Here is a 56810-nt window from a genome sequence, read left to right as displayed (position 1 = left end):
TATGAAGTGATTCACCGTGCCCGGTCAAGAAATCGAGAAATGCGGAAACCGGCACCGGCCGAATGCTCGACATTTACCTTTCGGTGCGTAACTCACTTTGAGGTAAGCCCGTGCCGGGCGAAGGCGGCCTCGATGTCGGCGTGCTCGATCGCCGGGCCGGGCAGGGCGGTGGGGCCCTCGGCGGCCAGCGCGTTCAGGAACAGGGCGAGCTGGCGCCGGGCCGCGAGCGGCCAGTCCGGGCCGTGCGCCAGGGGCTGCGTGAGCAGCGAGGTGAAGACGATCACGTCGGTGGCGTTCGCCGCCCCCCGGACGCTGCCGTCGGACCGGCCGCGCGCCAGGAAGGCGTCCAGGTGCCGGTAGATCGTCCGGCGCGCGTTCACCGCCTCGTCGGTCACCAGCGGCGGCGCGCCGTGCAGCGGCAGGACCAGCTGGTCGGCCATCGCCAGGCAGCGGGTCAGGTACTCGCCGATCGCCTCGCGGCCGGAGCGCGGCCGGGCGGCGATCTCCTCCAGGACGCCGACCAGCAGGTCGTAGGCGCGGTGCTCCAGGGCCTGCATGAGCGCGTCCCGGTCGGCGTACTTGCGGTAGAAGGTGGCGATGCCGACGCCCGCCTCCTCGGCGATGGTCCGCAGTGGGACGTGGCGTCCCTCGCGGAGCATCACGGTGACCGCCGCGGCCAGCAGCCGCTCCCGGTTGGCCTCGGCGTCCCATCGGGGACGGCGGCGGCGCCCGCCGCCCGCTGCCGGTTCGCGCGGCACGGGTCCTCCCTCACGGCGAAGTTCTCCGCAAACGATATCCGGGACCCGGGAATGAAGTGCGCGGCCGGCCATGTTATCCGGAGCAAATAGTCCGGATAACTGGAGCGGTACCGACCGCCAGGAAAGGGGCCATCGCCATGGCACTCTCCCTCTTCACCCCCGCCGACTCGGCGATCCTGCTCATCGACCATCAGGAAGGCGTGCTGAGCTGGGTGGGCTCTAGCGACCTGAAGGAGGTCAAGGCCAACGCGTTCGCGCTGGCCAAGGCCGCCAAGGCGCTCGACGTTCCGCTGGTGCTGACCACCTCGATGGAGGACCACGCGCAGGGGCCGCTGCTTCCAGAGTTCGCCGAGATCGCGCCCGAGGAGTACGCCGGGCGCGTCCGCCGCTCGGGCGTCGTGAACGCCATGGACGACCCGGCGTTCGCCGCCGCCGTACAGGCCACCGGCCGCCGCAACCTGATCATCGCCGGGGTGACCAACGACGTCTGCACCGTCTACCCCACGCTGACCGCGCTCGACTCCGGCTACCGGGTGCAGGTCGTGGCCGACGCCGGAGGTTCGATGACCAAGGCCGCCGACGACATCGCGCTGCGCCGCATGGAACGGGCCGGCGCGGGCATCGCCTCCACCAACATGATCCTGACCGAACTGGCGGGCACCTGGACCTCACCCGCCGGCCAGGCGCTCATCCCCATCGTCGGAGCCCTCATCCCCGCCTGACGGCCCGCACCTTCCCGATTGGAGGACAGGACACCATGAGCATTCCCTACCTGGCCCAGCCCGAGCGGCAGCAGAGGCTCGAATGGCTGGAAGGCGGCGTCTTCTCGGTCCTGCTGGACGCGGCCGCGACCGACGGGCAACTGACCGTCGGCCGCTTCGACGTCCCCAAGGACGAGGCTCCGCCGTTCCACATGCACACCCGGGAGGACGAGGTCTTCCTGCTGATCAAGGGGACCGCCCTGCTCTGGGTCGGCGACGAGGAGATGGAGCTGTCCGAGGGCGGCATCGTCTACCTGCCCAGGAACATCCCGCACGGCTACCGCGTCACCTCCGACCGGGCCGACCTGCTGATGATCGCCACCCCGGGCGGCATCGAGGGCATGTTCCGGCAGGCCGGGCGGGACCTCTCCACGCCCAGGCCGGACGGGTTCGAGATCTCCAAGGAGGCGCTGGCCGCCGCCGCCGACGCGTACGGCCAGATCGTCGTCGGCCCGCCCCGCTGACGGTCCCGGCCAGGCCGTCGTCCCGCCGGCCCCCGGGTCGGCGGGTCGCCACGGCCCCTTTCGACTAGCGGGCGCGGTCCGCCCAGTGCTTGCCGCTCGCCGCGATCCCCTCCAGTACGTGCAGGGTGTGGTGGACCCCGGCCGCGTCGAGAGTGGCCTCCGCGACCGTGCCGGGGGCCTCGCCCTGCTGAAGCTCCTCCACGGCCAGGCCGTCCGCGGGGATGGTGATCCGCTGCCCGTTGCACAGCGACAGCTCGAAGGTCCACGGGTGGCTCGCCGTCTGGCGGACGTGCACCACCGCGATCGACTCGAACCGGTAGTTGTCCCGCTGCTCTCCGGAGAACTCGCCGACCTCGAAGTCCAGCTCGGTGGTGACCTGGCGGACCCCGTCCCTGGTGAGGAGGAACAGCATGATCTCGTAGTCGCGGTAGCGCCAGGGGCCGCCACGCACCCGGGCGCGCGCGGACGAGGGGGCCGGGGTGTCGATGAAGCCGTAGGCGATGATCTCGCTCATGGCCAGCTTGTAGTGCCGCAGCGCATTGTTGAGCAGGATCTTCCGGTCGCAGTCGAGCCACGCGGCCAGCTCGGGGTCCTGGGGCTTGTCCGCCAGCCTCTGCCGCCACCGCTGGAATGCGGCGTGGCTCGCGTCCAGCGCCCGTCGGCTCTCCCGCCGCTCGTACGCGTGCCGCCGGTACTCCACCGCGATGTCCAGCCCGTCGCGCGCGGTGAACATGCCGGCCAACGCGGTGATGAGCAGCATCGTGCTGGTGTCCGCGACCGGGTCGGTCAGTGTGATGACGGTCCCGAGCGTGAGGAGGGCCACCGGCCCCAGCATCGCCAGGGGCGACGGCGCGGGCGGCTGCGACGGGCGGTTCCGCCATCGTTTGCACACCTCCGAGGTTCGGTGCCGGATCAGCCAGTTGATCCTGCCGACGCCGACCCTGCTCTCCCGGTACGTCTGCACGATCTCGTCACGGATCTTCTGCCGCACCCCCGCGGTCATCTCCATCCAGACTCCGCGCTCCATGCCGGGTGGCATGTACTTCGCGAAGTAGTGCAGGAACCGCTGATCGACCTTGCGGGCGAAACCGTCGGGCGGCGCCCGCCGGGGGGCGGGCCGCGCCGGGTCGCGCAGCGCCGCCCGCAGCCGCCGGGCCAGGACCTCCCGCAGGGTGAGGTAGCACCCGGCGAGGGTCACCAGGTAGCCGAGGAAGCCGAGCAGCGTCCCGGCCGTCAGCAGCAGGTAGCCCAGCGAGACGGCCGGCAGGCCGGTGACCGCTGCCAGGGCCGTCACCCGCGCGAGCACGACGCCGGGGATGCGGGGCGGCGGCGGCTTGTACTCCCGGGGCGCCAGAGGCTCCGGCTCGAAGAACTTCCAGCACCGGCCGGACCGGTCGCGGGCCCGCCACTCACGCCTGGCGCGGGCCAGCCCGCGATGCCACATCTGGTCGTGCAGCGGGCCTTCCAGGAACGTGCCAAGATGCCGCACGATCAGTGCCCTCTGGGTCTCGCCCAGCTCGTCCAGCTCCTTGAACACCGACCGCAGGTCGGCCCCGGGATCTTCCGCGCAGTCCAGCAGCCTGCGGACGGTCAGCACGCCGTCCGTCCAGGCGCCGCCGCCGATCCGGCGCAGCCCGCCGGGCTCGGCGCGCAGCGAGGCGGCCTCCTCGTCCGAGAGCTCGTGCCGCGTCCGGCCGCTGACCAGGGCGAGCAGCCAGTGGAACCAGACCTCGTCGGTGCGGTGCCCGGCCGCGAACGCCGCGTAGATCAGCTCCCTGGCGTGTTTGGCCATGCCGCCCTCCAGGAACCGCAGGCCGGTGCGGAACTTCTCCTCGGGCGCGGCGTCCGGCGACACCGTGTAGTTGTGGACGTCGCCGTGGACCACCCCCGCCTGCACCCCGACGCGGGCCGAGCCGTCCGCGCTGTTCGTCGTGCCGCGCTCCGGCCCCGTCGTGTGCGCGGTCATGACGGCGGTCCCTGGGCGAGCGTGATGGCCGCCGCGAGCGCCGTGGCCAGGCTGGAGACGTCGCCGATGAGCCCCCGGACCTTCCGCAGCGCCACCGTCACCGTGCTCGGCCGGGCCCCGCCGCGCAGCGCCTCGTCTGCCACGGTCAGCTCGCTCTCCACGGCGTCGTAGGTCACCTGGTCCACCTGGCCCTCGGCCAGCGCGCGGCGGAGCCGGGCGCGCAGCGCGTCGAGCGCCTGGGGCAGGTCGGCCGGCGGGGGCGGCTCGGAGGTGATCCGGATGCCGCCGTGTACGACGCCCGCCTGCACGCCCACCTGGGCGTTGCCCATCGCGATGTTCTCGGTCGTCCCGCGCATCTCCGGAATCCTCGGGGTCGGGGTCGGGGAGGGCAGGGTGCCTGCCGCGTGCTCGGCGGCCAGTTCCCCGGCGAGGGCGGCGGCGAAGGCCGCCGCGTTGACCACCGCGCGGCCCTGCCACTGCGCGCGGTCGCTCTCCTCCTTGCTGCCGTCGGCACGGTCGCTGATCCCGCGTACGACGACCACTGGCAGCGATCCGTTCAGGTGCGCGGCCTGGGCGATTCCCGCGCCCTCCATCTCGATCGCCCGCGCGTCGTTGTAGTTGTCCCTGATCCAGCGGGCGTACGCGGAGTCCGCGGAGTTGAGCACCACCTCGCCGGCGGCGATCGGCCCGAAGTGGATCTCCGGCTCCGGGGTGTACTCCGGCAGGTACCTGACCCACGAGTGGGTCCGGGCGATGTGCCGGGCGATCTGCTCGGCGGCGTGCGAGGTCTCCCACACCCGGGGACGGCTCTTGAAGCCGTCGTCCTCGCTGGTCCCGCCGTGGAAGGCGTAGATGTGGGTGGCGACCACCACGTCGCCGAGCGCGATGTGGGACTGCAGCGCGCCCGCCACCCCCACGAACAGCAGCGCGGCCGGGGCGAACTCGTGGATGGCGCGCTCGGCCAGCACCGCGGCGGACTGGTTGCCCTTGCCGACGTGGCCCAGGGCCACCTCGCACCCCGCGTCGGCCAGCCGGCCGACCTCGAAGCGGGTGCCCTGCGGGTGCCGGTGTACGCGCGGGCCGGACATCCGGCTGCGTACCGCCTGGTATTCGAGATCCAGTGCGGTGAGGATCACGGTCGGCGACGGGCTCATGGGCCTTCTCCGGTTAAGGCCGCCGACATGACGGGGCGGACCATCGGCGGGTAGAGGATCTTGTGCGGACCGGCCCGGAACAGCCGGGCCGGCCGGCCGGTGGCGGCCTTTCGCTCGGTGCCCGCCGGGATGATGAAACCGTCGGTCTTCTGCACCTTGCGGTAGAAATTACGGGGATCGAGCTGGATTCCCCACACTGCTTCGTACACCTCCTGCAACTCGGTGATCGTGAAGGTGGGCCCGCAGAACGCCGTGGCGAGCGCGGAGTATTCGATCTTGGCGCGGGCCCGTTCGACGCCGTCGGCGGCGATCCGCCGGTGGTCGAACGCGAGCCGTACGTCCCCCGCGAGCACGCCGTCCACGGGCTGCCACCGGGCGGCGGCGGCGTCGGTGCCCGCGGTCGGCTCCGGCAGCCGGGGCGCGATGGCCAGGAAGGCCACCGACACCACGCGGCCCCGCGGATCGCGGCCCGGAGTCCCGTACACCCGGAACTCCTCCAGGTGGACGTTCTCGATGTCGAGGTCGGTCTCCTCGGCCAGTTCCCGGCGGGCGGCGGCCGGGATCTCCTCCTCGGGGTGCCGCAGGAACCCGCCGGGCAGCGCCAGGGCGCCCCGGTACGGCTCGACGCCCCGCTCGACCAGCAGGATGTGCAGCCGCGACCGCCGCAACGTCAAGATCACCAGGTCGACGGCGAGCATGACGTACGGCGTTTTCCAGGGTTCGTCTTCCATGACGTCAGACTAGCTTCTTGTCATACTGACAGAAACTAGCCACAGGGGAATATCTGGAATGCCAACCGAGAATGTGCGGAGTCCCGCGAAAGTGCCGTCCCCTGGTGTATAAGCCGCCGGACCGAAAACGTCCGGACTTGTCCTAGCCTGCGAGTATGAAGATTCTCAGCCTGAACGTCGGGCGCGCGAAACCCGTCCCCTACACCGATGCCCCCTCCGGCGCGACCGGGATCGACAAGCGCCCGGTGGAAGGCCCGGTACGGGTGGCCGCGCCCGGCGCGCAGGGGAGCGGCGTGGCAGGCGACGACGTGTGCGACAGCCGCGTCCACGGCGGCGACGACCGGGCGGTCTACGCCTTCGCCCGCGAGGACCTGGACGGCTGGGAGAACGAGCTGGGCCGCCCCCTGCCGAACGGGACGTTCGGCGAGAATCTCACCACCATCGGCATCGATCTGAGAGAGGCCCTGGTCGGCGAGCGCTGGCGGGTCGGGCCCGAGGTGGTGCTGGAGGTGACCGGCGGGCGCATTCCCTGCCGGACCTTCGGCGGCTGGCTCGCCGAGAAGGGCTGGGTGCGGCGGTTCACCCAGAGCGGTTCGCCGGGCGTCATGCTGCGGGTGATCGAGCCGGGCGAGCTGCGCACCGGTGACGCGATCGAGGTGATCCACCGCCCGGAGCACGATGTCACGGTCGCCAGGCTGTTCCGCGCCGTGACGACCGAACGCGCGGAGTCGCCCAAGATGCTGGTCGCCGCGCCCTGGATGGAACGCGAGCAACTGTCCTACGTGCGCAACCACATCGCCAAGTACCACGACGGCCCCTGACCCCGCGCGAAGGGCGGGGCCGGGCCGCCGCTGGGCGGGTCAGGCCCCGTCGGCGCGCACCCACTCGGTGTCGGAGGTGACCTCGGCCAGCCGGTCGGGCAGCGGCGACACCCCGAGCCCCGGCTCCCGCGGCACGGCCAGCCTGCCCTCACGCAGCACGAACGGCTCGGTGATGTCGGCCGCGTAGTAGCGGCGGGAGGCGGAGGTGTCGCCGGGCAGGGTGAACCCCGGCAGCGCGGCCAGCGCCACGTTGGCGGCCCGGCCGAGGCCCGTCTCCAGCATGCCGCCGCACCACACGGCGATCCCGTTGGCCTGGCACAGGTCGTGGATGCGGCGGGCCTCCAGGTATCCGCCGACCCGGCCCGGCTTGATGTTGACGATCGAGCACGCGCCGATGGCCAGGGCCAGCGCCGCGTCCTCGGCCGACTTGATCGACTCGTCCAGGCAGATGGGTGTGCGCACCTGCTTGGCCAGCGCGGCGTGCTGGTACAGGTCGCCCGCGGCGAGCGGCTGCTCGATCAGTTCCAGGTCGAATTCGTCCAGCCGGGCCAGCGTCCGCGCGTCGGTGAGGGCGTAGGCGGCGTTGGCGTCCACCTGGAGCGGTACGTCGTCGCCGAACCGCTCCCTGACCGCGCGCACCGGGGCGATGTCCCAGCCGGGCTGGATCTTCAGCTTGATCCGGAGGTAGCCCTCCTCCAGGTACCCGGCGACCGCGTCGAGGAGTTCGCCGATGGAGTTCATGATGCCGACCGAGACCCCGCACCTGACCTCGTCGCGGACCGCCCCGAGGTAGCGGCCGAAGGACACCCCGGCCGCGCGCAGCTCGGCGTCGAGCACCGCCATCTCCAGGGCGGCCTTGGCCATCGGGTGGCCCTTGAACTTCGCCAGCGTGGGCGCGACCCGGTTGGCGTCCAGGTCGGGACGGGCGGTCAGCGCCGGGATGAGGAAGCGGCGCATCACCTCGGCCGCGCCGTCGGTGTACTCCTCGGAGTACAGCGGGCTCTCCATGGTGACGCACTCGCCCCAGCCCTCGGCCTCGGGGGTGACCACGCGGACCAGCAGGATGTCGCGGTGCAGCTCTTCCTTGAACGACGTGCGGAACGGGGCGACCAGCGGCATCTGCACGCGCCGCAGCTCAACTCCGGTGATCTTCACGATGCCTCCAGGTCGATGACATAGCAGTTGGCGGAACTGAATCCGGTGACCGCGGCGCCCGCCCCGAGCAGGCCGCCGAGGACTTCGCGCAGCGCGGACCGCCAGGCGGCGGCGCTCGCCCGGTCGGTGTGCCGCATCCGCTCGATGTCGGCGGGCACCTCGGCGAGCACGACGGACCCTCCGGACCGGGTGGCCGCCGGGTCGTGCAGCGGCAGCCCGTCCGGGCCGACGCTCAGTATTCTCGGCGCGTCCACCACCGGCGCGGGCACGCGTACGCCGGACGCGGCCGTCACGGCCCGCTCGGAGTCCAGCCGCCACTCGACCAGCACCCGGTCGGTGGGCGTGCCGCCGTTGACGGCGTCCTCCATCGGGCCGTAGAAGTCGGTGAAGTACGCGGTCGGCAGCGCGCCCAGCTTGGTGATGTTGAAGTGCGCGTTGCGCCGGATGAGCGGGTCGTAGGTCCAGGTCACCCGGTTGATGCCGCGGGCCAGCGCCCAGGCCCGCTGGTGCAGCTTGAGCGTGTAGCCGATGCTCCTGGCCTGGGCCGAGGCCGCGACCCCGGCCATGTGCGAGTGCAGTACCTGCCCGGCGGGCTCGGCGTACACGCCGACGCACGCGCCGACCATCTCCTCGCCGTCGAACGCGCCGGTCACGTAGTTGCCGGTGTGGCACAGCGCCCGCAGCAGGCTCGTGATCATCGGCGGCTCGCCGCCGGGCTCGGCCCGCCAGATGGTCCCGAACAGGGCGCACAGCCGCTGCAGGTCGGCGGTCTCGCGCAGCTCGGCGACACGGACCCCGCTACGGCCCGCCGCCGCGCGCGCCGCTTCGGCCGCCGCGCCGGCCACGTCGGACAAGGGCGCCGATAAACGTGTCATGGAACTCATCGTGCTGGTCTCCCGCCGTCCTCACCTGGTCCGGCCGACACAAAACCGGGGGCCGATTTCGTCGTGCCGGACGTTCCGCCGCGAAGTTCGTGAAGCAGCTCGGAGAGCAGCGCGACCAGCAGGGCGGTACGGCCCGGCAGCTCGGCCACCACCACGTGCTCGTCATCGGCGTGCGCGCCGCCGCCGACCGCGCCGAGCCCGTCGAGCGTCGGCGTCCCGGCCGCGGCCGTCCGGTTGCCGTCCGAGCCGCCGCCGACGGCGACGCCGCGCAGCTCGATGCCCTGATCGGCGGCGACCCGCCGGGCCAGGTCGAACAGCCCGGCCGACGCCGCGCGCTCCAGCGGCGGGATGCTCACGCCGGTCGAGGCGCGCAGCGACGCCCCCGGCGTGTCCGGGCGCAGCCCGGCCAGGGCGGTCTCCACCCGGAGCTGTTCGGCCACGGTCGCGGCCCGTACGTCGATCTCGACGCGGGCCAGCGCGGGCACGGTGTTGCCCGCGCTGCCCGCCGACATCATGGTGGGGGTGACGGTGGTGCCCGCCCCCGGATCAGCCAGCGCCGCGATGACCCGCACCTGGTGGGCGGCCTCGACCAGGGCGTTGATCCCGCGCTCCGGCTCGAGCCCGGCGTGCGCCGCCCGCCCGTGCACCTCGACCGTGTGCCGGGAGACGCCCTTGCGGGCGATCTTCAGCGCGCCGCCGTCCGCGCCCGGCTCCAGCACCAGGGCCGCGGTACGGCCGAGCGCGCTCTCCTCGACCAAAGCCCCGGACGTCGGCGAGCCGATCTCCTCGTCCGCGTTGACCAGCACGGTGATCCCGGCCCGGTCCGGCAGCGCGGCGAGCGCGTGGAAGATCATGACCAGCCCGGCCTTCATGTCGAAGCAGCCCGGCCCGCGTACCACGCCTCCGGTCACCGACCAGGGGATGCGGTCCAGGGTGCCGATCGGCCACACCGTGTCGTAGTGGCCGAGCAGCAGCACCCGGGCGGGGGCGTCGCCGAAGTCCCAGCGCAGGTGGGTACGGCCGCCGACGGTGATCCGCTCGGGCGGTACGCCGAGCAGCCGGGTGCCGACCTCGGCCGTGACCTCCGCGCCCGTGGCCAGCGCGGCCAGGTCGGCCGAGGGGGTCTCGCAGGTCACCAGGGTTTCCAGGTCGGCCAGCATCGCGGGCAGCGCCGCGGTGAAATCCATCATTCGTCCCTCACGCGTCCTCATCCAAGCACCCGGCGCAACAGCGCGAGGACGTTGCCGCCGAGCACCTTGGCGGTGTCGTCCCCGGTGAAGCCCCGGCGCAGCAGCGCCTCGGTGACCAGCGGGAGTCCTTCCGGGCCTTCCAGGCCGGGCACGCAGGCATGGATGTCGAGTCCTGCCACCTCCATGCCATCGCACCACGGCGGGGTCAGGTCGGCCTCCACCTCCTTGAGGAAGTCGGGGCCCAGGCCGACGTGGTCGATCCCGGCCACGCCCGCGATGTGCTCGATGTGATCGACGATCTTGTCCACTGTGTGCTCGGTCTCGTGCAGGAACGAGGCGAAGAAGTTGACGCACACCACGCCGCCGGTCGCGGCGATGCCGCGCAGCTGCGCGTCGGTCAGGTTGCGGTGGTGGTCGCGCAGCGCCCTGGCGCTGGAGTGGGTGGCGATCACCGGGCCCTGGGCGAGTTCCAGTACGTGCTCGACGCCGCCCGCCCCGAGGTGCGACACGTCGAGCAGCATGCCGAGCCGGTGCATCTCCGCGACGGCCGCCACGCCCGCGGCGGTGAGCCGCCCGCCCGTCGCGTCCTCGCCGCTGCCGTCGGCGAACGCGGTGCGTCCCATGTGCGTGAGGGACGCGACGCGTACGCCGAGCCGGTACAGGGTGGCGAACAGCTCGACGTCCGAGCCGATGCCGATACAGCTCTCCAGGGCCAGCACCAGCGCGATGCGCCCGCCGCCGAGCGCGGCGTCGATCTCGGCCGCGTCCCGGCACAGCGCGACGGCGTCGGCGTTGCCCTCCGCGAGCCGGTGCGCCGCCTCGATCATCCGCAGGGTCCGCTTCAGTGCCCCGTCCGTCTCATGATCCCAGCCGGAGAACACCGGGAGCACCTGCACGTTCACGCCGCCCGTGCGAAGCTGCGGCAGCCAGCGGGCGCGGAAGTAGTCCGCCCACTCGGCGGGCGGCCGGACGGTCACGGCCATCAGCAGGTCGTTGTGCGTGTCGGCGACCACGGCTTCGCGGTGGAGGCGGGACGCGTCGGTGGGCATCAGGGGACTCCGATCGTGCGCGCGGGGGCGGGTGAGAGCACTGCCGACCCTAGGCAGTGCGGGCGGGGGTGGCTTCGTCGGATCCGACGAAGAATCCTTGCCCGGTTTCGTCGCCGAGGAGGTGGCGGGGGTACGTGGTACAGCAGGCTGTACCCGATTTCGGGTGGTTGGCGGGTTTTTGCGAGCGACGCGAAATTCCTAGCGTTGCTGACATGACAGATCCCTATCGCATCGACCACTCGCCCTCCCACCGGCCGCCACCGGAATCGCCCAGGCCGGGCTCCTCCAAGGCGACGCTGCTCTGGGTCCTGCTCGCCATCAGCGTCGCGGGCAACGCGCTGGCCAACATCGCCGCGGGCGGCGCGGTGACGCCGCTCGGGCTCGCCGCGGGGGTCGTCGGCCTCGGCGCGATCGCCGGCCTGATCACACACTACGTGCGAGGGCGCCGGTCATGACCGCCGTCGTCACCCTGCACGAGGTCACCAAGCGCTACGGCGACGTCGTCGCGCTGGACGAGGTGTCGCTGATGTTCCCGCGCGGCAGGTTCGTGGCGGTCATGGGCCCGTCCGGGTCGGGCAAGAGCACGCTGCTGCACTGCGCCGCCGCGCTCGACCCGCCCACGTCGGGCGTGGTCCTGATCGGTGACGTGGACGTCAGCCGGATGTCCGAGACCAGGCGTACCGAGCTGCGCAGGAAGCACATCGGCTTCGTCTTCCAGTCCTACAACCTGCTGCCCACGATCTCCATCCAGGACAACATCACCCTGCCGCTGCGCCTAGCGGGCCTGCGCCCCGACGCCGGCTGGCTCGCCGAACTGGTGGACCGGGTCGGCCTGCGCGAGCGGCTGCACCACCGCCCCGGCGAACTCTCCGGCGGGCAGCAGCAGCGGGCGGCGATCGTCCGCGCGCTGGCCGCCCGCCCCGACGTGGTGTTCGCCGACGAGCCCACCGGCGCGCTCGACCTGCGCAGCGCCGCCCAGGTGCTCACCCTGCTGCGCGAACTGGTGGACGACCTCGGCCAGACCGTCGTCATGGTCACGCACGACCCCAACTCCGCCGCCCGCGCCCACGACACGCTCGTGATGGCCGACGGCAAGGTGGTCGACGTACTCAACGCGCCAGCCCCCGAAGACCTCGCCGTACGGCTGACCCGGCTCGGCAGGGAGCCGGTGTCATGATCAAGTTGTCGCTGGCCATGGCCAGGATCGGCGGCCTCGTCGTGGTCTTCGTGGCCGTGCTCGGCGGCGTGGCCCTGGTGACCGGGGCCGGAGTGATCATGGACTCGGGGTTCCGGTCCCAGCCCGCCGTACGGCTGGCCGGGGCCGACGTGGTGATCTCCGCCCCGCAGTCCATCAAACGCAACGAGGACCTGCCCGTCGCCCTACCCGAACGGGCCACCGTGCCCGCCACCCTCACCCACCGGATCGCCACCACCCCTGGCGTCGCCACCGCCACCCCCGACCTCTCCTTCCCCGCCGCCAAGTTCCCCCCCACCACACCCGACAGCAACTCCGCGCCCGCGACCGCTTCTGATCCGGCGACGGCGGGGCATGGGTGGGCGTCGGTCGCGCTCAGTGGGCGGGTGATCGAGGGGCGGGCGCCGCGCGGGGCCGATGAGGTCGCGGTGCGCGAGGGCACGATCGGCCAGACCGTGCGGCTGGTCGCGGGCGGCGTGCCCGGCACGTACCGGGTGACCGCCCTGGTGGACGCCCCCGGCATCTACTTCTCCGACGCCACCGCCGCCGCGCTCGCGGGCCGGACGACCGGCCCCCGCGCGGGCACCGTCGATCTCGTCGCCGTCCGGGCGGACCCCGGCGTGGGCCCCGGCGAACTGGCCGCGCGGATCAAGGACCGGATCGGCGCGAAGTACCAGGTCGCGACCGGCCGCGACCGCGCCGACGCCGAGTCCCCGGGCGCGGCGGCCGGACGTACCCTGCTGCTGCTTCTGCCCAGTTCGATCGGCGGCATCAGCCTGCTGATCGTCGGCTTCGTGGTCGGCGGCGGCATGTCCCTGTCGATCAACCGGCAGCGCCGCGACCTGGCCCTGCTGCGCGCCGCCGGGGCGACCCCGCGCCAGGTCCGCCGGGTGGTGGGCCTCCAGGGCACGATCGCCGCCGGACTCGCCCTGCTCCCGGGCGCGGCGCTCGGCTACTACCTGGCCGCCCGCTTCGGCGACCTGCTGGTCATGATCGGGGCGCTGCGCGCCGACCAACCGCTGGTCTACGGGCCGCTCCCGGCCCTCGGCGCGGCGCTGCTGCTGTACGGCGTCGTACGAGTCGCCTCCTGGGCCGCCGCGCTGCGGATCTCCCAGATGCCGGTGGTGTCCGGCATCGCCGGCCTCCGGCCGCCCTCCCCGGCCCGTACGAAGGCCGGACTGCTGCTCATCGTGGGCTCGCTGGTGCTGTCGGCCGCGCCGCTGCTGGTCCGGACCGAGGTCGCCGCGGTCGGTCCCTCGCTGGCCGCCATCCTGGCGGTGATCGGCCTGGCCCTGGCCGGACCCCGGCTGGTCCAGCGGGCGGCCGGGGCCGTCGCCGCCTCGCCGCTGGTGTCCCGGCTGCGCGGCCCGGCCTGGCTCGCGGTGCACAACTCGCACGGCAACGCCCTGCGCACGGCGGGCGCGGTCGCCGCCCTCGGCATGGTCGTCACCCTCGGCCTGAGCGTGGTGTTCACGCAGACCACGCTGGACCGGGCCCGGTCCGACGAGACCGCCCAGGCGATGTCCGGCCTGGTCACCATCACCGCCCCAGGGCTCGGCGGCATCCCGCGCGACCTGCTCGCCGACGTACGCACGCGCACCCGCGCGGCCGGGATGACGATGACCACGGTGGTCACCGAGCCCTTGCAGATGGGGGACGACCCGATGCTGATGGCCCGGCCCGTGATGGCCCTCGGCCCGGACGCCGACGGCCTGGTGGACCTCGGCCTGGCGGCCGGTCGGCTGCGCGACCTGCGCGGTCCCGCCGTCGCGCTGGACGAGCGGGTGGGCCGCGTGGGAGACCGCCTGGACCTCATGATGGGCGACGGCGCTCGGGTCGAGGCCCGCGTGGTGGCCACCTACCGGCGTTCGCTCGGCTTCGGCCCGATCGTGGTCTCCCGGGACCTCGCCCGCGCCCACACCACGTCCGGCCTGGACTCGGCGATCCTCGCCCGCCACGCCGACCTCGGCCCGCTGCTCGCGCGGTGGCCGGGCGTGACGGTGAGCGAGCGCGCCGACGGGCCGCAGGCGGGCGAGGCGTCCGCCCAGTCGCTGATCAACCTGGCCGTGCTCGGCGTACTGCTGGCGTACGTCCTGGTCGCGGTGGCCAACCGGTTGGTGGCCACCACCACCGGACGGCGCGAGGAACTGGACGGCCTGCGCCGCCTCGGTGCCACACCGCGCCAGTTGCGCCGGATGCTCCGCGTCGAAGCCGCCATGATCGGCGCCGGTGCCTCCGCCGCCGGCATCGTCCTCGCCGCCGTACCCCTGGTCCTCCTCGGCATCGGCTTCCTGTCCACTCCCCTCCCCACCGGCCCCTACTGGCTCATCCCCGCCCTAGTACTGCTGGTCGCCATGATCGTCTGGCTGGCCGTAGAACTGCCCGGCAGAGCAGCCTTCCGCTAAGGCTCGCGTACTTCTAAGCGACGCGCCGACCGCCACCACGCACGGCCCGGGCGCGGCCGTGTCCGCAGCGACGAGTGATGGAGTGAGGGAGCGAGGAACGAGCGAGTGAGCGACTGAGCGAGGAGCGGAGGGCGCGGCCTTGAAGGCGCCCGGGCCCGCGTGAGCGGAGCGAGCGCCTATGAACTCAGGCGGAGGTGCAGCATGGCCTCGAATCTGGCCTCCGGGTCGGACAGGTCCAGTCCGGCCACCTCTGCCAGGCGTTTGAGGCGGTAGCGGAAGGTGTTCGGGTGGACGTGCACCGCCGCTGCTGCGGCGATCACGTCGCCGAAGGTGTCCAGCCACGCCGACAGGGTCTCGGTGAGCGCGGTGCCGTGCTGCGCGTCGTACGCGCGTAGCCGGGTCACCGCCGCGCCCGACAGGTCGTCCTCGACCGAGACCCGGTCGGCCACCTCAAGCAGCAGGGACGGCACCCACACGTCGGTCAGCCGGGCCGCCCGCAGCGGCGAGCGTCCCGACCGCAGCACCCGGAGCGCGCGGTCGGCCTCGGATCGGGACCTGCGCAGTTCGGCGGGGCGGGCCGCAGGCCGCCCGATGCCGATCACCGCCGAGACCCGGCCGCCGATCCGTTCCAGGAAGGTCTGTGCGACGCGCAGTGCGGCCTCGTCGGAGGCGGCCGGCAGGATCGCGTACACGATGTCGTCGAGCTGGGCGGTGGCCGCCCTCGGATGGACCGCGCTCAGGTGCAGGGTGAGGGCCTGGCAGGCGCGCTGCGCCACCGCCACCAGGTCCGGCCCGGAGAACTGCCCGGTCACCGCCAGTGCCAGCACGCAGGCCGGGTGCGCGGAAAGGCCGAGCCGGGCGGCCGCGTCCGCCGCGCCGGAGCCGCCCTCCAGGACCTTGGCCAGCAGGTCGGCGCGGAGCCTGCCGCCCGCGTCCTCTCCGGCCCGGCGGCCGAGCAGGTGCAGCGCGGCCACCTTCGCCGCCTCCATCAGGGACCGGTCGCGGTCCTCGGTCAGCGGCTCGCGTACCACGACCCAGATCGAGCCCAGGATCTCGCCGCCCGCCCGGATGCCGATCGCCACCCGGGGCTTGTCCACGATGCTGTCCAGGTAGACCGGGCGGTCGCTGCTGTACAGCTCGTGGAACGCGCCGCGCTCCTCCAGCATGCGCAGCTTCTCGTAGGGCACCTGGCGTTCCAGGATGGTCGCGATCCGGGCCTCGTCGCCCTCGTCCTGCCTGCTGGAGAACGCCAGCACCCGGCCGTTGCGGTCCTCCACCGTCACCGGGCCGTCCAGCAGCGCGGCCGTGGCGTTGGCCAGCGCGAACAGGTCTCCGGCCAGCGGCTCCCCGGCGATGTGCGCCTCGCCCGCCTCCTCGACCGCGAGCAGCGAGCGCAGCAGCGCGGAGATCGGCGCCCACGACGCGCCCGGCGTGAGGCCGAGCACCGGCACCCCGGACTCGGCCACCGCCTCCTTCAGCCGGCCGTCCACCTCCACGGGGGAGCGCACGATCACCGCCGCCGCCCCGAGCGCCGCCGACCGCTCGACCAGCGCGGCGACCTCGCCCGCCCCGTAGACGCCGACGCCCAGCACCAGCGGGTCCGGTATACCGGAGGGCTCGTCGAGCGGATCGTGGATGAGCACCCCGCCGACCGGGCGGGACGGGTCGGGCTCGCCCGCGACGACCTCGACCAGGGTCGAGCCGAGGTCGTCGATGATCCGGCCCAGCACGGACGTCGGCGGTGAGATCACGACGTCGGGGCGTCCGCGCGGACGGAGGTGTCGCGGTGCATGCGGTGCCTTTCCTGCTACTCCCGCAGCAGGATATCCCCGTCCGGACCAGCCGGGCGTTCCACCACGTACCACCCGTCCCTGGCGAAACCGGTGACGCTCCAGCCCTTGGCCATCAGCCCGCCGAGCACGTCACGGACCGCCGAACGCCACTCCCGCGCCCCCCACGGGTCGCGTCGGCGCAGCGCCTCGATGTCGGACGGCACGCGGACCATCACCACGTCGCCGTCCGTACGTCCGGCCACGGGCCGGTCACCGGGACCGGAGTCCAGCCCGACCACGACGACGTCGCGGCGCGGGCCCGGCCGGGCCGCCGGATCGCCGGAAAGGTCCCAGCGGACCAGCAGCCGGTCGGTGTCGGTGCCCGCGTTCACCTCGTCGTGCATCACGCCGTAGAAGTTCGGCAGGTACTCCGTCGGCACCGCCCCCAGCTTGGCCAGGTTGAAGTAGGCGTTCCGGCTCACCAGCGGATCGAACGTCCAGGTCACCGCGGGGATGCCCCGGTCGATCGCCCAGGCCCGCTGGTGCAGCTTGAGGGCGTAGCCCACGCTGCGGCCCCGGGAGGCGCCCTCCACCGCGGTGATGTGCGAGTGCAGCCCCACGGTGGCCAGCAGCCCCAGCGACACCCCGGCCATCCGCTCGCCCTCGTAGGCCACCGAGGTGTACCCGCCGGAGTGCGACAGCACCCGCAGCAGCTCGGGGGTCATCAGCGGATCGCCCGACCCGGTGCGCCAGACCCGCTCGATCAGCCGGCACGCCTGGTGGGTCTCCTCAAGGTCGTGCAGCTCCCTGATGGTCACCCCGGCGTCGGCCGCGGCCTGCCGCGCCGCCTCCCACGCGTCGATGCCGTCCACCTCAGCCGGCCTTCGGGGTGGCCCGGCCCCCGTGGTGCAGGTACCGGGAGCCGTCGTCCAGCGAGTAGAACACCACCGGCACCCACTCCTTGCGCCCCTCCACATGGGTGGCGAACACGCCGGGCTCGGCGGGGAGCAGCACGCTCTCGGTCTCCGGGTGCTCCGCCAGCTCGGCCTGGGGGCCGGTGGCCAGCGTCCGCATGATCAGCTTGTCGTCCTCGTACGCGACCGTGAAGCGCACCGACGCCCGCTCGTAGACGCCGGTCAGCTCGGCCGGGTCGAACGGCACCTCGTGCCCGGCGGGCGCGATCGGGGCGGGCATCGCCACGCCCGCCAGGTCGGCGAAGATCTCCCGGTACAGGTCCCGGTAGAGGGCGTCGGGGTCGCCGCCGTTGGTCAGCAGGCAGACCGCCAGCTCCGCGTCCGGGAGCACCTGGAGGAACGCCGACTGCCCGATGGTGTTGCCGCCGTGCCCGAACAGCCGCCTGCCGTCCCAGCCGTTCAGGATCCAGCCGAGCCCCCAGGCGTCGCCGAGCAGGTACGGGTCGGGCAGCCGGACCTGCTCGGTCCGCATCAGCTCCGCGCTCTCCCGCGACAGCAACCGCGTGCCGTCGGCGGTGACGCCGCCGTCCAGGTGCATCCTGACGAACGTCAGCACGTCCTTCGGCGTCGAGCAGATCAGCCCGGCCGGTCCCATCGAGCGGGGCAGCACCCACTGCGGCGCGACCACCGGCGGGTCGCCGAAGTGCCCGGCGGCGGCCCGGAACCGCAGCGCCTCCTCCGGCAGTGTCACCGTGTGGGTGAGCCCGAGCGGGCGGAACAGCCGCTCGCGCATCAGCTCGTCCCACTGCAGGCCGGTCAGCCGCTCCTGGATCAGGCCGAGCAGCGGGAACCCGGAGTTGCAGTACGACATGGTCGCGCCCAGCGTGTGGATCGCGGCCACGCCGTCCAGCAGCGCGACGTACTTCTCCAGGCAGTCGCCCCCGCGGCCGGTGTCGTCGAACACGTCGCCGTCGATGCCGCTGGTGTGGCTGAGCAGGTGCCGCAGCGTCACGGACTTGGCGAGGCCGTCGTCGGCCAGGCGCAGCCCGGGGAACACCGACGCGATCGGCTCGTCCAGAGTGAGCACGCCCGCATCGACCAGGGCCATCGCCACGGTCGCGGTCCACACCTTGGTGATCGACCCGATCTGCCACAGCGTCTCGGTGGTCGCCTCGATGCCCGCGTCCACGTTGGCCAGGCCGGTGGCGGCCTCGGTCAGCTCCCCGCGGAAGAGGATTCCGAGGCTCGCGCCCGGCACCTTGTGCCTTTTGGCCAGCTCGGTGAGACGGGCCTGCCAGTGCCCGGCGCTCGGTTCACTCATGATCGGCTCCTCTGCCGTCGAGTACGGTGTGCTCGGTGACCCAGTCCACGACGCGGCGGCAGTAGTCGGCCCGGTGGGAGGGGCGGCCCGTGAGAATGAACAGGTGCGACGCGCCCGGGTACCGGACCAGCCGGACCGGCACCCCGCGCACCCGCAGCGCGTGGAACCACTCCTCCGCCTGCCCGGCCGGGCACCGCTCGTCGGCGTCGCCGTGCAGGATCAGCGTGGGCGCGCGTACGCCGTCCACGTAGGTGAGCGGGGACAGCTCGGCCTGCCGGTCGAGGCCGCCGATCTCGATCTCGGTCAGCGGCGGGCCGATGTCGGCCGTACCCGCGTCGCTGCGCAGGTCGGTGACCACCCCGCCCGGTACGACGGCGGCGAACACGTCGCTGCGCGCCGACAGCCAGCAGGACATGAAGCCGCCGTAGCTGTAGCCGGTGAGCGCGACCCGGCGCGGATGGACGAGCCCTTCGCCGATCAGCTCGCGTACCGGCTCCAGGATGTCCCGCTCGTCGGCCTCGCCCCACGCGCCCACCGCGGCGGTGTAGAAGTCCTCGCCGTAGCCGTCGCTGCCGCGGATGTTCAGCGCCAGGATCGTCCAGCCGCGCGCCGCGAGTTCCTGGTGGTAGAGGTGCGCGGCGTCGGCGTGCGGGGCCCACGCGTTGTGCGGGCCGCCGTGTACGTCCACCAGTAGCGGACCGCCCGCGGGGGCGCCGGGGTCGCGGATGAGGAACCCGTGGACGCGCGTGCCGTCGGAGACGGTGAACTCCCGCTCGGTCACCGGGTAGAGCGTGACATCGGGCAGCGCGTCGGCTGTGTGCCCGGTCAGCGCGGTCACCTCGCCGGTGCCCAGGTCGAGCAGTGCGACCTCGCCGAACGTCGCGCGGTCGGCGGTGATCAGCGCCGCCCTGCCCGCCTTGGCCGCGACCGAGCAGCCGCCGATCCCCGTCCCGGCGGGCAGCGGGAGTTCGGTGATGCCGGCGGCGTCCGCCCGGTACAGGCGGGTGACGCCCCGGTCGCGGGCGCAGAACAGGATGTCGTCGCCCACGAAGGCGGGCCGCGCGCCCGGGTAGCCGGGGCCGCCGGTCATCACGTTGCGGTCCAGGGACGTGGTGAGCGGCACCGGCTCCGAGCCGTCCAGCGGCAGGCGGAACAGCTCCTCGTGCCCGGCCGAGACCGTCGTACGTCCGGACACCAGCAGCGCCGTGCCGTCCGCGTACCAGACCACCTCGCCGGCCGTACCGGCGGTGAAACCGGCCGCGCGCGGCTCCGCGCCCTCGGCGGTGGCGTCGATCACCTGGACGGGATACCGCCCGGTCAGGTCGCGGTCGTCGGCCAGCGCCGCGGCGAAGGCCAGCCGGGTGCCGTCGGGGGACCACGCGGGTGCGCCCGCCCGGATGTCGCCGCTGGTCAGCCGGCGCGTGTCGCCGCTGGCGACGTCGATGACGAAGACGTGCACGCCGCCCTGCCCGAGCAGCCCCGCCCCGTCGGCCTTGTACCAGAGCCGGTCGACGACGACCGGCGCGTTCTCGTCCTTGCGGGGGACGAGGGCGGAGCAGGCGATCCTGGTCCCGTCCGGGCTCCAGACGGGCGGCCCGTGCTGGTGGTCATCGCCGCCCACCGGTACGGCCTCGCCGCCCGCGGCGGGCAGCAGGTGCAGCCTGCCCTCGCGCAGGAAGGCCACCGAGGTCCCGTCGGGGGACCAGCGCGGCGAGGAGTCGGCCGGGCCGCAGGTCAGCCGCCTGGGCGGCCCGCCGTCCGCGCGGACCTCCCACAGGCAGGAGACCGGCCGGTCCTGCGCGGCGTCCTGGGTGGTCAGGGTGTAGACGACGCGCTCGCCGTCCGGGGACAGGTCCGGATCACCCGGTACGGCGAAGCGGTACAGGTCGTCGATGGCCAGGGGCCTGCTCAAGGGGTCTCCTCCAACGTGGGCACGCAGGACAGCAGGGTGCGGGTCGTTTCGTGGGCGGGCCGCTGGAACACCTCGCCGGCCGTGCCGTGCTCGACGATCCGCCCGGCGTCCATCACCGCGACCCGGTCGGCCAGGTACCGGACCACGGCGAGGTTGTGCGAGATGAACAGCATCGCGAACCCCATCTCGCGCTGCAGATCGCGCAGCAGGTTGAGGATCGCGCCCTGCACGGACACGTCGAGCGCCGAGGTGATCTCGTCGGCGATCAGCACACCGGGCCGGGCGGCGAGCGCGCGGGCCAGCGCGACCCGCTGCCGCTGCCCGCCGGACAGCGCCCGGGGGGTCAGCCCGGCGCGGGCGGGGTCCAGCCCGACCAGCTCCAGGTACCGTGCCACCTCCTTGTCCCTGGCCGCCCGCCCGGTGCGGGGCAGCCCCTGGGCGACGGCGGCGCCGATGGTCATGCGCGGATCGAGCGAGGCGTAGGGGTCCTGGAAGACGAGCTGTACGGGGCCGCGCCCCGGCCGCCGGGCGATCTTCCGCCCGTCCACCGTGATCTCCCCGGCCACCACCGGCGCCAAGGCCACGGTGGCCTTGCCCAGCGTGGACTTGCCGCAGCCCGACCCGCCGACCAGGCCGGTCACGGTCCCGTCCGGGACGTCGAGGTCCACCTCGCGTACCGCGACGAACCGGTCATAACGCACGGTCACCCCGCGGATCGACAGCGCGCTCACGCGCCCACCTCCGAGTACGGGTGCCAGCAGGCGACCCGGCCCGCCGTGCCGTGCTCCTCAAGGGCCGGCGTCTCGCGCAGGCAGCGGGCGTTCGCCCGTTCGCAGCGCGGCGCGAAGGCGCAGCCCTCGGGCCGCTCGGCCGGTTCGGGCGGGCGGCCCGGGATGGTCGCCAGCCTGCTCTCCCGGTCGGTGGACATCGTGGGGACCGCTCCGATCAGCGCCCGGGTGTAGGGGTGGGCGGCCCCGGTGCGCAGTTTCTCCACGGGCAGCTCCTCCACGACCCGCCCGCCGTACATGACCATGACCCGCCGGCAGACCTGGGCGACGACCGCGATGTCGTGCGAGACCAGGATCAGCGCCGCGCCGGACTCGGCGCGCACCTTGGCCAGCAGGTCCAGGACCTGCTGCTGGACCAGCACGTCCAGCGCGGTGGTGGGCTCGTCGGCGATGATCAGCTTCGGCTCGCCCATCAGGCCCATGCCGATCATGGCCCGTTGCCGCATGCCGCCGGAGTACTCGTGCGGGCGCTGCCCGGCCCGGCGTTCCGGCTCGGGGATGCGCACCGCGCCGAGCCGGTCGACGGCCCGGGCCGCGGCCTGCGACCGCGAGTGCCCCAGGTGGACCTCGGTGACCTCGGCGAGCTGGCGGCCGACCCGCAGCGCCGGGTTCAGCGACGCCATCGGGTCCTGGAACACCATGGCCATGGAGGTGCCGGTACGCGGCCGGGTGAGCAGGTCCACGTCGTCGAAGCGCAGCGTGGCCGCGCTCACCCGCCCCGGGTGCGGCACCAGCCCGGCCAGCGCCAGCGCGGTCAGGCTCTTGCCCGACCCGGACTCGCCCACCAGGCCGACCGCCTCGCCCTCGGAGATGGACAGCGACACCCCCCGGACCGGCGTGAGGCCGCCGGGGAACGTCACCCGCAGGTCGTCGGCCTGAAGCAGCACCTCGCGCGGAGCCGTCGCGGGGGAGGGCGGGGGAACCTCGTCCCGCGCGAGCGGTGGGGAGGAGGAATCACTGCCGCTCGCGCGGGCGAGGACCTCGCCGACCAGGCTGAACGTCAGCCCGGCGAGAATGATGGCCGCCCCGGGGGCGAGCGCCACGACCGGCTGCACGTAGATCTGGTCCAGTTGCTCGTTGAGCAGCCGCCCCCAGTCGTACTCCGGCGGCTGCACGCCGATCCCGAGGAAGGACAGGCCGGAGAACGACACCAGGATCTGGGCCATGGTCTGGCTGGTGAACAGCACCACCGGCTCGGCGATGTTCGGCAGTACGTGCCGCGCGACCAGCCGGACCCGGCCCACGCCCAGGATGCGCGCGGCGGCGACGTAGTCCGAGCCGATCACCCCCGCCGTCAGGTTCTGCACCAGCCGGGCGGCGGGCGGCACCGTCGCCAGTCCCACCGCCAGCACCGCGCCGGTGGTCCCCAGCCCGAAGATCGTCGCCAGGAACAGCACGAACAGCAGGCCGGGGAAGGCCACCAGCACGCCCACGGTCGCGGTGACGAACCGCCGCAGCCGGGTGCCGAGCATCGCCGGGGCGACGCCGAGCAGCAGCCCGCCCGCCGTGCCGATCGCGGTGGCCAGCAGGGTGAGCCCGATCGTCAGCCCGGTGGCGGCCACCACGCGGGCCGCGACGTCCCGGCCGAGGTGGTCCACGCCGAACAGGTGGCCACCGCCGTCACCGCCGATGGCCGAGGTGTCCACCCGGTCGGCCGCCGCGCCCATCAGGGCCGGGCCGAGCACGGTGACCAGCGCCAGCACGGTGACGGCGACCAGCGCGGTGACGCCGAGCGGCGTGCGGAGCGTGCGGCGGAGCCGGTGCGCGAAGGACGCGTTGGACATGCTCAGCTCCCGCGGATCGTGGAACGGGGATCGGCCATGGCCACCGCCACATCGACCGCGAACGTGATGACCAGCGCCGCCGCCCCGTAGACCAGCACGATGCCCTGCACCAGCGGATAGTCCTTCTGCGTGATCGCCTGGACGATCGTCATGCCGAGCCCCGGCCAGGCGAACACGTTCTCGATCAGCACGGTCCCGGCGATCAGCGAGGTGAGCAGCAGCCCGCCGATGGTGAGCGAGGAGGTCAGCAGGTTCGGCAGCGCGTGCCGGATGTACACCAGCCGGGCGGGCAGCAGCTTGGCGCGGGCGGTGCGCATGTAGTCCTCGCCGAGCACCTTCAGCGTCTCCACCCGCACGATCCTGGCCAGCATCACCGCGGGCACGAGCGCCAGCGAGAGGATCGGCAGGACGTAGGAGTCGAGCCCGGCGCGCGAGGCCACCGGCAGCACCGGCAGGGCCACCGCGAACAGCGCGATCAGCCCCACCGCCAGCAGGAACTCCGGAACCGCGCCGATCGCCCCGGTGATCGAGGTGAACGCCAGCTCACCGCGGCGGCGCTCCCTGGTCACCACCGCCGCCACCATGCCCAGCGGAATCCCGACCAGCATGATCATCAGGAACGCGGGCAGCGCGATCTCCAGCGTCGCCGGGAGCCGGTCGGCCACGATCTGCGCCACCGGCAGTTCGGTGGTGATCGACGCGCCGAGCCGCCCCTGGGCCAGGCCGGTCAGGAAGTTCCAGAACTGCTCGGGCAGCGGCCGGTCCAGGCCCAGCGCCTGCTGCCGGGCGGCGACCAGGGCCGGATCGGCGGTCACGCCGAGCGCGGCCCGCACCGGGTCGCCCGGGACGAGGTGGATCATCCCGAACGACGCGGTGACCAGGACGGCCAGCGACACGAACAGCCGGACCACCCGCCGCAGCGCGAACCCCGTCCAGGGTCCGCGCGCGGCCGGGCGCTTGCGCGGCAGTGCCATCAGCGCGCGGTCTTTCGCAGGCTGGTGGGGATGATGCTGTCGCCTTCGAGCCGGAACGCGACGCCCTTGGCGTAGATCGGCTTGGGCGCGGTCACGAACGTCACCACGTCCAGCCGCTTGACCAGCGCCGCGTTCGCGGCCTCCCAGTCCGGGCAGCCCTCCTGGCCCGGCTTGGTGGCGGCCTTGGCGGTCAGCCGCCGGTAGTCGGGGTTGTCCACGTGCCCGAAGTTCTGGCCCTTGGGCGGGGCCGCGCCGTCGAAGAACGGGATGAGCTGGTCGGGCAGTTGCACCGCGATCGGCAGCCAGATGATGTCCCAGGCGTCGGAGGCCAGGATGGCGTCCAGCGTGGCGTGCTGGATCGGCTTGGTGGTCACCTTGGCGCCGAAGTCGGTCCACTGCTTGGCCATCAGCTCCATCGCCGAGGTCACCCGCGGGCCCTTGGTGCCGGGGAAGGGCACGGTGATGGTCAGCGGCTTGCCGTCCTTCGTCCAGACGCCGCCGGCCTTGGTCCAGCCGGCCTCGGTGAGCGAGGCGGCGGCCTTGGCCGGGTCGTGCGGCGGCACGTTGCCGGTGACCGTGTCGCCGGTGCAGGGGGTGGGGGCGATCTCGCCGAGGTTGGTGGCGGGCTTGCCGAGCCCGCCGGTCGCCACCGACCCGATCTGCTTCAGGTCCACGGCGCTGACCAGCGCGTGCCGCACCGCGAAGTCGGCGGTGGGGTGGCCCTTGCCCTCGTTGAACAGCAGTTCGCCGAGCGGCAGCATGGGCGCCTGGGAGGCGATCTTGGCGGCGTCCAGCCGCTGCCGGTCCGGGCCGTTGACCTCGGCCACGTCGAGCTGACCCGCGAGCAGCAGGTTGGCGGCGGTGGACTCGTTGGCCACCACCTTGAAGACCACCTTGGCCGGGAGTTCGGACCCCTTCGCGCCGCCCGGCCCCCAGGTGTAGCCGTCGCGTCTGACGTAGGTGTACTGGTCTCCCGGCACCGCCTTGTCCAGCCGGTAGGGGCCGGTGCCGTCGGTGGCGCGGGCCAGCCCCTTGGGGTCGGCCATGCCCTTCTTGCAGGGGATCGGCATCAGCGCCGCCATCTGGAGCAGGAACGGGGCCGGGCTCTCCAGGCTCAGGGTGATCGTGCGGGTCGCGTCGTCGGCCTTCGCCTTGGCCATCGGCGGTACGGCCAGGCCGATCAGCGCCGCCGCGTTCTTGGGGTCGGCGACGTGGTTGAACATCGCGGCGACGTCCGTGGCGGTCAGCTTGGAGCCGTCCTGGCAGGTCACGCCGTCGCGCAGGACGAACTCCGCCGACGTGGGCGTGGCCGACCACTTCTCGGCCAGCCCGGAGATCACCTTCCCGTCGGCGGCGATGTTGACCAGCGGGTCGTAGGCGTACTTGTTCATCGTCACCGCGATGGACACCGAGGTGTTCATCGGGCTCAGCGTGCCCGGGTCGGACGGGATCGAGATGGTCACGGTGTCACCGGCCCCGCCCCCGGCCCCGCCGCCGCCCGCCGCTCCGCCGCATCCGGTGGCCGCGAGCCCGATCACGGTGATCGCCGCGGCCGTCCTGGTCTTCCTGGTTCTCATGTACGTCGGGCTCCTTCGCCTGGCGGTGGGGGATCGGTCGGCCGTCTCAGGCGTTCTCGGCGTCTTCCGCGCGGGGGACGGCACGGCCCATGTGCAGGAACTCGGCCCGCTCGCCGTCGCCGATGAATGTGTAGACCTCGTGGAAGCCCCGGGGCCGCCCGACGCTGATCAGGGCCCGCTCGTTCAGTGGCACCACCGGCGTGAGCTCCGGCTTGTCGTCCTCGGGGAGGGAGGCGGCCGGGCCGATCGGGCGCAGGCCGACGGCCAGCGTGCCGCCGTCCCTGACGACGTCGGCGGCGATCGTCCCGGACTCGTAGTGCCCGGTGAAGTACGCCGGGTCCACCCGCGGGGGCGTCGCGGGCGGCGTGGGGAACGGCGGCAGCGCGGTCCCGGCCAGCTCGTCCAGCAGGCCGGTGGCCAGCTCGTGCAGCTTGTGGACCCCGCCGCCGTTGGTGAGGAGCACGAGGGCGACGTCCCGTTCCGGCACCATGCGCAGCAGCGCGGACTGCCCGACCGTGCCGCCGTCGTGGCCGATGATCAGCCCGCCCTCGGTGCGGAACAGCTCCCACCCGAGGCCCCAGTGGTCGGCCAGCGGGCCGTCGCCGGGGACCTCGGCCTGCGGTTCGCGCATCGCCAGGGCGCTCCGCTCGGAGAGCACCCGCGTGCCGTCCGGGGCCAGGCCGAGCCGCTGGTGCATTTTGGCGAACGCGAGCAGGTCTCGGGCGGCCATGGTGAGCGTGGCGCCGGCGGGCGCGTTGGAGCGCGGCATGCCCCAGATCGGCGCCTTGACCAGTTCGCCGCCCGGCCCCTCGATGTGGCCCATGGCCACGCGGTACCTGATCGCCTCCGCGGGCGAGGTCGCCAGGTACGTCATGCCGAGCGGCGCGGCGATGCGCTCGCGGATCGCCGCCTCCCAGGTCAGCCCGGTCAGCACCGACACGATCCGGCCGAGCACCACGTAACCGCTGTTGCAGTACGACCACAGCGTGCCCGGCGGGAAGAGCTGCCGCGCGGGCCCGGCCAGAGCGTCCACGTACCGCTGCACGGCGTCGTCACCGTCGCCGTGGTCGTCGAAGATGTCGCCGTCGAAGCCGCCGACGTGGGTGAGCAACTGCCGTACGGTGACGGCGGCGCTCGCCGCCTCGTCGGTGACCCGGAAGCCCGGCAGGTAGTACGCCACGGGCGTGTCGAGGTCGACCAGGCCCTCGTCGGCGAGCTGCATGATCAGCGTCGCGGTCCAGACCTTGGTGATCGACCCGATCTGGAAGATCGAGTCGGTGGTCGCCGGATAGCCGAATTCCTTGTCGAGTACGCCGTACGCCGCCTCGGCGATCTCGTCACCGTGCTGAACGGCGAGGACCGCGCCCGTGAGGCCCTGCCCGCCCGCGTGCTCCGCCAGTCGTGCCCGCAGATCTTCGGACTCCACCCTGGTCACCTCCTGGAACGTTGCGTGAACAGTAGGCAGCGTCCGGCGGTGCCGGATCGTGCGGAGCTACGAAATCCGATCAGCCGAGCTGTGCGGGCGTCCGAAGACATGGACCTTGCCTGGTATGGAAGTCTGGCGACCCTCTGAGAGGAGTCGGATGGACGTCTACATTTCCGTGGACATGGAAGGCATCGCGGGCATCGCGACGATCGATCAGGTCGTCCGCGGCGGGCACGGGTACCCGCGCGCCCAGGAACTGATGACCGCCGAGGCCAACGCCGCCATCGCCGGGGCCTTCGACGCCGGCGCGGCGAACGTCACCGTCAACGACAGCCACGGGACCATGGACAACTTTCTCCAGGACGCGCTGGACGAACGGGCCCGGCTGGTCACCGGCAGCCCGAAGGCGCAGTGCATGGCGCACGGCCTCGGTGGCGAGCACGCCGTGGCGCTGTTCGTCGGCTACCACGCCCCCGGCGGCTGCCCGGGCGTGCTCGCGCACAGCTTCTCCTCGCTGTTCTCCTGGCTCAGGCTGAACGGCCGGATCGTCTCCGAGGCAGAGGTGAACGCGCTGCTCGCGGCCGAGCACGGGGTGCCGGTGGGCCTGGTGACCGGCGACGACCAGATCTGCGGCCTGGCCGAACGCGCCTTCCCCGGCGTGGTCACCGCGGCCGTCAAGCGGGCGGAGGGCGTCACCGCGGCCAACAGCCTGCATCCGCGGCGGGCGCAGGCGATGGTCCGCGAGGCGGCGGCCGAGGCGGTACGCCGGGCCGCGGACCTACGGCCGGTGGAGATCCCCGACCGGCTGGAGCTGACCTGCGGCTTCCAGACCGCCGCGGCGGCGGAGTACGCCGCGGACGTGCCGGGCGCCAGGCGGATCGACGAGACCACCGTGACCTGCGAGGTTCCCGACTCGACGGCCCTGGTCGGGCTGATCGGGGTGTGGTTCTCCACCTCGTCGCTGGCCGCCCGCTCCCGGATGGCGCTGGTCACCCTGCGTTGACCGGCCCGGCCCCTTTTGGTGAACGAACGCCGTATCGCGGTTCATTCTCCGCCTGCGGAGACATTCTCTCACTACCGACGGCATCCGAGTGAGCGCATAGTGGCTACGGTGCCGGTGGCCGGGCGTGAGCGCCCGGCACGTGGAGGGAACGGAGGCGACCATGATCACTGATGCGGAGATCCATCTGGAGAAGCTCGCCACTGAGCTTGAACTGCGAGGCTTCGCCGTGCGGCTGCGCGTCAAGGAAGGCTGGTCACCCTCATTGAGCGTGACCAACCCCAAGGCGCCGGTTCTAGCGGAGCACATCCTGGTCATGGCGGATGCGGAAGGCCAAGTCGCCTTCTACTTCCCCTGGCCGATGCGGATCGCGCCGGTGACCGAGTTGATCACCGCCGCCGACAGTGTCGAACGGGTGCTGGCCGAGACCGGCCGTCCGCCCAGGGCGGTACCCGCCGCCCACTGAGGGAGTGGATCCGCCGGACGACCCTGCCGGGCGGCGGCGGATCCGCGCGATGGTCAGCCGGCGTGGTTGCCGCGCCTGCGCAGTACCAGCCCTGCCGAAGCGGCGAACGCGACCAGCAGCCCCACCAGCACGAACGTCCGCCCGTCCGGCCCGGCGTCACCGCCCGCCCCGGTCGCGGCCCCGCCGAGGGGGGTCTTGTTCATGCTCGGTTCCTCTTCGTCCGTGTTGTCCGTCTCCTCCGGCTGAGTGGCGGACTCCGAAGCCGACGCGGAGGGCGACGGACTCGGGGACGGCGACGGGGACGGGGAACCGCTCTGGCCCGCGTCGGTGATCGTGAGCGGAGAGGGCGACAGCGCCGCCTCGTTCTGCACCTCGCACTCGATCAGCGGCTCGGTGGGCTTGGTGCCGACGTTGATGGCGGCGGGCTGAATCGTCCCGGTGCCCGCTTTGCCGGGGGTGGTCTTGAGCTCCACCACGCCGGTGGGGAGCTGGATCTGGTCGTCCTCGCCGACCGGGGGAAGCGTGCCCACCCCCGTCGCGGACGTCAGCCCGTCGATCCCCTTGATCGAGGCGTAGGCGTACAGCTTGGCGTCGGCGGGCAGCCCCTGCTCGGGCGCGAGCAGCGCGAGGGCCGTGTACGCGCCGCGCCACCCGATGGTCATCTGCTGCCCCGTCACCGGCGAGGCCGGCACCTCAAGCCCGACGTCGATGGTGACGGTCTCCGTCTCGGTGGTGCCGGTGTACTTGCACAGGTACACCACCACGTTGGCCGCCGCCTCGGCCTGCACCGGCGGACAGCAAAGGGCCAGCACGGCGAGCAGTGCGGCTAACGCGGATAACGAGCGGGCTCCCACGGCGGCTCCTGATGTGACAGACGGGGCATAGGAGAGACGGGGGATCACGGCTCGCGGTTGACAGCCCTCACCCGATCACGTCTCGGTAGAAGATACGCCCGCTCCGGATCGATCGTCACCGTGACGTTCGTCCCCTCCCCGAGCAGGCGCGCGGGGTCGGGCCCGGGGACGGTCACCGCCAGGGTCCCGGCCCTGGTCTCGACCTCGTAGTCCACACTGTGCCCGTGGAACGTGGCACGCAGCACCGACCCGTTCCCGCCCTCGCCGGCGGCGGCCAGCGACAGCGTCTCCGGCCGCGCCATCAGGTAGGCGGCGACGTTCACACGCACGTCCGGGTGCGCCGGGACGGTCATGGCCCGCCCCAGCGCGGTGACGGCCGCGCCGTCGTCCACGCGCCCGGGGACGACCTCCAGGAAGTTGGCCCTGCCGACGAAGTCCGCGACGAACACGGTGGCCGGGCGGAAGTAGATGTCGGCGGGGCGGGCGGCCTGCTCGATCCGGCCCTTGTTCATCACCACGATCCGGTCGGACATGGTCATCGCCTCGTCCTGGTCGTGCGTGACGTACAGGGCGGTGATGCCCAGCCTGCGCTGGATGCGGCGGATCTCGGCGCGCATCGACCCGCGCAGCTTGGCGTCCAGATTGGACAGCGGCTCGTCGAACAGCAGCACCTCCGGCTGCATCACCAGCGCGCGGGCCAGCGCCACCCGCTGCTGCTGGCCGCCGGACAGCTCGTGCGGGCTGCGGGATTCCAGGCCGACGAGGTTCATGCCGGTCAGGGCGAAGTCGACGGCCGAATCGGTCTCCTGCCTGTCGCGGCGCAGCACGCGCAGGCCGTAGGCGATGTTCTCGCCCACGGTCAGGTGCGGGAACAGCGCGTAGTTCTGGAAGACCATGGCCATCGGGCGGCGTTGCGGCGGCCGGGCGTCGATGATCTCGCCGTCCAGCCGTACGTGCCCGGCCGTGGCCCGCTCCAGCCCGGCCACGATCCGCAGCGTGGTGGTCTTCCCGCAGCCGGAGGGGCCGAGCAGCGTGATGAACTCGCCGGGCTCGACGTCCAGGGTGACCTCGTCCACGGCGGTGACCGGGGGTTTTCGGCCCGGGAACGTCTTGGTCAGCCGCTCCAGGCCGAGCCGCCCGGGGGCCTCCGCCGGCGGCGTCGCGAATGTCATCGTCGTTCCTGCCTTCCTCCGGTGACCCGGTGAAGTACGGCGTCACGGCCGACCAGCAGCCGGATGACGCCGAACCCGGCGAGCACGATGCAGGTCAGCACCGTGCAGTAGGCGAGCGCGACGCCGTGGCGGTTGTTGGTCGCCGCGCCGAGCAGCCGGGAGGTGATGATCTCGGTGCCCGGCGTGACCAGCAGCACGATGGTGGAGACCGAGGTCATGCAGCGGGCGAAGGCGTAGCCGAGGCCGGTGAACATCGCCGGGCGGACCAGCGGGAGGGTGACCGTGCGGAAGGCGCGCAGCGGGCCGGAGCCGAGGTCGGCCGCCGCCTCCTCCAGGTTCGGGTGCAGCTGGGACAGCGCCGCCGTACCGGTGCGCAGCGCGGCCGGTACCGACCGCACGACGTACGCGAGCACGATGATCGCCGCCCCGCCCGCCACCGCGCCCCCGCCGACCAGGCTGGGGAACACCTGCGCATCGCCGATGTACCAGGGGGCGTGGTAGGCGAGCAGGTACCCGATGCCGAGCACGGTCCCCGGCACCGCGACGCCGAGCGTGCCCGCGAGGTCCAGCCAGCCGCCGAGCCGGGGCATCCGCCGTACCGCGACCCAGGCGATGAGCAGGCCGAAGAACCCGGCGATCGGGGTGGCGAGCACCGCCAGCAGCGTGGTGTCCAGCACCGCCTCCCGGCCCGTGCCGAACAGCACCTCCGCCAGATGGGCGAACGTCGGCGTGTAGTCCACGCCGAACAGGCGGGTGAGGCCGCCCGTCACCACCGTGCCGTAAAGGACCACGATGATCAGCGCGATGAACACCGCCAGGGCGAACACCGGCCAGCGCCCCCACCCGGAGATCAGCCGCACGCTGCCGGACGGCCTGCCGGTGACGGTCGTCCGCGTCCTGCGGCCCAGCCAGTACCGCTGGACGGCGAAGACGCCGATCGAGGGCGCCAGCAGGATCACGCTGTAGACGGCCGCGCTGGTCATGTCGTAGTGCCCGGTCACGGCGCGGTACGCCTGACTGGCCAGGACATCGTAGTCGTCGCTGACCACCAGCGGGTTGGCGAGGTCCGCGACGGCCTCCACGAACAGCAGCAGGAACGGCCCGGCCAGGCCGGGGGCGAGCAGCGGCAGCAGCACCGTGCGGAAGACCCGCGCCCGCGACGCCCCCAGGGTGGTCGCCGCCTCCTCCAGCGACGGGTCCATGGCGCGCAGCATGCCGAGCAGGCCCAGGTAGGCCACCGGGAACAGCGACAGCGACTGGACGAACACCAGCCCGTCCAGGCCGTAGATGTCGTAGTCGATGCCGAGCAGCCGATCCGTCACCAGGCCGTTGCGCCCGAACAGCACCACCGCGGCCGTGGCCACCGCGAACGGCGGGCTGACCACCGGGACCAGCGCTATCAGGTGCAGTACGCGCTTGCCCGGCACGTCCAGCCGGGCCTGCACGAACGCGAACAGGAACCCGATCGCGGTGCCGCACAGGCCGACCAGCACGCCGAGCACGAGGGTGTTGCGCAGGATCGTGAGGTCCGTGGCCGAGGTGAAGAACTGCGCGTAACGCCGCAGCGCGTCGGCCGACAGCGCGGTGCCGAGCACCGCGCCGAGCGGGTGCACGGTACCGGCCAGGACCAGCGCGGCGCAGGCGATGGCGGCCGGCCACACGCCGGCCCGCGGACGTCTGATCCTCCGGTCGCTCCCCTCGCGGCTCACGGCTTGGGCGCCTTGCCGACCTCGGCGTCGAACCGCCTGGTCAGCTCCGTCTTGCGGGCCCCGGCGGCCACGGTGTCGTAGTCGACGAGCGTCACCGACGACAGGATGACGGTCATCCCGAACCTCCTGGCCGCCGGGTGCGTCGGCACCTGGTAGGAGCCCACGCTCTGCCCGACCTCCTGCGCCTGCGGGGTGAGCGCCCAGTCGACGTACCTCCTGGCGCTCACCGGGTTGCGCGCGCCCTTGATCAGCGCGATGCCGCCCACCTCGTAGCCGGTGCCCTCGCGGGGGAAGGTGACCCGCAGGTGGGTGTAGCCCTGCTCTCTGGTCGCGACGCAGTCGTGGGAGAACACGACGCTCACGCCGACCTCGCCGAAGGCCACCTGCTGCGCGGGCGCGCCCCCCGACTTGCTGTACTGCAGGACGTTGGGGTGCAGCGCGCGCATGTACCGCAGCGCCGCCGCCACATCGCCCCCGTGTCGTGCCACCTGGGTCCACAGCGCCGTGTACGCGGTGCCGGACGTCGCCGGGTGCGCGATGCCGACGTTCTGCCGCAGCGCCGGATGCAGCAGTTCGGCCCACGACCGCGGCGGGACCAGGCCCTTCGCGGCGAGCACCGCGGTGTTGCTGCAGAACCCGAGCACCCCGAGGTAGACGCCGGTCCAGGTGCCGTCCGGGTCCTTGTACTCGGCGGGGATCGCGGCGGCGTTCGGCGAGCGGTAGTTCGCGAGCAGGCCGTACCGGTCGGCGGCGGCGTACCCGTCGGCCGGGCCGCCGTGCCACACGTCGAACTCGGGGGCGTCGCGCCCGAACCTGATCCGCGCCACGGCCTCCCCGCTGGACAGCCGGACGAAGCGCGAGCCGATGCCGGTCCTCGCGGTGAACGCCCGGGTGGTCGCCGCACACCACTCCTCGGCCGCGCCACAGGCGATCACGACCTCGCCGCCGTCGGGGGGCGGCGGGCCGCCCGGGGCGGCGCGGGTACGGGTGCAGGAGCTCACCGCGGCGGCGCCCGCGAGCAGGCAGGTGATGGTACGGGTGATCGCTAATCGGCGCGCACGTTCCATGGGGGCCTCCTCGTGGAGCCGGCCGATGGGTGGGCGAGTGCTGTCCACCGCACGCTAGGCCGCGCGCGGCAGGCCGCCGGTGACAACGGGGTGAGCGTTGGTGACGGGCTCATCACCAGGTGTTCACTCGTGCGGGTCCTCCGGCATCAGGTAGCCCACGCCGTGGATCGTGCGTACGTATCCTGTGGCCTTGAGGGGCGCCAGCCTGGCCCTCAGCCGGTACACGGCCGACTTGACCATGTCCTGGCCGCCCGGCGCGTCGGCCGTCCCCCAGACCGCGCGCAGCAGGTCCCGCCACGACTGCGGCACACCGCAGTGCTTCGCCAGGTGGGCGAGCAGCTTGAACTCGGTGTAGGGCAGGTGCAGCGGCCGGCCGGCGACGGTGACGCCGTGCCCGGCGTGGTCGATCACCAGGCCGCCGACCCGGAGCGGCGCGGTCTTCCCGCCTCTCCCGCGGCGCGCCAGGGCGTGCGCGCGCAGCGCGACCTCGTGCGGGTTGAACGGCTTGGTCACGTAGTCGTCGGCGCCCCGCTCCAGCCCGGTGATCACGTCCTCCTGCTGGGTCAGCGCGGTGAGCAGCATGATCGGTACGTCGGACCTGGCCCTGATCCGCTCGCACAGGGCCAGGCCGTCGATGGCCGGCATCAGAACGTCCAGCACCACCAGGTCCACCTCCTGGTGGCGCAGCAGGTTCAGCGCGGTGGCGGCGTCGTGCGCGACGTGCACGGCGAAGTCCTTGGTCCGGAGCGCGAACTCCACGATCGCGGTCATCTGCGGTTCGTCGTCCACGACGAGCGCGGTGTACATCGCGCCTCCTCAGCCGGGCAGGGTGGCGGGCAGGGTGAACAGGAAGGTGGTGCCGCGCATGGATGTGGTGTCCACCATGATGGACCCGCCGTGCAGTTCGACGATGGACTTCGTGAGCACCAGGCCGAGCCCGGTCCCCCCGGCCAGCGGGAGGCCGGTGGCGAACCGCTGGAAGAGCCGCCTGCGCTGCTCCCGCGTCATCCCCGCGCCGTCGTCGGTGACGTAGACCGCGATCCCGGTGTCGATGGCGAGGACTCTGACGTCGATGGCGCCACCGACGGTGGTGAACCTGCTCGCGTTGGACAGGAGGTTGGAGACGGCCTGGGCGAGCAGCATCGGGTCCGCCGATATCGGCGGCGTCACCTGCGGGGTGTCCAGGGTGATGCGCTGGCGCCGTTCGGCGCACAGCGGGCGCATCGCGGTGACGACGTCGCGGGTGACGGCGGAGACGTCGGTCTCCTCCAGACGCGGGACGAACACGCCCGCCTCGATCTTGGCCTGGGTGAGCAGGCTCTCGCACAGGCGGATGACCTGGGCGCACTGCCGGTCCAGGACGGTGACGAAACGTCGCTGGGCCTCGGTCAGCGGGCCGGGGCTGCCCTCGCCCAGCAGGTCCACCGCGCCCTTGATCATGCTGAGCGGCGTACGCAGCTCGTGGCCGAGCGCCGCCAGCCGCCGGCTCTCCTGCCCGGCGGACTCGGCGGGGTCGGCGGCCGCGCCGCCGCGGGTCAGGGCCATCCCGTGCAGGCCCGCGACGGCCAGCCCGCCGCCCCCGGCCATCCCGGCCGCCGCCGCCAGCGCGGGCGGGGCATCGGCCAGCACCGCCGCGAGCACGCCCACCAGGCCGGTCACGGCGGTGATGGCGGCGGACAGAGTGGATCGCCGGAGCCTGTCCGGCTTCCGGCGGGCGACGCGGTACGGCCCGTTGGGGGCTTTCCGTGCCGTCATCTCGGCCACCTCCCGGCGTACGTGCCGACCGAAGGTCACCTGAGACGATAAATCAGCTTTCCGGGTGGGCGCCAAGGGTGCGCGAGGCGTGGAAGGGGGCGATCCCACGCCTCGCGCACCGGCTCAGACGCCTGCCGTGTCAGACGCCTGCCGTGTCAGACGCCTGCCGTCTCGGGCGTACGGCGCTCCTGCAGGAACGTGTCCACCGCGAGCGCGCCGCCGCCGCTGAAGCCGACGGCGAGCGCCCCGGCCGCGAGCGCGAGCACGAATTCGTAGCCGCCGTTCTCGACGAAGAAGCCCTTGCCGAGGTGGACGAAGAAGATCGCACCCACCATGTCGATGGCGAGGAGGGTACCGGCCACGGGCAGCGCCGCGCCGATGATGATGGCGATCCCGCCGATGATCTCCAAAAAGGTGACGGCGGGGGCCGCCAGGGTCGCCAGCGGGATGCCCATCTGCTCGAAGCCGCCTGTGGTGGCCTCCAGGCCCGCCTTGGTGAGCTTCATCCAACCGTGGGCGAAGAAAACGGCGCCGATGGCCACCCTGGCGAGGAGCAGCGCGACGGGCTTGGCCCGATCGATCATGGGACGCCTCCAGAGGTTGTTTGAATTTGAACAAGCCTCACTGTAGGGGATTGTTCAAATCTGAACAACAGTAGACTGGCGATGTGACCGAGACCCGATGGCTGGACACAGTGGAGATGGCCGCCTGGCACGCGTTCCTGTTCGCCTATCACCGGCTGGAGAAGCGGATAGAAGAACAGCTCAAGGCCGATGCGGGCCTCACTCATCCGCAGTACGAGATCCTCGTCAAGCTCTCCAGCCTCCCCGATCACCAGATGCGCATGACCGAGCTGGCCAGAGGACTGGTCATCTCCAAGAGCGCGCTGACCTACCAGATCGGCCAGTTGGAGAAGGCGGGCCTGGTACGCCGGACCGACTGCCCGGGCGATGACCGCGGCGTGCTCGCGGTGCTCACCGACGAGGGCATGGAATGCCTGCGCCGGATCGCCCCGGCCCACGTCGAGGTCGTGCGCAAGTACCTCATCGACCGGATCACCCGAGACGAGCTGATCACCCTCACCCGCGCCATGGGCAAGGCCAACCAGGCCATGCAGGCCACCGGCTGACCTTCATCCACCGGTCTGCGGACGCCCTCGGCGCGCGGTCCGGAAGGGAGGTCTTCCCACTTGCGGACTTCAGCGAATCCATCTCGCCACTTACGGTGATGTGGGCAGGAATGTCTGGAGTGGTGAAGTGGGTCGCGCCGACCTGGTGAGGAGCAGCACGATGATCGCCCAGCACAGCCGTCCCGAGTACGCCCCACCCCGCCCCTTCCCCGCCGGCACCCGCTTCTACCTGCGCGGGGTCGAACCCGAACTCCACACGGCCTGGCACCCGCACACCGCCGCCTGGGACGCCTGCGCCCGCGAATGGGCCGACGAACTGCTGGCCGACGTGCCGGACGAAGATCGCAGCCTGCTGGAGACGGTCGTCAGGGACGGAGTGTGGTGGGCCTGTGTGTGCTACCCCGATGCCGAAGAGTCCCGGATGGTCGACGTGCTGCGCGCGGCCATCGCCCACATCGTGCTCGACGACTGCATCTACACCAGCTTTCTCACCGACGGGCGAATGGGCGAACTCCTCGCCGACTTCGCCGCCGCCATGGACGATCCGGCCCCCGACCCGTCCACCTTCATCGGCCGCTTCATGGCCAAGACCTGGCGGGAGATGTCCCGCCGTTCCCCCGACGGCCTGAAGGCCCGCCTGCGCCGCGCCTCCAGCGACTACCTCCGCAGCACGGCCATCGAGGTCGAGGCCCGCGCCTCGGGCAAGAACTTCACCCGCGAGGAATACCTGGACATGCGCGAGGGCAGCATGGCCGCCGACGTCGTGCACTTCCTGGGGGAGTACTCGATCGGCATCGACATGACCGAGGACATGGGCCGCTTACCCCAGATGTTCGACCAGGTCCGCAGGGTCGGCGTCGCCCACTTCGCGTACGTGAACGACCTCTACACCTTCCGCAAGGAATACTGCGACGGCGGCGACTACCAGCACTCCCTGGTCTTCACCAGCGTCACCCACGACGGCCTGACCTTACAAGAATCCATCGACCGGCTCTGCGACCTCATCGAGGAGACCGAACACCTCTACCGCCAGGTCTGCGACCGAATCCTCACCAGCGTCGAGGGCGAACAACGCGACCGCATGATCGCCTACCTCCGCCAAATCGAGTACGGCCTGGCCGGCTCCCGCGAATACTCCCAAACCGCCGCCCGCTACCACGGCCGCGGCTTCTCCCACCTCAACGGCAACCGCTTCGTCCCCTCCCGCACCAGCGGCTGGCTCGAACTCAGCCCGGGCAAGAGCATCTTCCACGACACCCCAGCCTGACCCCCTCCGCCCCCGCACTCAGGACAGGCCGTACCTGCTACTGATCGCCTTGGCCTCCTCAACGGTCACCTGCTCCGGCGTCCGAGCCAAAAACGCCCGAATATCAGCCACCACAGCCTCCCCAGCACTCCGCGACCGCCCCCGATACTGCCCGAACTCCCCATCGAACCGCTTCGCGGCAGGCCCACTCCACACCTTCCCGGAATGAAACTCCCGGAAGGGCCCGTCGATGGCGGTATCGATCTCCTCGATCAGCGGCTCGACGGTCTTCAGAGCGTCGGTCAGTGCGGCATACAGCGGATTGGGCACCATCTCCGTCATCAGTCAGTCCTTGTCCGGGGCACTGGCGTCGGTGATGAGCTTGGGAGCGATGAGCTTCATCATGGCGAGCACATCCGCGGCATTGTCCCGCCCCGCGACACCCATCTCAAGTTGCACATTGAGGAGCGTGCGCCCGCGCACCAGGACGGCGTATGCGTTGTTGCGATCGGTGCCGCGAGCTTTGAAATAGTAGCCTTCTGCGCCGGGTACGATCTGCGGCAGCGGGGTCGCTCCATTGTCGAGCTCTTCCTTCACCAGCCCGCGATACCCGCTCGGCGTGAGCCGGATCTGTAATGCCACCGGTCGCTCGCCATCTCGCTGATAAATCGTACAGCTTCCTATTCTGAAGTCATCGGACAGCTTCTGCTCGAAAGTGCCTCGAACGGGTGGATCTTGGACGCCGACCATCAGTTCTGCCGCCTTCTTTGGCACATGGTCACACAAGTAGGGCGGTGCTGCCACTGTGGGGAGGGGGGTACGGTCGACTTGCTTAGGGGTGCCGCCGCATGCTGAGGCCAGCATGATCGCGCATACAGTGGCAATTGCCGAGAAGTGCCTTCTCATGAAAAATCACACCGTGCGCTTTCAAGATTGTGAATGAGGCGGAGGGCAGGCTAGTCGAACCGGTCGAAGGAGTCGCTGAATCCTTGGCGCAACAGGGTTCTCACGTCAATCCAGTCGCCTCCCGCGCTGCCATCGTTCAACCATCTGTCAAAGGCATCCAGTCGGCGATACATGTCAGTGAAGTTGCCTGCATTCTTGTCCACCATCTCATCCATATTCATGAGAGTCTTTCCGTCGCGGTGGAGAAAATTGTAAGGGCTCAAGCGCGGGTCGTCGCTCTTCTTCATGTCCTGCAGCGAGGCCCAAGGGTGCTCTGATCCCTTGAATAGGCCATGCTTGAGCATGGACTTCGCGGTGAGGTCCTGTGTCAAAACCCAGATTTGATCCGCCGTCGTGTTGGCATCCTTCCGTGCCTTTGTCTCGAAGTCCCCTTCCAGGGCATCCTCTACGATTCCCGTCCAGGCTGCCACTATTCCGGCGCCAACTGGCCAGGCGGCCGTCTGGGGAATCGCAAGGCACGAGTTGACCAGTGCTGAGACCAGCTTCACCTTGCGCTTTTGTGATTCGTCCAGCTCCTTTCCTTGCTCGATCTTGGTAAGTCCGGCCGCTGACGCTATCATCCCGAAGCTCGCGCCAATCGTGTTTCCGTTGGCCTGCAGGAAGTCATTCTTTCCGGTCTCCTTGAGCTTCTTAGCGCCATGGTCGAGCAGTAGATCGGAGAAGGCCGTCTGGGCTGCAATGACGGTGGTGAATGACTTGTCGTTCTTAAATGCCTCTCGCATGACGCTCATCAAGTCTCGCCGATCGAAGTACGCTCCCCAGTTGTCGTGGCCCGGAATGCCCGAATCGTTCTTGCCGTACACACCGACCGATTCGAGGCTGCGCCTACCGGTCGCTGTGCGATCCACGTCGCTGATGTAGTTGGCGAGAATCAGGGCGGTGGTGGCCGGGGGTACTACCGGGAAGCGCTCCTTTTCGATCCGCTGGCCTTCCAGATGGATGAACTCAGAGGTGAACTTTGCGGACCAGTAGCCGCGGGAGGGGTTTTGCGGGGTGCCGGACTGGTCGCGGAAGGTGGTGGTGGCCAGTTCGAGGATTTTGGCGAACTGGGCCTGGGTCTCTTCGGCATGGTCGGTGGTGACCCAGTACTTGAGGGCGGTCGGGTCATTGATGAAGTAGTCCTGGGCCCGGGTCGGGTTCTTGGCGATGATGGTCAGGATGTCATCGACGATCTCGTGGTCTGGGGTAGACCGGTTTCGCGCCCACATGTCGAGGTTCTTCACGGCGCTCATCACGAAAGCATGCGGGAAGGTGCCGTTTCTGAGTGCTTGGGTGAGGCCGCGTACCTCGTTTCGGTTGGCCCAGATATCTGCTGTGAGGGCGTTATGCCAGGTGGGCGGGAGGTTAGGGCTGGCGGTACTGAGGAGTTTGCCGAGAGGGGTGCCGAGTTTTTTCAGCTGTTTGTTGCTGACGGTCTCGCCGAGGGTCTTGCGGTAGGCGGTGGCGCCCAGGGTGGTGAGGAGGGCGAGGGCGAAGGGGGAGTCGTCGGCGTGTTTTTCTAGTTGGGTGAGGGTTTTGGGGTCGACTTCGCCGGACTCGGTGGCCTTGGTGAGGTTGACGATCGCGGCGTACACGTCGGGGTCGTGTTTGGCCTTTTCGTACAGGTTTTCGTCGAAGGCGGCCAGGACGGGGGCGCCGGGGGAAGGGGTGGTGGCCCACTCCGACTGCTGGGACTCGATGGTCTCCTTGCGGCGGCGGAGGTCGGGGCGTTTGGTGGCGATCCAGTTCTGTAACTCGCGCAGGACGGTCAATCGCGATGTTTCGAGGTCGAACTTCTGTAAGGTGCGCCGGATTTGGGGTTCGTTTCGGCCGATGGTGTCCTGGGTGCGGGCGAGGCCCTGTTCGAAGCCTTCCAGCGCGGCGGGGTCGATGCCGGAGAATTCGGCGCTGATTTGTGGCGTGTACCCAGGGGGCCTGGTGGGAGAGGGGCCATCGGCCGGCTGCGGGGGTGGGGATGGCGGTGGTTCGTCCTGCTTGGGTGGTGCCGTCGGCGGGGCTTGTGGAGTGGGCCGGGGCGTGGGGTGAGTCATGAGGACGAGAGGCTCCAGGGGGGTCAGCGGCGGAAGACGATGACACTGGTGCGAGGGTAATTATAGGCTGGTTGCTCGTAAAGATTCGGACTCTGGGGTGTACCGGCATTGTTAATGATGAATCCGGCGCTCCTTTCCGAAATGGGGGGCTGGGGCGGATGGTCAAGGCTGTCGAACGCTCTTGCTCGCTGGCTGTTCGTAGTCGTACGCTCACGATCAGCGATCAGCGAAGGGAGACCACGAGGATGGGCAAGCACAGCGGACCTCCCAAGGACAGGCCGTCCGATCCCCCGCCGGGGCCGCAGCCGGACTCCGACCGGCCGGACCCCGCGACGGGTGGTGAGGAGGAGGGCGACGACGGCGAGGAGTGAACCGTCGGTGGGTGCGGCGGCCGGTGAGGGGGGCCACCGGTCGGCCATACGAGTGAGGTGGGTCGCCGGGTGATGTGACCGGCGAGGTCGGCGATACGGCACGAAAGGCCTCCCGCCAGGGCTTAAAGTAACGGGTGGGAGCGGGCGGACTGGACGAGCGCATGGTGGCGCTGGGACGGCCGGTACGCGCCGCCGCTCTTGCTTGGCCGGAACTGGAGGTGGCATGAGCGCGACCGGCGGAGGTGGTCACGATCCGGCGCGGCTCGCGGTGCTGCGTGGTCCCGTCGAACCGATCGATCACAACGCCCGTACGATCGCCGCCCTCGCCGCCAACCCCGGCTGTGACCGCCGTGCCGTGCTCGACGCGGCCGGTGTCGACAAGGGCCGGACCGTCCGGCATCTCGGGCATCCGCCGCGCTTCGGCCTGTCGCCGTTCGCGATGTTCCGCAACGAGCAGTTCAAGGCCATCGTCAAGGAGGACGGCGGCGCGCACCTGGTCAGGCTGCTCCGCGAGGTGCTGCACCTGACCACCGAGGACGCCGCCTACCAGACCACCGGCGAGGACGCGGGTGACGCGCGCGAGGTACGGCACCGGCGTACCGCCGAGCTGCTGCGTCAGGCCGCCGAAGCGGGGCGGGCCGCCACCCTGCTCGACCGTCCGCTGCTCACGCTCGCCATCGCGGGCCACGACGTCTACCTGGAGCCCGACGTCATCGCCTTCCAGGCGGAGGGGCGCTTCCACGTGGTGGCGATCAAGGCGTTCGCGGTGATCGACGGCCAGGCCGAGACCGCGAAGGTCTCCGCCGCCGCGCGGGAGGCCGCCGTCTACGTCCACGCCATGCGGGCCCTGTTCGCCGATCTCGGTCTCGACCCCGAGCGGGTGTCGCACGACGTCGTGCTGGTCTGCCCGAAGGACTTCGGCAACGTCCCGACGGCCACCCTGGTGGACGTACGCCACCAGCTCCTGGTCCTGGACCGGCAGCTCGGCCGGCTCAAGGGCGTCGATCGCATCCTGGCCGCCCTCCCCGCCGACCTGACCTTCGACCTGGCCAGGCCCGCCGCCGAGGTGGCCGCGGCGCTGGCCGCGGTCGACGCCCGGTACGCCCCCGAGTGCCTGGCCTCCTGCGAGATGGCCGCATTCTGCCGGGCCGAGGCGCACGGGTGCGACTCCCTGGCGGCGCTGGGCCGGGCAGTACGCGACGACTTCGGCGGGGTCGGTTCGGTCGCGGGCGCGATCGGCCTGGCGGAGGGCGGCGTGCTGCCCGAGGCGGACCAGTCGGAGGTCGCCGAACGGCTCCGGCACATCCACAGGATCTATGACGAGGCGGTCGTGTGACCCTGTTCCGCTCTTACCTGAAGGCGCGGGCGCGGCATGAGGGCCGGGCGCGGCCCGCCGCGACCGTCCGGCACGTGCATCTGTCGGACCGGCCGATGGTGTTCGTGCCGCTGCGGATGGCGGGCGAGGCCGCGGCCCCGCTCGGCGCGATGGTCGGGTGCGATCCGGCCGAGCCGCGCCTGCTGGTGGTGCCCCAGCCCCGCGACCGCGGCCTGCGGTTCGCCTTCGCCGCCGAGCTGGCCTCGGTCATGGTCCCCTACATCGAGCGGTACGCCGCCGACAGCGAGGAGATCGAGGCCCGCACCCCGTACCCGAGGTGCCTGGACGCGCCGCAGATCATCGTGCCGAACCGCGGCGCGCTCGCGTTCGTCCGGCTGCTCGGCCGCTCCACCAGGTTCCGCCGCGCGGACGGCCCGTACGCCGTCGACCCGCTGGTCCCCGTGCTCGGCCGCTGGCTCACCTACCTGCACGGACGCGGCGAGTACGCCGGTTCGGCGATGCTGCTGTCCCTGACCGACGCGCTGGCCGCCCACTGGGTCACCGGGCAGAGCGACGCGGAGGACACCGACCCGGCCGCGCTGCTCGGCTGGATCGACCCGCCCGCCGGGATGACCGGCCCCGAGGCGGCGGCCGTGGCCGAGGACCCGCGGCGTTCGCCGCCGCCGGGCCCGGACACCGACCCCGACTTCGACCGGCGGGTGCTCCAGCCGTCGATCGCCGACTACGACGCCTCCGGCTCGGCCGACCGGGTGCGGGCCGCACTGCATGACCAGCTCAGGCCCACCTGGGATCTGGTCTGGCGCGGCGTGTCGCTGCTGCGCGCGCTGCCGGAGGCGCCGAGCGCGGCGCTGCGCTGGGAGCGCGACCGCGCGTCGCTGGCCGGGGAGAGCGCGCGGATCGCCGAGGGCGGCCGGTCGCAGGGCCGGTGGGACACCGCGGTGGCGGCGGCCAGGCGGCTGGCGACGCTGGAGATCGCCCAGCAGACGTACGAGGCGGGCCGGGCGTTCGACGATCCGCTGGTCATGGCCGAGTACCGCGCCGAGGGCGTGGCGTTCGCCGGTGAGGTGGTCGCCGTCGAGCCGGACCGCAAGATCATTCCGCCGGGCGGGAAGCGGCCGGTGGTCCGCCCGCTGGTGACCCTCAAGACCGCGGACCCACTCCGGCTGGCGCCGGGCAAGAAGGTGCTCTCCCCGTCCCGGCCCAAGCAGGCGGGCCAGATCGTCTCCGTCGCCGACGGCACGGTCATCGTCCAGATCAACGGCGGTGTCAAGGACGGCGTGCCCGAGGTCGGGGAGACCGTCTGTTACGCGGACCTGGACCCGTCCGGAGGCCGCCGCCCGCCGCTGCCCGAGCTCGCGGACACCCCGTGGACGCACGGCGGGCCGCCGCAGGAGTACGTCCCGACGGACGCGGACGCCCAGGAGGCGTGGTCGTGACCTCGGCGCGGGCCGCCGCCCAGGCCGTCACGGACGCGATCCTGGACGACTACACCGGCGGCGCCCACCGGGGCGTCGTCGTCGACTCCCCGCCGGGCGCGGGCAAGACGACGCTGGTCGTGGCCACCGCCATGCGGCTCGCCGCGGCCGGCGAGCGCCTGATGATCGTCGCGCAGACCAACGAGCAGGTGGACGACCTGGTGGACAAGCTCGCCGGCAGGTCGCCCGGCCTGTCCATCGGACGCCTGCACGCCGAGGGCTTCGAGCCGCCCGAACGCGTCCTGCGCCACGCCTCCGTCGTACCGGACAACAAGATCGACAAGGTGGAGGGCTGCCAGGTCGTGGTGGCCACCGCCGACAAGTGGGCGTACGTCTCCGGACGCTCCTGGCGGTGGGCGATCGTGGACGAGGCGTACCAGATGCGCTCCGACAAGCTGCTCGCCGTCGCACCGCTGTTCGCGGACGGGCACACGTTGTTCGTGGGCGATCCCGGGCAGCTCGACCCGTTCTCGGTGGTGGAGAGCGAGCGCTGGAGCGGCCTGGCCTGGGATCCGATGCAGAGCGCGGTGGCGGTCACCCAGCGGATCAACGACCTGCCGGTGCACCGGCTGCCGGTGTCGTGGCGGCTGCCCGGCACCGCCGCCCCGGTCGTGGCGCGCGCCTTCTACCCGTTCGCGGGGTTCGCGGCGGGCACCGGGCCGGGGGAGCGGCGGCTTGAGCCCGCGCCGCCCGGCGCGGCGCCCGGTCCGTGGGACGCCACCGTCGAGGAGGCCGCCGCGTACGGCTGGGCGCTGCACGAACTCCCCGCCCGGCACACCGTGCGCACCGACCCCGAGGTGGCCGGGGCGTGCGCCGGGATCGCCGCCCGCCTGCTCGAACGCGGCGTGACCGCCCACGACGAGCACGGCTCGCACCCGGTCACCGCCGACCGGATCGCGATCGGCTGCGCGCACAACGACCAGGTGGCGGCGGTGCGCGCGGCGGGCGTACCGGAGGGCGTCACCGTGGACACGGCCAACCGGCTCCAGGGCCGGGAGTACGACGTCACGATCGTCTGGCACCCGCTGTCCGGGCGACGCGACGCGACCGCGTTCCACCTGGAGTCGGGACGGCTGTGCGTGCTGACCTCCCGGCACCGGCACGCCTGCGTGGTCGTGGCCAGGGCGGGCATCGCCGAGCTGCTGGACGAGCACCCGTCCAGCCCGCAGGTGCGGCTCAACGTACCGATCAAGTTCCCGGACGGCTGGGCGGCGAACCAGACGGTCCTCGCCCACCTGGCCGGGCACCGGGTGGCCGGTCAGCCGACGGCCGGCGGCTCGTACGGCAGGGCGAGCCGTTCGGCCAGGTCGCGCAGGCACTCCTCGTAGACCGGTTCGAGGTCGGTGTAGATGAAGTCGAGCTGGTGCAGGACCTCCATGCACAGCAGGCCGTACAGCCTGATCCAGCAGGACATCATCACGTGCACGACCTCGGGCGGCAGCCGCCACCCGGCCTCGGCCGCGTAGGCGGCCACCTGGTCGCGCAAGGCGGGCGCGAGGTCGTCCGGCACCGGGAACGGGGTGGCCTGCCAGATCTCGGCGATCTCGTCCACGAAGACCTGCTCGAAGTTCTGGCCGGCCAGGAAGCGCGCCGAGCTGGTGCCCGGCCGGTTGGACGGCGGTAGCGGGCTGGCGAACACCATCCCGAACTCCGCCCGGTGGGCGAGCGCCCATTCCCGCATCGCGCGGCAGATGGCGAGCAGCCGCCGGGCGGGGGCGGCCGTCGCGTGGGCGTCGCGGGTGGCCCGCATGGTGTCGGCGAGTTCGCGCAGGAAGTCGGCGGTCATCGCGCCGACCAACTCCTCCAGCCCGGCGAAGTAGTGGTACAGCGCGGGGCCGGTCATGCCCATCTCGCGGGCGACCGCGTTGATCGTCACCGCCTGCTGGCCGCGCTCGATGAGCAGCCTGCGGGCGGTCGCCCGGATCTCCGCGAGCGTCTGCTGCCGGACTCTCTCCCGCCGGCTCTCTGTGCGCGCCGCCATCGCCTCGTTCCCTCTCCTCGGTTCGGTTGACATCCTAGGGCATCTATGTTTCCTTAATGAGTGTAAGCAAATTTAGAGGGGGTTGAGAAATGCTCGACCGACCGCGGCGACGGCCCCGTGACCTGCTGGCCGGAGCCTTCGCGAAGTACCACGCCGAGGGCGTCGTCACCGAGGTGGAGGAGGTCACCGCCACGATGCGGCACATCCGGTTCGTCGCGGACGAGCCGATCGGCCTGCCGTACACGCCGGGGCAGCACGTCCGCGTCCAGATCAACGACCCGTTTTCGCTGTACGGCCTGCTGCGCCCGGTGGAGACCCTGCGCACGTACTCGATCTGGGACTACTCGCCCGCTCGGCGGGCCATCGACCTGCGGGTCCACCTGTACGAGGGGGACGGCATCGGGGTGCGCTGGGCGCGCGAGGCGCGGGTGGGGGATCCGCTCACGTTCTGGGGGCCGCAGGGCGACTTCGTCACGCGGGCCGCGCCGTACCACCTGTTCGTCGGCGAGGAGACCGCGAGCGTGGCCTTCGGGCCCATGATCCGGGGCCTTACGCCTGGGCAGCCGGTGTACGGCGTGCTGGAGAGCGAGGACGCCGGCGACGAGCCGCCGTGTCCCGGGGGGCTGCATCGGGTGTACCGGCGCGGCGCGTCGCCCGTCTCCTCGCGCGTGCTGCTGGACGCTCTCGCCGCGCTCGACCTTCCGGACGAGCCGGGCGCGGCCTATCTGGCGGGCGAAGCGCGTACGTGCCAGTCCGCGCGGGACCACCTGGTGCGTGACCGGGGCTGGCCGCGTACGTCCATCAAGGTCAAGCCGTTCTGGACCCCGGACAAGCGGGGTCTGCACTGACCGGGACCGCAGTGACCGGGACCGCACTGACCTGGAACGGCCGGCGGCGGGCACGGGGGCACCGCCGCCGGTCGGGTCAAGCGACGATCACTGAGCTTGGGGCGCGCTCAGTCTCTCTCTGGGGCGGCGCTCAGTCGGCGCAGATCGCGTAGACGCTGATGCCCACGTCGTTGTAGCCGATCTGGCGGCCGAGGCCGATCCAGCCGCGACCGTCGGGGGTCGGGAAGGAGCCGACCAGGATCGCGCCGTTGCCCTGGGCCTCGGCGCCGCCGCCGAGCACCTTCTTGGTGCCCGGGCAGTACAGGGTGCGGCGCTGGAAGTTGGGGACGTTGGCGTTGGGCAGCGTGACGATCTGGTAGCCGGCCGGCAGCGCGGCCGGGGCGGCCTGCTGGATCTCCGGCGCGGCGGGCGCCGACGTGGCGGCGAACGCGCTCGCCGGGACGGCCGAGGCCACGCATGCGGCGGCGAGGGCGAGGGCGACGCGCGTGGTGCGGTTGAGCTTCACTTTCTGTCTCCCTTTCTACGCCCCTCCTGGCGGTGCTTTTGTTCACCGGCAGCACGAAATACGGCAGTGCGTCAAGTGATTCACGCGTCTGGAGGGGGACGTGATGCTTACACGATGAGTATCCATACGATGACCCTTTGTGTCGAGTACTTTCTGTGTTCGATTGAACGCATAAAGTGAAGAGTTTTCGAGAGATTTCCTCGGGAATTCCCGGCGCCGCCGTGGAATGGGAAACCGCGGCCCAAGAAACGGTACAAAGGGGCGGCTTACCGGCTCTTAATGAGGTTTGGGACAACCCGCCGACGGTAGGCGAAACTCCGAAGGCACCATCGCGGCCGGGCATGGCCGGGCCGCCGATCAGGGCTCTTGAGAGAGTCCGTCGAAATCGGGGGGGAAAATGCGTAGAACCATCGCCGGCCTGGGGCTGATCATCAGTCTCGGGCTCGCCCCAACCGCGGCGCTCGCCGACGCCCCTGCGGCCTCGGTGGCGTACACCCAGGTCTCACCGGCGCCGCAACCGGGTGAAACCGATGAGGGCGGCGGCAACGTCGGCATGTGGGGCCTGCTGGGCCTCGTGGGCCTGCTCGGTCTCCTGGGGCTGCGCAAGCAGCAGCCGCGGGGGCGGGAGCACGTGGGGACCGGGGACATCCGGCACGACCGTCCGTGACGCATGGGGTCCAAAGGGGTATCCCGTCACGACGGGATACCCCATTCCGGGGGTTTTCGGGATTTTGGTTTGGGTGGTGGCTACAGCTTCCGGATTCGCCATAAGCGCGCGGTTCTGTCCGTGCCCGCGGTGGCGACCAGGTCGCGGCGCGGGCTGAACGCCACCGCGCGCACTCTGCCGGTGTGGCCGGTGAGGGTGGCGAGGTGGCGTTTGGAGTAGACGTCTCCCAGCCAGACCCGGGTGTCGGCTCTCCACGGCTCGATGGTCTCGCCCACGCCGTGGACCGCCACGGCGTCGCCGCGCCACCCGAGCTGGAGGTTCTTGTCCTCGCCCGATGGCCCGGCGAAGACGACCCAGGGCTCGGACAGGGGACGGCCGGGGAGTACGGGCCACACGCGTACCGTGCCGTCCGGGCTGCGGGTCACCACGTCGGCGAGGCCGGTGGCGCCGTCGTCGTTGACGATCAGACTCGACGCGGTGACGTCGAACGCCGTGAGGTTCTTCCCGGCCGCGATGTCCGACACCGACACGCTGCGCGGCCCGTGATGAACGCGCATCAGACGGCCCTCCCGCCCGAACAGGACGCGGCTCTTGCCCGGCTCGGGGAACGGCAGGGTGGACGTCCTGCGGGCGCCGGCCACGTTCCACAGCCGTACCGCCGGGTCGTCGGCGTTGGTCGCCAGGATGCGCCCGTCGGGGCTGAAGGTGACGGTCGCCGGGCCGGTGTGCCCGGTGAGGAGGGCGATGAGCGTCCTGTCGCCCATGTCCCAGAGCCGTACCGCCGGGTCGTCGGCGTTGGTGGCCAGGACGCGCCCGTCCGGGCTGAACCTGACGTGCACTGGACCGGCGTGGCCGGTGAGGACGGTGAGCAGCGTCATCGTGGTCATGTCCCACAGGCGTACGGTCCCGTCGAAGCTGCTGGTGGCCAGGATCCGGCCGTCCGGGCTGAACACCACCGACCCGACGTAGTGGGTGTGCCCGGTGAACACGGTCAGCCGCCTGCGGGTCGCCACCTCCCACAGGCCCACGGTCCCGTCGAGGCTGCCGGTGGCGAGGATGCGCCCGTGCGGGCTGAAGGCCACGGCGGCGACCACGTCGGGGTGGGGCAGGACCGCGACCTGCGCCCCCACGGTGGGCGAGGGCGCGGGGCGGGATCTGGGCGCGGCCCCGGCGCGGCGCAGCAGTTCCGGTACGGCGAGCGCGATCCCCGCGCCCAGCGTGCCCGCGACCGCGGCGGTGGCGAGCAGGTCACGGCGGGAGAAACCGGCGGAAGGGCCGGACCGTCGTTCTTCGCCTTCCGCCTCGGCGGTCGCCGGGACATCGGCTGAAGGGGAATCGGCCGCATTCTCGTCATTACCGGGCCGTGCCCCGGCCGTTTCCCCGGCGAATTCATCGCCTGTCGATCCGGATGATTCTTCGGTGGTTTCCCGCGTCGTTTCTCCGGCCGTTTCCCCGATCAGCCGGTAACGGGCCGCCGTCCACGCGGCGACCTCCTCGTCGGGCAGCCCGCACGCCTCGACGAAGGCCACCAGGAGTTCCTTGCGCGGTAATGTGTCCCGCTGCAGCGCCGCGACCAGCGTGTTGTGCGGGAGCACCCGGCCCGCCGCGGCGGCCCGCTGGGCGAGCTGCCGATAACTCAGCCCCGACCAGGCGCGCAACCTGCGCATTTCTGCCACGTATTCCGCGGCCGTCCGCGCCCGCTCAGGCTCCGGCGCTTTGTCATCCACCCGCCGCTACCGCCTTCCCGCAGGCAACCGGGCCGGTCCGCCGTGGTCCGATCCGGTCGACCAAGGCCCATGAGCTGGACGAACACCTCCGAGCAAAGCCGACCATAGCAGACCATGGAAATGTGTTGCCAGGCCAAACCGAGCGGCTGAGACTGGGGCACCGACGGGCCGCGGACCGAATTTAGAGCAGGGCTCACAATTCCCGTGGCCGGTCCTTCGGAAAAATCCAACCGGAAAGAAGGGGAAGCCATGAGGAAAGCGCTGAGCACAATCGGCGCAGGGACGGCTTTGCTGGCCGGGGCGATTTTTCTCGCCCCAACGCCCGCGCAGGCCGCGCAATGGTATGCGGGCGGATACTACTCGACGTACGCCTCCTGTGATGCCGCCGGCGACGAGATGAAGGCGGAAGGCGCTGCCTGGTCCACCGACTGCCGGAAGAAGGGAAGCCGCTGGCAACTCTGGTACTACCGATGACCGCCTTGCCATCGAAGTCCGGCGTACTACCGGGGGTCAGAGTGAACCTTTTTCAACCTCAGGTTCCCAGGTCAAAGGCGGTATGCGAGATGCCGTATCCGCTTGACCAGGCGTCCTGCCGCGGCATCAGGCCCGGCCCGAGCCCGACGGAGACGCCCCTGACCTGGTCCAAGCGACCGGTTGAAAAAGGTTCAGTACATCCGATGATTCGAATGGCGGTCAGCCCGCCGAGCCGCGGGGGCGCGCGGTGAGCTGAGCGAGTCGCCCGCCGTGCGGTGGGCGGGCTCGTTCTGCGGCGCGGGGTCTCGGCGGCTCGGTGCAGGTGAGCCGCCGGGGCCTTCGTCGCCGCGTACAGGGCGCACGGGGGTGCGCCGGCAAGGACGGCCCGGCTGCGCGTCTGGTGGTGCGCGCGCAGCCGGGCGACCTTTCGACCTTTCTTCTGCCGGGAGCGCGGCCCCGCCCGCTCCTGGCCGACACCAGACCCGGCCCGGCAGGGCAGGCGGCGATGACCTCCACCCGGACGCCGCCGCCCGCCGAGGCCGCCCATGCCACCGCGGGGTGTGTCCCCCGTCTGTCCCACACGCCCGCGGTGGACCTGACCCGGCGGGCCGGTCGCGGAGACCGGCCCGCCGGTGGTCAGGCGGCCCTGTTGGCGGTCCAGCGCTGGGACGGCTGGGTCGTTGCGCACGTGGCGAGGACGAGCCTGGTACCGCCGCCGGTGCCCGCGCCCTCGGACTGCGCGCACAGGCCCGCCGCGACCGACCTGACCTGGTAGGTCAGGCCCGAGATCACCGGGAACGTCCACTGCTGGGCGGCCGCCCCGGTGCAGGTCGTCTGCACGAGCTTGGTGCCCGGCGCGGTCACGCCGCCCAGCGGGGTCAGGCACTTGAGGCTGTGCAGGCTGCTCAGCGTGAAGCCCGTACCGGCGGGCGTCAGCTTCCACTGCTGGTTGCCCTGGCCGTTGGCGGGCCACTGGACGATCTCGGCGCCGTCGTTGTCGTTGAACGCGAACAGGTCCATCGCCTGGTTGGGCCCGGAGGAGTCGATCACGTCGTTGGTGAGCATCAGCACCGCGCCCGCCTCGGGCTGCCCGGCCGGGTCGGGGCCCGTGTTGGTGGTGACGGTGAGCGGCTGGGAGCTGACCGACGTACGTGTGACGCCGCCGTACGTGACGCGCTGGCGGACGGTGTAGGTCGCGGTGGTGCTGGGCGGCAGGCCCGTCACGCGCGCGGTGGTCTGCCAGCCGGGCACGGTCGCGGCGACCGACCCGTTGCGCAGGATCTGGTGGTCCACCGTGTACCCGGAGCCGGTGGGCAGCATGCTCGGCAGGAAGCCGAACGCGATCGAGGTCGCCTCCACGTCGGCGGCGCGCAGCAGTTGCGGCGGCAGCGGCGGGATCGTCGTCATTGCCGGTACGGCGGCACCCGGCTCCAGGTACCGGCTGTGCAGCGCGGCGTTGAAGTGGGCCGGCAGGTAGGAGCCCTGCGGGACGATCGCGAAGTAGTCGTCCCTACCGCAGTCGAGCAGCCGCACCGCCAGCGGGTCGGGACACGCCACGGTGCCGGTGTTCTGGCACAGCGTCTCGTTGCCGTCGGTGCAGTGCCCGCCGCCGTCGGCGTGCGGCGCGAACGGGAGCAGGCCGCCGAGGGTGTGCGCCACCTCGTGTGTCATGGTGTGCCCGGAGAAGCAGGAGGGCTGGAACGTGATCCAGAACGTCTTGCTGTTGTGCAGGTTGCCGGTGCCGAACGAGTCGTCGTTGCCGACGCCGTCGTTCTCCGCGCCCGCGCAGTTGAGGCGGTGGTTCTCGGCGAGGATCACGTAGATCCGCTGCGGGGTGTCGTACCCCATGGTCTTGAGCAGGTTGACGAAGGTGCCGCTGTTGGTCGATCCGGCGGGCACCGCGACCGAGGAGATGACCGGCTGGCATCCGGTGGCCCCGGTCAGGAAGCGCAACCAGCGCTGCGCCCCGTCCCGCCGGGCGCTGTCGTTGATGTTCTGCTGCGCGGTCCAGGCGGCGGCCCGCATGACCGGCTCACGCTCGGCGAACCGGTTCGACCCCGGCTCGTAGGTGTACAGGAGCTGCACCCGGTGACCGCTGGTCCCGTCACCCGCACACTGAACGGGCGGCGCCGCCGCCACCCCGCCCGGCACGGCCACGGCCGGGGTCACGGGTAACGCGGCCAATCCTCCTGCTGCCAGCACGACGGCCATCACCCATTGACGAATTCGCATACTCACCGCTTTCTGCGCGCATGACTTTCCCCGGCGAAGCGTAATCGTCGGCGCCGGGAGGCTCAATCGCATGAAAAAGGGGGGTTGAGCCGCGATTTCGTGGAGATACGGGGTGGGACGCCGACGGCCCTCGGCTCTGGGGAGCCGAGGGCCGGGGCGGTGGCCGGGACCTATCGGGCCCGGTTGTGCAAGGCGGTCAGAAGCCCAGCCGCCAGTTCTGGTACTCGCCCCGGTTGCAACCGTGGGCGTAGACCGAGCCGCCGTTGGTGTCCAGGCACTTGTTGGTGCGGATGTTCTCGAACTGGACCCGGTTCCCGTTATGGTAGAGCCGCCACTTCTGCCAGGAGTTCGGGTCCTGGCAGGGGAGGGTGTAGACGTCCTTCCCGTTGGTGTCCAGACACCGTCCGGTGGCGACGTTCCGGATTCTGTTCGAGCCCGGCTGGTACTGCTGGACCACCCACTTCTGGTTCGCCCCGTGGTTGCAGCCGAGCGGGTAAACGTGGCCGGCGCTGTTGCTGTCCAGGCACTTGCCGGTCTTCCAGTGGCGAATGAGCGTGCCGTTCGCGGCGTTGGCGGGCGCGGCGGCCAGGGTGGTCGCCAGGACGGCTCCGGCGAGCAGCGGCAAAAGCGTGAGAGCGCCGATCTCGGCCCGGCGTGGGCGCAAAGGGTTCTTTTTCCTGGTCATATGTTGCTTTCCTCCGTGGCTGTCGGCCGATTCGGGCACGCGGCTGCGGCGCCGAACGCCAGAGGACGGTATGCTTCGTCACCGATCAATGCCCATACCGTTTTCTGTCCAATGTCTGACCGTTTCTGTTAGAAGCCTGGCCGGAGGCTGTGTAAGAAATCCGTGTGCCGGAGTGCCGCTCGCGGCCGGTGCGGCCGCCGCGTTAGGGTGATCGTTGGAGGCGCGTGGGTTCCTGGTGGTCCTCCTGGCCTTCAAAGCCATGGGGCGGCGCTCCGCGTCGCCGGCGGGTTCGATTCCCGTTCGCCTCCGCCACCGAGGAGGTGCGGGAGGGTGCCACATCGTGCAGGTGATCGCGACCGCTGGTCATGTGGACCACGGGAAGTCCACGCTCGTGCGGGCACTGACCGGCATGGAGCCGGACCGCTGGGCCGAGGAGCGCCGCCGGGGGATGACCATCGACCTCGGGTTCGCCTGGACCACCCTGACCTCCGGCAGGCGGGTCGCCTTCGTGGACGTACCGGGGCACGCCAGGTTCGTCACCAACATGCTGGCCGGGCTGGGACCGGTGCCCGCCGTGATGTTCGTGCTCGCGGCCGACCAGGGCTGGCAGGCCCAGTCGCAGGAGCACTGGGAGGCGATCCGCGCGCTCGGCGTGGAGCACGGGCTGCTGGTGGTCACCCGCTGCGACCTGATGGACCCGGGGCCCGCCCTGGCCGAGGCCCGCGAGCACGTCGGGTGGCCCGCGGTCACGGTGAGCGGGAGTACCGGGCAGGGGCTCGACGGGCTGCGGGCGGCGCTCGACCGGCTGACCGGCGCGCTGCCCGCGCCCGACGCCGCCGCGCCCGTCCGCCTGTGGATCGACCGGGCGTTCACCATCAGGGGCGCGGGGACGGTCGTCACCGGCACGCTGGCGGCGGGCACCCTGCGGACGGGGGATCGGCTGCTACTTGAAGGCGAACCGGTGCGGGTCAGGGGATTGCAGGCGCTGGGGGAGCAGGCGGCGCAGGTCGCGGCGACCGCCCGCGTCGCGGTCAACCTGCGCGGCGTGGAACGGGACCGGGCGGCCAGGGGCATGTCACTGCTCACGCCGGACGCCTGGCTCCCGGCCGACGTCGTCGACGTACGCCTGGACACCGGCGACCCCCCGGACCCCGGTCCGCGGGAGGCGGTGCTGCACATCGGGTCGGCGTCCGTGGCCGCGCGGGTGCGGCCGCTGGGCCCGGGGACGGCACGGCTGACGCTGGCGCGGACGCTGCCGCTGCGGGTCGGGGACCGGGCGCTGCTGCGCGCCCCGGGCCGCCCGATCGTGGGGGTGCGGGTGCTCGACGTACGCCCCGCGCCGCTCCGCCGTACCGGCGCGGCCAAGGCCAGGGCCGCCGAGCTGGCCCCCTTCGCCGCCCTGGCCGCCCCCGTGCCCGATGCCGCCACGCTGCTGCGCTGGCGCGGCATGGCACAAGAGGCAGAACTGGCCGCGATGGGCGGCGACGCCCTCCCCGCCCCGGTCGCGGACGGCTGGCTGATCGACCCTGGCAGGTGGGCGGAGCTGGCCGACCGGCTCGCCGCGCTGGCCGCCGCCCAGCCGGGCGTCCCCGTGGACGCGGCCCGCACCGCGCTCGCGCTCCCCACGCGCGGCCTGGTCGAGGCCCTGGCCAGGTCGCGCCCGCCGCTGAGCGTCGCCGACGGCCGGATCGACGCGGGCGGCGGCCTGCCGGAGCCGGTGCTGGCGGCGGTCGGACGGCTGCGCGCCGAACTGGCCGCCGCGCCGTACCGGGCCCCCGAGGCCGCCCGCCTGACCGAACTCGGCCTCACCGCCCGCGTGGTCGGGGCGGCGGCGCGGGCCGGGCTGCTGCTGCGCCTGACCGGCGGGGTGGTGCTCCCGGCGGGCGCGGACACCGCGGCGGCGCGGAAGCTGGCCGAGCTGGGCCGGCCGTTCACCGCGGCGGACGCCCGTACCGCGCTCGGCACCACCCGCCGCGTGGTGATCCCGCTGCTGGAACACCTCGACGCGCGCGGCCTCACCCGCCGCCTGGACGACCGGCTGCGCGTGGTCGCGGCCCCCTGATCAGGTCGATCAGCCGATGCCGAAGCGCGGCACCGGCAGGTCCTCGGTGGCCACGTGCACGATGTGCGGCTCGGTGAACAGGTCGATGCTGTGCCTGCCGCCCTCCCGGCCGAGCCCGCTGGACTTGATCCCGCCGAACGGCGTGCGCAGGTCGCGCACGTTCTGGGAGTTGATCCAGAGCATTCCGGCCTCGATGGAGTGCGCCACCCGGTGCGCCCTGCGCAGGTCGTTGGTCCACACGTACGCGGCCAGCCCGTACTGCGTCGCGTTGGCCAGCTCGATCGCCTCGGCCTCGCCGTCGAACGGCGTGACGCAGACCACCGGCCCGAAGATCTCCTCCTGGAAGATCCGCATCGTGGGCGTGACGTCGGCGAACACGGTCGCCGACAGGAAGTTGCCGTCGGGCAGCCCCTCGGGACGCGCGCCCCCGGCCACCAGCCGTGCGCCCTCCTCCATGCCTGAGCGGACATATCCCATGACCCGCTCGTAGTGGTCGGGGTGGATCAGCGCGCCGAGTTCGGTGGCGGGGTCGGCGGGCGGGCCGACCCTGACCTTGGCCGCCCGCTCGGCCAGCCGGTTCACGAACTCCGCGTACCGTGACCTTTCCACCAGCACCCGGGAACTGGCCGTGCAGCGCTCGCCGTTCAGCGAGAACACCCCGAACACCGCCGCGTCCAGCGCCCGTTCAAGGTCGGCGTCCTCGAACACCACCAGCGGCGACTTGCCGCCCAGCTCCATCGACAGGGTCTTCAGGTGGGCGGCGGCCGACCGCATGATGGTCTGCCCGGTCGTGGTCTCGCCGGTGAAGGAGATGACCGGTACGTCGGGGTGCGCGACCAGCGCCGCCCCGGCCGTCTCACCGATGCCGTGGACCAGGTTGAACACCCCGGTGGGCAGCCCGCCCTCCTCCATGATCTCCGGGAGCAGGCTCGCCGACAGCGGGGACCACTCGGCGGGCTTGAGCACCACCGGGCAACCGGCCGCCAGCGCGGGGGCGAGCTTCCAGGTCTCCAGCATGAACGGGGTGTTCCAGGGGGTGATCAGCCCGGCCACGCCGACCGGTTTGCGCACGACGTAGTTGAGCTGGGCGGAGCCGACCCGGTAGACGTCCTCGCCGAGGTCGCTGATCACGTCGGCGAAGAACCGGAAGTTCTGGGCGGCCCGTTTGGCCTGGCCACGGGCCTGGGTGATGGGCAGGCCGGTGTCGGCGCACTCGACCTCGGCGATCATCTCGTCGCGCGACTCGATGGCGGCGGCGATGCCGCGCAGGATCACCGCCCGCTGCTCGCCGGTCATCCGCGGCCACGGCCCGTCGGTGAACGCCTTGCGCGCCGCCCGCACCGCGGCGTCGATGTCGGCCGCCTCGCCCGCGGCCACGGTCAGTGAGACCTGGTTGGTGGCCGGCTCGATCGCATGGAAGGTCGCGCCGGAGGCGCTGGGCACGTGGGCCCCGTCGATGTAGTGCTCCAGTTTCAACCTGCGATCTCCTTGCTCTGAGCCAGCAGCTCCTCGATCCGCCGGACACCGGCGTCGGTCGGGGGGATGAGCGGCGGCCGTACGTGTGCGGAGGCGATCAGGCCGCGCTGGTGCAGGACCCATTTGGCGGGTGCGGGGTTGGTCTCGACGAAGAGCAGGTCGACCAGGGGGTGCAGGGCGTAGTGCAGGTCCAGGGCGGTGGTGTGGTCGCCGGTGGTGTAGGCGGTGTACATGCGGGCCACGGTGGCGGGGGCGAGGTTGGCGGCGGCGGAGACGAAGCCGGCGCCGCCGATGGCCAGCAGGGGCAGGCACAGGAGTTCGATGCCGGACCACATGAGGAAGTCGCGGCCGCACAGGTGCAGGACGCGGGAGAAGTGTTCGAAGTCCTTGGTGGTCTCTTTGATGCCGATGATGTTGTCGTGGGCGTGGCGCAGGCGGGCGACGGTTTGGGGGTGGATGTCGACGGCGGTGCGGGAGGGGACGTTGTAGATGACGATGGGCAGGTGGGGGAATTCGCCGGCGATGGTGGCGTACCAGCGGTAGAGGGCTTCTTGGGTGGGGCGGGCGTAGTAGGGG

Annotated in this window: 52 protein-coding genes and 1 tRNA gene; 19 read left to right on the top strand and 34 right to left on the bottom strand. The window is 71.8% G+C overall.

The genetic code is table 11. The annotated features are described in order from the left end of the window. Nucleotides 1-92: 92 nt before the first annotated feature. The gene (locus DP939_RS37350) at nucleotides 93-758 is read right to left on the bottom strand and encodes a TetR/AcrR family transcriptional regulator (protein WP_158578918.1); all 666 of its coding nucleotides are present in this window, start codon (nucleotides 756-758) and stop codon (nucleotides 93-95) included. Between the two features lie 137 nt (nucleotides 759-895). On the opposite strand from DP939_RS37350, the gene DP939_RS37345 reads away from it, so the two are divergent. Continuing rightward, nucleotides 896-1480 carry an isochorismatase family protein gene (locus DP939_RS37345; RefSeq protein WP_113985561.1) on the top strand — a complete coding sequence of 195 codons (585 nt, stop codon included), beginning with the start codon at nucleotides 896-898 and terminating at the stop codon, nucleotides 1478-1480. A gap of 35 nt (nucleotides 1481-1515) precedes the next feature. Beyond that, complete coding sequence (locus tag DP939_RS37340) at nucleotides 1516-1983, top strand: cupin domain-containing protein (RefSeq protein ID WP_113985560.1); 468 nt, start codon at nucleotides 1516-1518, stop codon at nucleotides 1981-1983. Between the two features lie 64 nt (nucleotides 1984-2047). Here DP939_RS37340 and DP939_RS37335 read toward each other — a convergent pair whose 3' ends face one another. The 3 genes from DP939_RS37335 to DP939_RS37325 are packed head-to-tail and all read right to left on the bottom strand — an operon-like array spanning nucleotide 2048 to nucleotide 5834. After that, nucleotides 2048-3949, bottom strand: a complete 1902-nt coding sequence (locus tag DP939_RS37335; RefSeq protein ID WP_113985559.1) for a hypothetical protein — start codon at nucleotides 3947-3949, stop codon at nucleotides 2048-2050. Next, a complete protein-coding gene (locus DP939_RS37330; RefSeq protein ID WP_113985558.1) occupies nucleotides 3946-5103 on the bottom strand; it encodes a 5'-methylthioadenosine/S-adenosylhomocysteine nucleosidase family protein in 1158 nt (385 codons plus the stop codon). The genes DP939_RS37335 and DP939_RS37330 overlap by 4 nt, the downstream gene beginning before the upstream one ends. Then, a complete protein-coding gene (locus DP939_RS37325) occupies nucleotides 5100-5834 on the bottom strand; it encodes an NUDIX hydrolase (RefSeq protein ID WP_113985557.1) in 735 nt (244 codons plus the stop codon). Before DP939_RS37325 ends, DP939_RS37330 begins: the two co-directional genes overlap by 4 nt. Before the next feature lie 155 nt (nucleotides 5835-5989). On the opposite strand from DP939_RS37325, the gene DP939_RS37320 reads away from it, so the two are divergent. After that, nucleotides 5990-6655 carry an MOSC domain-containing protein gene (locus tag DP939_RS37320; protein ID WP_113985556.1) on the top strand — a complete coding sequence of 222 codons (666 nt, stop codon included), beginning with the start codon at nucleotides 5990-5992 and terminating at the stop codon, nucleotides 6653-6655. A 39-nt stretch (nucleotides 6656-6694) separates the two neighbouring features. On the opposite strand, the gene menC is transcribed toward DP939_RS37320, so the two are convergent. From menC to DP939_RS37300, 4 genes are read right to left on the bottom strand one after another with little or no spacing between them, the layout of a single operon-like run. Continuing rightward, nucleotides 6695-7810, bottom strand: coding sequence for an o-succinylbenzoate synthase (gene menC, locus DP939_RS37315; RefSeq protein WP_113985555.1), 1116 nt, complete (start codon nucleotides 7808-7810; stop codon nucleotides 6695-6697). Then, nucleotides 7807-8685: a GNAT family N-acetyltransferase gene (locus DP939_RS37310; RefSeq protein ID WP_199565670.1), complete on the bottom strand. Its 879-nt coding sequence runs from the start codon at nucleotides 8683-8685 to the stop codon at nucleotides 7807-7809. Before DP939_RS37310 ends, menC begins: the two co-directional genes overlap by 4 nt. 5 nt (nucleotides 8686-8690) lie before the next feature. Then, nucleotides 8691-9884, bottom strand: coding sequence for a M20 family metallopeptidase (locus tag DP939_RS37305; protein WP_199565669.1), 1194 nt, complete (start codon nucleotides 9882-9884; stop codon nucleotides 8691-8693). A 17-nt stretch (nucleotides 9885-9901) separates the two neighbouring features. Next, a complete protein-coding gene (locus DP939_RS37300; protein ID WP_113985553.1) occupies nucleotides 9902-10933 on the bottom strand; it encodes a dipeptidase in 1032 nt (343 codons plus the stop codon). Between the two features lie 212 nt (nucleotides 10934-11145). Here DP939_RS37300 and DP939_RS37295 point away from each other — a divergent pair, with 212 nt between their 5' ends. From DP939_RS37295 to DP939_RS37285, 3 genes are read left to right on the top strand one after another with little or no spacing between them, the layout of a single operon-like run. Continuing rightward, complete coding sequence (locus tag DP939_RS37295; protein WP_113985552.1) at nucleotides 11146-11388, top strand: hypothetical protein; 243 nt, start codon at nucleotides 11146-11148, stop codon at nucleotides 11386-11388. Next, nucleotides 11385-12110 carry an ABC transporter ATP-binding protein gene (locus DP939_RS37290; protein ID WP_113985551.1) on the top strand — a complete coding sequence of 242 codons (726 nt, stop codon included), beginning with the start codon at nucleotides 11385-11387 and terminating at the stop codon, nucleotides 12108-12110. Before DP939_RS37295 ends, DP939_RS37290 begins: the two co-directional genes overlap by 4 nt. After that, the gene (locus DP939_RS37285) at nucleotides 12107-14533 is read left to right on the top strand and encodes an FtsX-like permease family protein (protein WP_113985550.1); all 2427 of its coding nucleotides are present in this window, start codon (nucleotides 12107-12109) and stop codon (nucleotides 14531-14533) included. The genes DP939_RS37290 and DP939_RS37285 overlap by 4 nt, the downstream gene beginning before the upstream one ends. Before the next feature lie 176 nt (nucleotides 14534-14709). Here the strand turns inward: DP939_RS37285 and DP939_RS37280 are convergent, their stop codons facing one another. From DP939_RS37280 to DP939_RS37245, 9 genes are read right to left on the bottom strand one after another with little or no spacing between them, the layout of a single operon-like run. Next, nucleotides 14710-16284: a PucR family transcriptional regulator gene (locus DP939_RS37280; RefSeq protein ID WP_113985549.1), complete on the bottom strand. Its 1575-nt coding sequence runs from the start codon at nucleotides 16282-16284 to the stop codon at nucleotides 14710-14712. 56 nt (nucleotides 16285-16340) lie between these two features. Next, nucleotides 16341-17177 (bottom strand): GNAT family N-acetyltransferase, encoded by an 837-nt coding sequence (locus DP939_RS37275; RefSeq protein ID WP_225878729.1) that lies wholly within the window; start codon nucleotides 17175-17177, stop codon nucleotides 16341-16343. Nucleotide 17178: 1 nt separating this feature from the next. Then, nucleotides 17179-18540 carry a serine hydrolase domain-containing protein gene (locus tag DP939_RS47285; RefSeq protein WP_199565667.1) on the bottom strand — a complete coding sequence of 454 codons (1362 nt, stop codon included), beginning with the start codon at nucleotides 18538-18540 and terminating at the stop codon, nucleotides 17179-17181. Beyond that, nucleotides 18533-20452, bottom strand: coding sequence for a S9 family peptidase (locus DP939_RS47280; RefSeq protein WP_199565666.1), 1920 nt, complete (start codon nucleotides 20450-20452; stop codon nucleotides 18533-18535). The genes DP939_RS47285 and DP939_RS47280 overlap by 8 nt, the downstream gene beginning before the upstream one ends. Beyond that, on the bottom strand, nucleotides 20449-21183 hold the full coding sequence (locus tag DP939_RS37265) for an ABC transporter ATP-binding protein (RefSeq protein WP_113985548.1): 735 nt from the start codon (nucleotides 21181-21183) through the stop codon (nucleotides 20449-20451). The genes DP939_RS47280 and DP939_RS37265 overlap by 4 nt, the downstream gene beginning before the upstream one ends. After that, on the bottom strand, nucleotides 21180-23024 hold the full coding sequence (locus DP939_RS37260; RefSeq protein ID WP_113985547.1) for a dipeptide/oligopeptide/nickel ABC transporter permease/ATP-binding protein: 1845 nt from the start codon (nucleotides 23022-23024) through the stop codon (nucleotides 21180-21182). Before DP939_RS37260 ends, DP939_RS37265 begins: the two co-directional genes overlap by 4 nt. Before the next feature lie 2 nt (nucleotides 23025-23026). Beyond that, on the bottom strand, nucleotides 23027-23998 hold the full coding sequence (locus DP939_RS37255) for an ABC transporter permease (protein ID WP_113985546.1): 972 nt from the start codon (nucleotides 23996-23998) through the stop codon (nucleotides 23027-23029). After that, complete coding sequence (locus DP939_RS37250) at nucleotides 23998-25575, bottom strand: ABC transporter substrate-binding protein (protein WP_113985545.1); 1578 nt, start codon at nucleotides 25573-25575, stop codon at nucleotides 23998-24000. The genes DP939_RS37255 and DP939_RS37250 overlap by 1 nt, the downstream gene beginning before the upstream one ends. A 46-nt stretch (nucleotides 25576-25621) precedes the next feature. Then, entirely contained in the window at nucleotides 25622-27001 is a 1380-nt protein-coding gene (locus DP939_RS37245) for a serine hydrolase domain-containing protein (RefSeq protein ID WP_147268284.1), read from the bottom strand. Between the two features lie 157 nt (nucleotides 27002-27158). On the opposite strand from DP939_RS37245, the gene DP939_RS37240 reads away from it, so the two are divergent. Next, nucleotides 27159-28004: a M55 family metallopeptidase gene (locus DP939_RS37240; protein ID WP_113985543.1), complete on the top strand. Its 846-nt coding sequence runs from the start codon at nucleotides 27159-27161 to the stop codon at nucleotides 28002-28004. Between the two features lie 160 nt (nucleotides 28005-28164). Continuing rightward, a complete protein-coding gene (locus tag DP939_RS37235) occupies nucleotides 28165-28467 on the top strand; it encodes a hypothetical protein (protein ID WP_147268283.1) in 303 nt (100 codons plus the stop codon). 53 nt (nucleotides 28468-28520) lie between these two features. Here the strand turns inward: DP939_RS37235 and DP939_RS37230 are convergent, their stop codons facing one another. From DP939_RS37230 to DP939_RS37200, 7 genes are all read right to left on the bottom strand, one after another. Then, a complete protein-coding gene (locus tag DP939_RS37230) occupies nucleotides 28521-29321 on the bottom strand; it encodes a hypothetical protein (protein ID WP_147268282.1) in 801 nt (266 codons plus the stop codon). Between the two features lie 44 nt (nucleotides 29322-29365). Then, the gene (locus DP939_RS37225; protein ID WP_113985540.1) at nucleotides 29366-30493 is read right to left on the bottom strand and encodes an ABC transporter ATP-binding protein; all 1128 of its coding nucleotides are present in this window, start codon (nucleotides 30491-30493) and stop codon (nucleotides 29366-29368) included. Further along, a complete protein-coding gene (locus tag DP939_RS37220; protein ID WP_113985539.1) occupies nucleotides 30490-32202 on the bottom strand; it encodes an ABC transporter permease in 1713 nt (570 codons plus the stop codon). The genes DP939_RS37225 and DP939_RS37220 overlap by 4 nt, the downstream gene beginning before the upstream one ends. After that, the gene (locus DP939_RS37215) at nucleotides 32199-33269 is read right to left on the bottom strand and encodes an ABC transporter substrate-binding protein (protein ID WP_113985538.1); all 1071 of its coding nucleotides are present in this window, start codon (nucleotides 33267-33269) and stop codon (nucleotides 32199-32201) included. Before DP939_RS37215 ends, DP939_RS37220 begins: the two co-directional genes overlap by 4 nt. A gap of 123 nt (nucleotides 33270-33392) precedes the next feature. Next, on the bottom strand, nucleotides 33393-34076 hold the full coding sequence (locus tag DP939_RS37210; protein WP_113985537.1) for a response regulator transcription factor: 684 nt from the start codon (nucleotides 34074-34076) through the stop codon (nucleotides 33393-33395). A gap of 9 nt (nucleotides 34077-34085) precedes the next feature. Then, a complete protein-coding gene (locus DP939_RS37205; RefSeq protein ID WP_147268281.1) occupies nucleotides 34086-35024 on the bottom strand; it encodes a sensor histidine kinase in 939 nt (312 codons plus the stop codon). Nucleotides 35025-35179: 155 nt separating this feature from the next. After that, on the bottom strand, nucleotides 35180-35608 hold the full coding sequence (locus DP939_RS37200) for a DoxX family protein (RefSeq protein WP_113985535.1): 429 nt from the start codon (nucleotides 35606-35608) through the stop codon (nucleotides 35180-35182). 83 nt (nucleotides 35609-35691) lie between these two features. Between DP939_RS37200 and DP939_RS37195 the strand changes: the two genes are divergently transcribed. After that, nucleotides 35692-36153, top strand: coding sequence for a MarR family winged helix-turn-helix transcriptional regulator (locus tag DP939_RS37195; RefSeq protein WP_113985534.1), 462 nt, complete (start codon nucleotides 35692-35694; stop codon nucleotides 36151-36153). 160 nt (nucleotides 36154-36313) lie between these two features. Beyond that, nucleotides 36314-37420: a terpene synthase family protein gene (locus DP939_RS37190; protein WP_113985533.1), complete on the top strand. Its 1107-nt coding sequence runs from the start codon at nucleotides 36314-36316 to the stop codon at nucleotides 37418-37420. 18 nt (nucleotides 37421-37438) lie between these two features. On the opposite strand, the gene DP939_RS37185 is transcribed toward DP939_RS37190, so the two are convergent. From DP939_RS37185 to DP939_RS37175, 3 genes are all read right to left on the bottom strand, one after another. Further along, a complete protein-coding gene (locus DP939_RS37185) occupies nucleotides 37439-37741 on the bottom strand; it encodes a hypothetical protein (RefSeq protein ID WP_113985532.1) in 303 nt (100 codons plus the stop codon). A gap of 3 nt (nucleotides 37742-37744) precedes the next feature. Further along, nucleotides 37745-38173 (bottom strand): hypothetical protein, encoded by a 429-nt coding sequence (locus DP939_RS37180; RefSeq protein ID WP_147268280.1) that lies wholly within the window; start codon nucleotides 38171-38173, stop codon nucleotides 37745-37747. Between the two features lie 182 nt (nucleotides 38174-38355). Further along, a complete protein-coding gene (locus DP939_RS37175) occupies nucleotides 38356-40395 on the bottom strand; it encodes a DUF6571 family protein (RefSeq protein WP_147268279.1) in 2040 nt (679 codons plus the stop codon). Nucleotides 40396-40640: 245 nt separating this feature from the next. Between DP939_RS37175 and DP939_RS48940 the strand changes: the two genes are divergently transcribed. The 4 genes from DP939_RS48940 to DP939_RS37160 all read left to right on the top strand — a co-directional run bounded on the left by DP939_RS48940 (nucleotide 40641) and on the right by DP939_RS37160 (nucleotide 44905). Continuing rightward, nucleotides 40641-40766 carry a hypothetical protein gene (locus tag DP939_RS48940; protein ID WP_263972372.1) on the top strand — a complete coding sequence of 42 codons (126 nt, stop codon included), beginning with the start codon at nucleotides 40641-40643 and terminating at the stop codon, nucleotides 40764-40766. Between the two features lie 223 nt (nucleotides 40767-40989). Then, entirely contained in the window at nucleotides 40990-42102 is a 1113-nt protein-coding gene (locus DP939_RS37170) for a hypothetical protein (RefSeq protein ID WP_113985529.1), read from the top strand. Beyond that, complete coding sequence (locus DP939_RS37165) at nucleotides 42099-43538, top strand: hypothetical protein (RefSeq protein ID WP_113985528.1); 1440 nt, start codon at nucleotides 42099-42101, stop codon at nucleotides 43536-43538. Before DP939_RS37170 ends, DP939_RS37165 begins: the two co-directional genes overlap by 4 nt. Beyond that, complete coding sequence (locus DP939_RS37160) at nucleotides 43535-44905, top strand: AAA domain-containing protein (protein ID WP_199565665.1); 1371 nt, start codon at nucleotides 43535-43537, stop codon at nucleotides 44903-44905. The genes DP939_RS37165 and DP939_RS37160 overlap by 4 nt, the downstream gene beginning before the upstream one ends. Here DP939_RS37160 and DP939_RS37155 read toward each other — a convergent pair. Beyond that, nucleotides 44836-45558, bottom strand: coding sequence for a TetR/AcrR family transcriptional regulator (locus DP939_RS37155; RefSeq protein WP_113985526.1), 723 nt, complete (start codon nucleotides 45556-45558; stop codon nucleotides 44836-44838). The two genes, DP939_RS37160 and DP939_RS37155, sit on opposite strands and share 70 nt — an antisense overlap. A gap of 89 nt (nucleotides 45559-45647) precedes the next feature. Here DP939_RS37155 and DP939_RS37150 point away from each other — a divergent pair, with 89 nt between their 5' ends. Next, entirely contained in the window at nucleotides 45648-46406 is a 759-nt protein-coding gene (locus DP939_RS37150) for a siderophore-interacting protein (RefSeq protein WP_113985525.1), read from the top strand. A gap of 130 nt (nucleotides 46407-46536) precedes the next feature. Here the strand turns inward: DP939_RS37150 and DP939_RS37145 are convergent, their stop codons facing one another. Further along, a complete protein-coding gene (locus tag DP939_RS37145; protein ID WP_113985524.1) occupies nucleotides 46537-46911 on the bottom strand; it encodes a hypothetical protein in 375 nt (124 codons plus the stop codon). Nucleotides 46912-47308: 397 nt separating this feature from the next. Here DP939_RS37145 and DP939_RS37140 point away from each other — a divergent pair, with 397 nt between their 5' ends. Beyond that, the gene (locus DP939_RS37140) at nucleotides 47309-47578 is read left to right on the top strand and encodes a WGxxGxxG family protein (RefSeq protein WP_113985523.1); all 270 of its coding nucleotides are present in this window, start codon (nucleotides 47309-47311) and stop codon (nucleotides 47576-47578) included. Between the two features lie 80 nt (nucleotides 47579-47658). Here DP939_RS37140 and DP939_RS37135 read toward each other — a convergent pair whose 3' ends face one another. Then, nucleotides 47659-49305, bottom strand: a complete 1647-nt coding sequence (locus DP939_RS37135) for a WD40 repeat domain-containing protein (protein ID WP_147268278.1) — start codon at nucleotides 49303-49305, stop codon at nucleotides 47659-47661. 249 nt (nucleotides 49306-49554) lie between these two features. On the opposite strand from DP939_RS37135, the gene DP939_RS37130 reads away from it, so the two are divergent. Continuing rightward, a complete protein-coding gene (locus DP939_RS37130) occupies nucleotides 49555-49779 on the top strand; it encodes a hypothetical protein (RefSeq protein ID WP_113985521.1) in 225 nt (74 codons plus the stop codon). Nucleotides 49780-50415: 636 nt separating this feature from the next. On the opposite strand, the gene DP939_RS37125 is transcribed toward DP939_RS37130, so the two are convergent. Together DP939_RS37125 and DP939_RS37120 are read right to left on the bottom strand one after the other, a co-directional pair. After that, nucleotides 50416-51963 (bottom strand): RICIN domain-containing protein, encoded by a 1548-nt coding sequence (locus tag DP939_RS37125; RefSeq protein ID WP_158578917.1) that lies wholly within the window; start codon nucleotides 51961-51963, stop codon nucleotides 50416-50418. 244 nt (nucleotides 51964-52207) lie between these two features. Beyond that, nucleotides 52208-52696, bottom strand: coding sequence for an RICIN domain-containing protein (locus DP939_RS37120; protein ID WP_113985519.1), 489 nt, complete (start codon nucleotides 52694-52696; stop codon nucleotides 52208-52210). A 216-nt stretch (nucleotides 52697-52912) separates the two neighbouring features. Between DP939_RS37120 and DP939_RS37115 the strand changes: the two genes are divergently transcribed. Together DP939_RS37115 and selB are read left to right on the top strand one after the other, a co-directional pair. Beyond that, nucleotides 52913-53008 (top strand) — tRNA-Sec (locus DP939_RS37115). A gap of 28 nt (nucleotides 53009-53036) precedes the next feature. Continuing rightward, nucleotides 53037-54758: a selenocysteine-specific translation elongation factor gene (selB, locus tag DP939_RS37110; protein WP_113985518.1), complete on the top strand. Its 1722-nt coding sequence runs from the start codon at nucleotides 53037-53039 to the stop codon at nucleotides 54756-54758. Nucleotides 54759-54767: 9 nt separating this feature from the next. On the opposite strand, the gene hpaE is transcribed toward selB, so the two are convergent. Then, nucleotides 54768-56234, bottom strand: coding sequence for a 5-carboxymethyl-2-hydroxymuconate semialdehyde dehydrogenase (gene hpaE, locus DP939_RS37105; RefSeq protein WP_113985517.1), 1467 nt, complete (start codon nucleotides 56232-56234; stop codon nucleotides 54768-54770). Continuing rightward, on the bottom strand, nucleotides 56231-56810 hold a 580-nt coding region (locus DP939_RS37100; RefSeq protein ID WP_199565664.1), incomplete at its 5' end, for a dihydrodipicolinate synthase family protein. The genes DP939_RS37100 and hpaE, both read right to left, overlap by 4 nt.

The organism is Spongiactinospora rosea, from assembly GCF_003315795.1.
Classification (GTDB): Bacteria; Actinomycetota; Actinomycetes; order Streptosporangiales; family Streptosporangiaceae; genus Spongiactinospora; species Spongiactinospora rosea.
The sequence above is the reverse complement of the archived record's forward strand: the minus strand, read 5'-3'. Positions and strand labels throughout refer to the sequence as shown.

Coding starts and splice junctions, on each gene's coding strand:
- DP939_RS37290 (WP_113985551.1), top strand. CDS start 11,385: ATGACCGCCGTCGTCACCCTGCACGAGGTCACCAAGCGCTACGGCGAC.
- DP939_RS37260 (WP_113985547.1), bottom strand. CDS start 23,024: ATGTCCAACGCGTCCTTCGCGCACCGGCTCCGCCGCACGCTCCGCACG.
- DP939_RS37190 (WP_113985533.1), top strand. CDS start 36,314: ATGATCGCCCAGCACAGCCGTCCCGAGTACGCCCCACCCCGCCCCTTC.
- DP939_RS37285 (WP_113985550.1), top strand. CDS start 12,107: ATGATCAAGTTGTCGCTGGCCATGGCCAGGATCGGCGGCCTCGTCGTG.
- DP939_RS37150 (WP_113985525.1), top strand. CDS start 45,648: ATGCTCGACCGACCGCGGCGACGGCCCCGTGACCTGCTGGCCGGAGCC.
- DP939_RS37300 (WP_113985553.1), bottom strand. CDS start 10,933: ATGCCCACCGACGCGTCCCGCCTCCACCGCGAAGCCGTGGTCGCCGAC.
- DP939_RS37305 (WP_199565669.1), bottom strand. CDS start 9,884: ATGATGGATTTCACCGCGGCGCTGCCCGCGATGCTGGCCGACCTGGAA.
- DP939_RS37235 (WP_147268283.1), top strand. CDS start 28,165: ATGATCACTGATGCGGAGATCCATCTGGAGAAGCTCGCCACTGAGCTT.
- DP939_RS37140 (WP_113985523.1), top strand. CDS start 47,309: ATGCGTAGAACCATCGCCGGCCTGGGGCTGATCATCAGTCTCGGGCTC.
- DP939_RS37250 (WP_113985545.1), bottom strand. CDS start 25,575: ATGAGAACCAGGAAGACCAGGACGGCCGCGGCGATCACCGTGATCGGG.
- DP939_RS37185 (WP_113985532.1), bottom strand. CDS start 37,741: ATGACGGAGATGGTGCCCAATCCGCTGTATGCCGCACTGACCGACGCT.
- DP939_RS37325 (WP_113985557.1), bottom strand. CDS start 5,834: ATGGAAGACGAACCCTGGAAAACGCCGTACGTCATGCTCGCCGTCGAC.
- DP939_RS37240 (WP_113985543.1), top strand. CDS start 27,159: ATGGACGTCTACATTTCCGTGGACATGGAAGGCATCGCGGGCATCGCG.
- DP939_RS37215 (WP_113985538.1), bottom strand. CDS start 33,269: ATGGAACGTGCGCGCCGATTAGCGATCACCCGTACCATCACCTGCCTG.
- DP939_RS37295 (WP_113985552.1), top strand. CDS start 11,146: ATGACAGATCCCTATCGCATCGACCACTCGCCCTCCCACCGGCCGCCA.
- DP939_RS37120 (WP_113985519.1), bottom strand. CDS start 52,696: ATGACCAGGAAAAAGAACCCTTTGCGCCCACGCCGGGCCGAGATCGGC.
- DP939_RS37205 (WP_147268281.1), bottom strand. CDS start 35,024: ATGACGGCACGGAAAGCCCCCAACGGGCCGTACCGCGTCGCCCGCCGG.
- DP939_RS37130 (WP_113985521.1), top strand. CDS start 49,555: ATGAGGAAAGCGCTGAGCACAATCGGCGCAGGGACGGCTTTGCTGGCC.
- DP939_RS37345 (WP_113985561.1), top strand. CDS start 896: ATGGCACTCTCCCTCTTCACCCCCGCCGACTCGGCGATCCTGCTCATC.
- DP939_RS37225 (WP_113985540.1), bottom strand. CDS start 30,493: ATGACATTCGCGACGCCGCCGGCGGAGGCCCCCGGGCGGCTCGGCCTG.
- DP939_RS37255 (WP_113985546.1), bottom strand. CDS start 23,998: ATGGCACTGCCGCGCAAGCGCCCGGCCGCGCGCGGACCCTGGACGGGG.
- DP939_RS37335 (WP_113985559.1), bottom strand. CDS start 3,949: ATGACCGCGCACACGACGGGGCCGGAGCGCGGCACGACGAACAGCGCG.
- DP939_RS37330 (WP_113985558.1), bottom strand. CDS start 5,103: ATGAGCCCGTCGCCGACCGTGATCCTCACCGCACTGGATCTCGAATAC.
- DP939_RS37310 (WP_199565670.1), bottom strand. CDS start 8,685: ATGACACGTTTATCGGCGCCCTTGTCCGACGTGGCCGGCGCGGCGGCC.
- DP939_RS37320 (WP_113985556.1), top strand. CDS start 5,990: ATGAAGATTCTCAGCCTGAACGTCGGGCGCGCGAAACCCGTCCCCTAC.
- DP939_RS48940 (WP_263972372.1), top strand. CDS start 40,641: ATGGGCAAGCACAGCGGACCTCCCAAGGACAGGCCGTCCGATCCCCCG.
- DP939_RS37340 (WP_113985560.1), top strand. CDS start 1,516: ATGAGCATTCCCTACCTGGCCCAGCCCGAGCGGCAGCAGAGGCTCGAA.
- DP939_RS47285 (WP_199565667.1), bottom strand. CDS start 18,540: ATGAGTGAACCGAGCGCCGGGCACTGGCAGGCCCGTCTCACCGAGCTG.
- DP939_RS37200 (WP_113985535.1), bottom strand. CDS start 35,608: ATGATCGATCGGGCCAAGCCCGTCGCGCTGCTCCTCGCCAGGGTGGCC.
- DP939_RS37170 (WP_113985529.1), top strand. CDS start 40,990: ATGAGCGCGACCGGCGGAGGTGGTCACGATCCGGCGCGGCTCGCGGTG.
- DP939_RS37210 (WP_113985537.1), bottom strand. CDS start 34,076: ATGTACACCGCGCTCGTCGTGGACGACGAACCGCAGATGACCGCGATC.
- DP939_RS37155 (WP_113985526.1), bottom strand. CDS start 45,558: ATGGCGGCGCGCACAGAGAGCCGGCGGGAGAGAGTCCGGCAGCAGACG.
- DP939_RS37175 (WP_147268279.1), bottom strand. CDS start 40,395: ATGACTCACCCCACGCCCCGGCCCACTCCACAAGCCCCGCCGACGGCA.